73 protein-coding genes and 3 tRNA genes (2 of these 76 only partly in view) are annotated in these 52,914 nt (G+C 55.4%); 55 read left to right on the plus strand and 21 right to left on the minus strand.

The window, feature by feature from the left end; translation table 11 throughout:
- The 8 genes from SR894_RS16720 to SR894_RS16755 form a co-directional block, all read right to left on the minus strand.
- A protein-coding gene (locus tag SR894_RS16720; protein ID WP_223288979.1) for a GTPase crosses the window boundary here: on the minus strand, positions 1-1,347 show its 5' portion. It extends 198 nt beyond the left edge of the window; the window shows 1,347 of its 1,545 coding nt (coding positions 1-1,347); the start codon lies at positions 1,345-1,347; its stop codon lies beyond the left edge, outside the window.
- Positions 1,328-3,037, minus strand: coding sequence for a GTPase (locus tag SR894_RS16725; protein ID WP_223288978.1), 1,710 nt, complete (start codon positions 3,035-3,037; stop codon positions 1,328-1,330). The genes SR894_RS16720 and SR894_RS16725 overlap by 20 nt, the downstream gene beginning before the upstream one ends.
- Positions 3,021-3,461: a hypothetical protein gene (locus SR894_RS16730; RefSeq protein ID WP_223288977.1), complete on the minus strand. Its 441-nt coding sequence runs from the start codon at positions 3,459-3,461 to the stop codon at positions 3,021-3,023. Before SR894_RS16730 ends, SR894_RS16725 begins: the two co-directional genes overlap by 17 nt.
- A 12-nt stretch (positions 3,462-3,473) precedes the next feature.
- Positions 3,474-4,325 (minus strand): GTPase, encoded by an 852-nt coding sequence (locus SR894_RS16735; protein ID WP_223288976.1) that lies wholly within the window; start codon positions 4,323-4,325, stop codon positions 3,474-3,476.
- A 277-nt stretch (positions 4,326-4,602) separates the two neighbouring features.
- Positions 4,603-5,028, minus strand: coding sequence for a TerB family tellurite resistance protein (locus tag SR894_RS16740; protein WP_223288975.1), 426 nt, complete (start codon positions 5,026-5,028; stop codon positions 4,603-4,605).
- A 515-nt stretch (positions 5,029-5,543) separates the two neighbouring features.
- Positions 5,544-5,786 (minus strand): DUF2846 domain-containing protein, encoded by a 243-nt coding sequence (locus tag SR894_RS16745; protein WP_223288974.1) that lies wholly within the window; start codon positions 5,784-5,786, stop codon positions 5,544-5,546.
- 12 nt (positions 5,787-5,798) lie between these two features.
- Positions 5,799-6,014, minus strand: coding sequence for a DUF2846 domain-containing protein (locus SR894_RS16750; RefSeq protein WP_223288973.1), 216 nt, complete (start codon positions 6,012-6,014; stop codon positions 5,799-5,801).
- A gap of 216 nt (positions 6,015-6,230) precedes the next feature.
- A complete protein-coding gene (locus SR894_RS16755) occupies positions 6,231-6,920 on the minus strand; it encodes a hypothetical protein (protein ID WP_223288972.1) in 690 nt (229 codons plus the stop codon).
- 392 nt (positions 6,921-7,312) lie between these two features.
- On the opposite strand from SR894_RS16755, the gene SR894_RS16760 reads away from it, so the two are divergent.
- The 6 genes from SR894_RS16760 (at position 7,313) to SR894_RS16785 (ending at position 11,389) form a co-directional block, all read left to right on the plus strand.
- On the plus strand, positions 7,313-8,551 hold the full coding sequence (locus SR894_RS16760) for a PcfJ domain-containing protein (protein ID WP_223288971.1): 1,239 nt from the start codon (positions 7,313-7,315) through the stop codon (positions 8,549-8,551).
- An 81-nt stretch (positions 8,552-8,632) separates the two neighbouring features.
- A complete protein-coding gene (locus SR894_RS16765) occupies positions 8,633-9,253 on the plus strand; it encodes a DUF2201 family putative metallopeptidase (protein ID WP_223288970.1) in 621 nt (206 codons plus the stop codon).
- A 40-nt stretch (positions 9,254-9,293) separates the two neighbouring features.
- Positions 9,294-10,328 carry a helix-turn-helix transcriptional regulator gene (locus tag SR894_RS16770; protein ID WP_223288969.1) on the plus strand — a complete coding sequence of 345 codons (1,035 nt, stop codon included), beginning with the start codon at positions 9,294-9,296 and terminating at the stop codon, positions 10,326-10,328.
- A gap of 41 nt (positions 10,329-10,369) precedes the next feature.
- Complete coding sequence (locus SR894_RS16775) at positions 10,370-10,546, plus strand: gamma-glutamylcyclotransferase family protein (RefSeq protein ID WP_246638278.1); 177 nt, start codon at positions 10,370-10,372, stop codon at positions 10,544-10,546.
- 40 nt (positions 10,547-10,586) lie between these two features.
- Positions 10,587-10,886, plus strand: a complete 300-nt coding sequence (locus SR894_RS16780) for a gamma-glutamylcyclotransferase (protein WP_246638277.1) — start codon at positions 10,587-10,589, stop codon at positions 10,884-10,886.
- Positions 10,886-11,389 (plus strand): opioid growth factor receptor-related protein, encoded by a 504-nt coding sequence (locus SR894_RS16785; protein ID WP_223288968.1) that lies wholly within the window; start codon positions 10,886-10,888, stop codon positions 11,387-11,389. The genes SR894_RS16780 and SR894_RS16785 overlap by 1 nt, the downstream gene beginning before the upstream one ends.
- A gap of 807 nt (positions 11,390-12,196) precedes the next feature.
- Here the strand turns inward: SR894_RS16785 and SR894_RS16790 are convergent.
- Positions 12,197-12,421, minus strand: coding sequence for a hypothetical protein (locus SR894_RS16790; RefSeq protein WP_223288967.1), 225 nt, complete (start codon positions 12,419-12,421; stop codon positions 12,197-12,199).
- 287 nt (positions 12,422-12,708) lie between these two features.
- Here SR894_RS16790 and SR894_RS16795 point away from each other — a divergent pair, with 287 nt between their 5' ends.
- Positions 12,709-12,900: a helix-turn-helix transcriptional regulator gene (locus tag SR894_RS16795; protein WP_172118872.1), complete on the plus strand. Its 192-nt coding sequence runs from the start codon at positions 12,709-12,711 to the stop codon at positions 12,898-12,900.
- Positions 12,901-13,413: 513 nt separating this feature from the next.
- Positions 13,414-13,665: a hypothetical protein gene (locus tag SR894_RS16800; protein WP_223288966.1), complete on the plus strand. Its 252-nt coding sequence runs from the start codon at positions 13,414-13,416 to the stop codon at positions 13,663-13,665.
- Between the two features lie 373 nt (positions 13,666-14,038).
- Here the strand turns inward: SR894_RS16800 and SR894_RS16805 are convergent, their stop codons facing one another.
- Together SR894_RS16805 and SR894_RS16810 are read right to left on the minus strand one after the other, a co-directional pair.
- Positions 14,039-15,100 carry a phage portal protein gene (locus SR894_RS16805; RefSeq protein ID WP_223288965.1) on the minus strand — a complete coding sequence of 354 codons (1,062 nt, stop codon included), beginning with the start codon at positions 15,098-15,100 and terminating at the stop codon, positions 14,039-14,041.
- Entirely contained in the window at positions 15,097-16,920 is a 1,824-nt protein-coding gene (locus tag SR894_RS16810; RefSeq protein WP_479694300.1) for a terminase large subunit domain-containing protein, read from the minus strand. Before SR894_RS16810 ends, SR894_RS16805 begins: the two co-directional genes overlap by 4 nt.
- A 112-nt stretch (positions 16,921-17,032) precedes the next feature.
- Here SR894_RS16810 and SR894_RS16815 point away from each other — a divergent pair, with 112 nt between their 5' ends.
- The 29 genes from SR894_RS16815 (at position 17,033) to SR894_RS16955 (ending at position 36,217) form a co-directional block, all read left to right on the plus strand.
- A complete protein-coding gene (locus tag SR894_RS16815) occupies positions 17,033-17,842 on the plus strand; it encodes a GPO family capsid scaffolding protein (RefSeq protein WP_223288964.1) in 810 nt (269 codons plus the stop codon).
- 56 nt (positions 17,843-17,898) lie between these two features.
- On the plus strand, positions 17,899-18,909 hold the full coding sequence (locus SR894_RS16820; RefSeq protein ID WP_223288963.1) for a phage major capsid protein, P2 family: 1,011 nt from the start codon (positions 17,899-17,901) through the stop codon (positions 18,907-18,909).
- A gap of 35 nt (positions 18,910-18,944) precedes the next feature.
- Entirely contained in the window at positions 18,945-19,625 is a 681-nt protein-coding gene (gene gpM / locus SR894_RS16825) for a phage terminase small subunit (protein ID WP_223288962.1), read from the plus strand.
- 105 nt (positions 19,626-19,730) lie between these two features.
- The gene (locus tag SR894_RS16830; RefSeq protein ID WP_223288961.1) at positions 19,731-20,192 is read left to right on the plus strand and encodes a head completion/stabilization protein; all 462 of its coding nucleotides are present in this window, start codon (positions 19,731-19,733) and stop codon (positions 20,190-20,192) included.
- Complete coding sequence (locus SR894_RS16835) at positions 20,189-20,404, plus strand: tail protein X (protein WP_179917193.1); 216 nt, start codon at positions 20,189-20,191, stop codon at positions 20,402-20,404. Before SR894_RS16830 ends, SR894_RS16835 begins: the two co-directional genes overlap by 4 nt.
- Positions 20,405-20,426: 22 nt before the next feature.
- Complete coding sequence (locus SR894_RS16840; protein ID WP_159341527.1) at positions 20,427-20,771, plus strand: putative holin; 345 nt, start codon at positions 20,427-20,429, stop codon at positions 20,769-20,771.
- Positions 20,768-21,037 carry a phage holin family protein gene (locus tag SR894_RS16845; protein ID WP_223288960.1) on the plus strand — a complete coding sequence of 90 codons (270 nt, stop codon included), beginning with the start codon at positions 20,768-20,770 and terminating at the stop codon, positions 21,035-21,037. Before SR894_RS16840 ends, SR894_RS16845 begins: the two co-directional genes overlap by 4 nt.
- Before the next feature lies 1 nt (position 21,038).
- Complete coding sequence (locus SR894_RS16850) at positions 21,039-21,851, plus strand: N-acetylmuramidase domain-containing protein (RefSeq protein ID WP_223288959.1); 813 nt, start codon at positions 21,039-21,041, stop codon at positions 21,849-21,851.
- Positions 21,848-22,198, plus strand: a complete 351-nt coding sequence (locus tag SR894_RS16855) for a hypothetical protein (protein WP_223288958.1) — start codon at positions 21,848-21,850, stop codon at positions 22,196-22,198. The genes SR894_RS16850 and SR894_RS16855 overlap by 4 nt, the downstream gene beginning before the upstream one ends.
- Positions 22,182-22,319 (plus strand): hypothetical protein, encoded by a 138-nt coding sequence (locus tag SR894_RS16860; RefSeq protein ID WP_223288957.1) that lies wholly within the window; start codon positions 22,182-22,184, stop codon positions 22,317-22,319. The genes SR894_RS16855 and SR894_RS16860 overlap by 17 nt, the downstream gene beginning before the upstream one ends.
- On the plus strand, positions 22,316-22,801 hold the full coding sequence (locus SR894_RS16865; protein ID WP_223288956.1) for a phage tail protein: 486 nt from the start codon (positions 22,316-22,318) through the stop codon (positions 22,799-22,801). The genes SR894_RS16860 and SR894_RS16865 overlap by 4 nt, the downstream gene beginning before the upstream one ends.
- Positions 22,798-23,253: a phage virion morphogenesis protein gene (locus tag SR894_RS16870; RefSeq protein WP_223288955.1), complete on the plus strand. Its 456-nt coding sequence runs from the start codon at positions 22,798-22,800 to the stop codon at positions 23,251-23,253. The genes SR894_RS16865 and SR894_RS16870 overlap by 4 nt, the downstream gene beginning before the upstream one ends.
- Before the next feature lie 77 nt (positions 23,254-23,330).
- A complete protein-coding gene (locus SR894_RS16875; protein WP_223288954.1) occupies positions 23,331-23,900 on the plus strand; it encodes a phage baseplate assembly protein V in 570 nt (189 codons plus the stop codon).
- Entirely contained in the window at positions 23,900-24,238 is a 339-nt protein-coding gene (locus tag SR894_RS16880) for a GPW/gp25 family protein (protein WP_223288953.1), read from the plus strand. Before SR894_RS16875 ends, SR894_RS16880 begins: the two co-directional genes overlap by 1 nt.
- Positions 24,235-25,131, plus strand: coding sequence for a baseplate assembly protein (locus SR894_RS16885; protein WP_223288952.1), 897 nt, complete (start codon positions 24,235-24,237; stop codon positions 25,129-25,131). The genes SR894_RS16880 and SR894_RS16885 overlap by 4 nt, the downstream gene beginning before the upstream one ends.
- The gene (locus tag SR894_RS16890) at positions 25,124-25,747 is read left to right on the plus strand and encodes a phage tail protein I (protein ID WP_223288951.1); all 624 of its coding nucleotides are present in this window, start codon (positions 25,124-25,126) and stop codon (positions 25,745-25,747) included. The genes SR894_RS16885 and SR894_RS16890 overlap by 8 nt, the downstream gene beginning before the upstream one ends.
- Positions 25,744-26,589: a phage tail protein gene (locus SR894_RS16895; protein ID WP_223288950.1), complete on the plus strand. Its 846-nt coding sequence runs from the start codon at positions 25,744-25,746 to the stop codon at positions 26,587-26,589. The genes SR894_RS16890 and SR894_RS16895 overlap by 4 nt, the downstream gene beginning before the upstream one ends.
- Positions 26,589-26,906 (plus strand): hypothetical protein, encoded by a 318-nt coding sequence (locus tag SR894_RS16900; protein WP_223288949.1) that lies wholly within the window; start codon positions 26,589-26,591, stop codon positions 26,904-26,906. Before SR894_RS16895 ends, SR894_RS16900 begins: the two co-directional genes overlap by 1 nt.
- Positions 26,906-27,871, plus strand: a complete 966-nt coding sequence (locus SR894_RS16905; protein ID WP_223288948.1) for a hypothetical protein — start codon at positions 26,906-26,908, stop codon at positions 27,869-27,871. Before SR894_RS16900 ends, SR894_RS16905 begins: the two co-directional genes overlap by 1 nt.
- 4 nt (positions 27,872-27,875) lie before the next feature.
- Entirely contained in the window at positions 27,876-28,334 is a 459-nt protein-coding gene (locus SR894_RS16910) for a hypothetical protein (protein ID WP_223288947.1), read from the plus strand.
- Between the two features lie 170 nt (positions 28,335-28,504).
- A complete protein-coding gene (locus SR894_RS16915; protein ID WP_223288946.1) occupies positions 28,505-30,013 on the plus strand; it encodes a phage tail sheath protein in 1,509 nt (502 codons plus the stop codon).
- A gap of 40 nt (positions 30,014-30,053) precedes the next feature.
- Entirely contained in the window at positions 30,054-30,566 is a 513-nt protein-coding gene (locus tag SR894_RS16920; RefSeq protein ID WP_223288945.1) for a phage major tail tube protein, read from the plus strand.
- Positions 30,567-30,631: 65 nt separating this feature from the next.
- Entirely contained in the window at positions 30,632-31,021 is a 390-nt protein-coding gene (locus SR894_RS16925) for a phage tail assembly protein (RefSeq protein WP_223288944.1), read from the plus strand.
- Between the two features lie 26 nt (positions 31,022-31,047).
- On the plus strand, positions 31,048-31,185 hold the full coding sequence (locus SR894_RS16930; protein ID WP_223288943.1) for a GpE family phage tail protein: 138 nt from the start codon (positions 31,048-31,050) through the stop codon (positions 31,183-31,185).
- 23 nt (positions 31,186-31,208) lie between these two features.
- Positions 31,209-34,115 carry a phage tail tape measure protein gene (locus SR894_RS16935; RefSeq protein WP_223288942.1) on the plus strand — a complete coding sequence of 969 codons (2,907 nt, stop codon included), beginning with the start codon at positions 31,209-31,211 and terminating at the stop codon, positions 34,113-34,115.
- Positions 34,116-34,126: 11 nt separating this feature from the next.
- On the plus strand, positions 34,127-34,570 hold the full coding sequence (locus SR894_RS16940; protein ID WP_223288941.1) for a phage tail protein: 444 nt from the start codon (positions 34,127-34,129) through the stop codon (positions 34,568-34,570).
- On the plus strand, positions 34,567-35,568 hold the full coding sequence (locus SR894_RS16945) for a phage late control D family protein (protein WP_223288940.1): 1,002 nt from the start codon (positions 34,567-34,569) through the stop codon (positions 35,566-35,568). The genes SR894_RS16940 and SR894_RS16945 overlap by 4 nt, the downstream gene beginning before the upstream one ends.
- A 194-nt stretch (positions 35,569-35,762) precedes the next feature.
- Positions 35,763-36,086: a hypothetical protein gene (locus SR894_RS16950; RefSeq protein WP_223288939.1), complete on the plus strand. Its 324-nt coding sequence runs from the start codon at positions 35,763-35,765 to the stop codon at positions 36,084-36,086.
- Positions 36,083-36,217, plus strand: a complete 135-nt coding sequence (locus SR894_RS16955) for a hypothetical protein (RefSeq protein WP_275951328.1) — start codon at positions 36,083-36,085, stop codon at positions 36,215-36,217. The genes SR894_RS16950 and SR894_RS16955 overlap by 4 nt, the downstream gene beginning before the upstream one ends.
- A gap of 162 nt (positions 36,218-36,379) precedes the next feature.
- On the opposite strand, the gene SR894_RS16960 is transcribed toward SR894_RS16955, so the two are convergent.
- Genes SR894_RS16960 through SR894_RS16970 form a run of 3 tightly spaced genes read right to left on the minus strand, consistent with a single transcriptional unit; the run spans position 36,380 to position 38,193 of the window.
- On the minus strand, positions 36,380-36,739 hold the full coding sequence (locus tag SR894_RS16960) for a LexA family transcriptional regulator (RefSeq protein ID WP_223288938.1): 360 nt from the start codon (positions 36,737-36,739) through the stop codon (positions 36,380-36,382).
- Positions 36,740-36,741: 2 nt separating this feature from the next.
- Positions 36,742-37,419 (minus strand): DUF7424 family protein, encoded by a 678-nt coding sequence (locus SR894_RS16965; RefSeq protein ID WP_223288937.1) that lies wholly within the window; start codon positions 37,417-37,419, stop codon positions 36,742-36,744.
- Between the two features lie 30 nt (positions 37,420-37,449).
- Positions 37,450-38,193 (minus strand): XRE family transcriptional regulator, encoded by a 744-nt coding sequence (locus tag SR894_RS16970; protein ID WP_290280758.1) that lies wholly within the window; start codon positions 38,191-38,193, stop codon positions 37,450-37,452.
- Between the two features lie 95 nt (positions 38,194-38,288).
- Here SR894_RS16970 and SR894_RS16975 point away from each other — a divergent pair, with 95 nt between their 5' ends.
- From SR894_RS16975 to SR894_RS17055, 17 genes are read left to right on the plus strand one after another with little or no spacing between them, the layout of a single operon-like run.
- Entirely contained in the window at positions 38,289-38,501 is a 213-nt protein-coding gene (locus tag SR894_RS16975) for a hypothetical protein (RefSeq protein WP_223288936.1), read from the plus strand.
- A 34-nt stretch (positions 38,502-38,535) separates the two neighbouring features.
- Positions 38,536-38,736, plus strand: coding sequence for a ribbon-helix-helix protein, CopG family (locus SR894_RS16980; RefSeq protein WP_125746381.1), 201 nt, complete (start codon positions 38,536-38,538; stop codon positions 38,734-38,736).
- A 46-nt stretch (positions 38,737-38,782) separates the two neighbouring features.
- Positions 38,783-38,986, plus strand: coding sequence for a hypothetical protein (locus tag SR894_RS16985; protein WP_223288935.1), 204 nt, complete (start codon positions 38,783-38,785; stop codon positions 38,984-38,986).
- Positions 38,979-39,347: an Ogr/Delta-like zinc finger protein gene (locus tag SR894_RS16990; protein WP_223288934.1), complete on the plus strand. Its 369-nt coding sequence runs from the start codon at positions 38,979-38,981 to the stop codon at positions 39,345-39,347. The genes SR894_RS16985 and SR894_RS16990 overlap by 8 nt, the downstream gene beginning before the upstream one ends.
- A complete protein-coding gene (locus SR894_RS16995) occupies positions 39,344-39,730 on the plus strand; it encodes a hypothetical protein (RefSeq protein ID WP_223288933.1) in 387 nt (128 codons plus the stop codon). The genes SR894_RS16990 and SR894_RS16995 overlap by 4 nt, the downstream gene beginning before the upstream one ends.
- A gap of 10 nt (positions 39,731-39,740) precedes the next feature.
- Positions 39,741-40,151, plus strand: a complete 411-nt coding sequence (locus tag SR894_RS17000) for a hypothetical protein (protein WP_223288932.1) — start codon at positions 39,741-39,743, stop codon at positions 40,149-40,151.
- On the plus strand, positions 40,148-40,381 hold the full coding sequence (locus SR894_RS17005) for a hypothetical protein (protein WP_223288931.1): 234 nt from the start codon (positions 40,148-40,150) through the stop codon (positions 40,379-40,381). The genes SR894_RS17000 and SR894_RS17005 overlap by 4 nt, the downstream gene beginning before the upstream one ends.
- Positions 40,381-42,696 carry a replication endonuclease gene (locus tag SR894_RS17010; protein ID WP_246638280.1) on the plus strand — a complete coding sequence of 772 codons (2,316 nt, stop codon included), beginning with the start codon at positions 40,381-40,383 and terminating at the stop codon, positions 42,694-42,696. The genes SR894_RS17005 and SR894_RS17010 overlap by 1 nt, the downstream gene beginning before the upstream one ends.
- A 22-nt stretch (positions 42,697-42,718) precedes the next feature.
- Positions 42,719-43,627, plus strand: coding sequence for a phosphoadenosine phosphosulfate reductase domain-containing protein (locus SR894_RS17015; protein ID WP_223288929.1), 909 nt, complete (start codon positions 42,719-42,721; stop codon positions 43,625-43,627).
- A 10-nt stretch (positions 43,628-43,637) separates the two neighbouring features.
- A complete protein-coding gene (locus tag SR894_RS17020) occupies positions 43,638-43,886 on the plus strand; it encodes a hypothetical protein (protein ID WP_223288928.1) in 249 nt (82 codons plus the stop codon).
- A complete protein-coding gene (locus SR894_RS17025; protein WP_223288927.1) occupies positions 43,879-44,085 on the plus strand; it encodes a hypothetical protein in 207 nt (68 codons plus the stop codon). The genes SR894_RS17020 and SR894_RS17025 overlap by 8 nt, the downstream gene beginning before the upstream one ends.
- Before the next feature lie 8 nt (positions 44,086-44,093).
- Positions 44,094-44,630, plus strand: a complete 537-nt coding sequence (locus tag SR894_RS17030) for a hypothetical protein (protein ID WP_223288926.1) — start codon at positions 44,094-44,096, stop codon at positions 44,628-44,630.
- Entirely contained in the window at positions 44,581-45,441 is an 861-nt protein-coding gene (locus SR894_RS17035) for a DNA cytosine methyltransferase (protein ID WP_422822666.1), read from the plus strand. The genes SR894_RS17030 and SR894_RS17035 overlap by 50 nt, the downstream gene beginning before the upstream one ends.
- A 9-nt stretch (positions 45,442-45,450) precedes the next feature.
- Positions 45,451-45,768 carry a hypothetical protein gene (locus tag SR894_RS17040; RefSeq protein ID WP_223288924.1) on the plus strand — a complete coding sequence of 106 codons (318 nt, stop codon included), beginning with the start codon at positions 45,451-45,453 and terminating at the stop codon, positions 45,766-45,768.
- On the plus strand, positions 45,768-46,052 hold the full coding sequence (locus tag SR894_RS17045) for a hypothetical protein (protein WP_223288923.1): 285 nt from the start codon (positions 45,768-45,770) through the stop codon (positions 46,050-46,052). The genes SR894_RS17040 and SR894_RS17045 overlap by 1 nt, the downstream gene beginning before the upstream one ends.
- Positions 46,049-46,258 carry a hypothetical protein gene (locus tag SR894_RS17050; protein WP_064234037.1) on the plus strand — a complete coding sequence of 70 codons (210 nt, stop codon included), beginning with the start codon at positions 46,049-46,051 and terminating at the stop codon, positions 46,256-46,258. Before SR894_RS17045 ends, SR894_RS17050 begins: the two co-directional genes overlap by 4 nt.
- Entirely contained in the window at positions 46,255-47,403 is a 1,149-nt protein-coding gene (locus SR894_RS17055) for a site-specific integrase (RefSeq protein ID WP_246638275.1), read from the plus strand. The genes SR894_RS17050 and SR894_RS17055 overlap by 4 nt, the downstream gene beginning before the upstream one ends.
- Positions 47,404-47,505: 102 nt before the next feature.
- Here SR894_RS17055 and SR894_RS17060 read toward each other — a convergent pair.
- The 7 genes from SR894_RS17060 to SR894_RS17090 all read right to left on the minus strand — a co-directional run bounded on the left by SR894_RS17060 (position 47,506) and on the right by SR894_RS17090 (position 52,385).
- Positions 47,506-47,581: transfer RNA gene (locus SR894_RS17060), tRNA-Thr, on the minus strand.
- Between the two features lie 72 nt (positions 47,582-47,653).
- A tRNA-Gln gene (locus SR894_RS17065) sits at positions 47,654-47,728 on the minus strand.
- Positions 47,729-47,734: 6 nt separating this feature from the next.
- Positions 47,735-47,810: transfer RNA gene (locus SR894_RS17070), tRNA-Phe, on the minus strand.
- Positions 47,811-48,012: 202 nt separating this feature from the next.
- Positions 48,013-48,288: an oxidative damage protection protein gene (locus SR894_RS17075; protein WP_223288922.1), complete on the minus strand. Its 276-nt coding sequence runs from the start codon at positions 48,286-48,288 to the stop codon at positions 48,013-48,015.
- A 59-nt stretch (positions 48,289-48,347) separates the two neighbouring features.
- Positions 48,348-49,442: an A/G-specific adenine glycosylase gene (gene mutY / locus SR894_RS17080; protein ID WP_133732053.1), complete on the minus strand. Its 1,095-nt coding sequence runs from the start codon at positions 49,440-49,442 to the stop codon at positions 48,348-48,350.
- A gap of 121 nt (positions 49,443-49,563) precedes the next feature.
- Positions 49,564-51,903: an AsmA family protein gene (locus tag SR894_RS17085; RefSeq protein ID WP_223288921.1), complete on the minus strand. Its 2,340-nt coding sequence runs from the start codon at positions 51,901-51,903 to the stop codon at positions 49,564-49,566.
- Positions 51,903-52,385 carry a GNAT family N-acetyltransferase gene (locus SR894_RS17090; RefSeq protein ID WP_009288590.1) on the minus strand — a complete coding sequence of 161 codons (483 nt, stop codon included), beginning with the start codon at positions 52,383-52,385 and terminating at the stop codon, positions 51,903-51,905. The genes SR894_RS17085 and SR894_RS17090 overlap by 1 nt, the downstream gene beginning before the upstream one ends.
- A 197-nt stretch (positions 52,386-52,582) precedes the next feature.
- Between SR894_RS17090 and hisB the strand changes: the two genes are divergently transcribed.
- Positions 52,583-52,914: the 5' portion of an imidazoleglycerol-phosphate dehydratase HisB gene (gene hisB / locus SR894_RS17095; protein ID WP_009288591.1), read on the plus strand. It continues 262 nt past the right edge of the window; the window shows 332 of its 594 coding nt (coding positions 1-332); the start codon lies at positions 52,583-52,585; its stop codon lies beyond the right edge, outside the window.

A 52,914-nucleotide genomic window follows, 5' to 3' on the forward strand; every position in this document is an offset into this window, starting at 1 on the left:
TTGATGTAGAGTAAGGGTTTGGCGTTGCTGTTCTTCGTTCTTTTTATCTTGTTCAGCAGAGGCTGAATAGATCTCATAGGCCGACACAAGTACAGTGACTGTCCAATTAGCTTTATTAGCCCACTGGCCAAGGGTCTTTTCCCAGCGGCCCTTAATGCCAGGAATTTTCAGCTTACGAAGTAACAAAAAGCCTTCTTTCAGGGTATTGCTGTCAATATTTTTAGCACCAGTAACCAGGGCCTGTTCGATGGATTCTCTAATATGTGAGCGACCTTCACCACTTCGTGTCTCAATTGAAATATCTACAGTCGCGTTCATCTCATTGGTAACGCTTTCACAGCGTTGCTGTAAGAAACCAGAAGTGGAGCTAACAACTTTGTCCGCCAGCTGTAAGATCTCACTCTCTAGCTCCACTTGAGTTGTTGAGCGATTCATTATGGAGGCAATTTCTGGTTTCGACCGAACAATTTCCGCTCGGACATGATTGGCTACCTGAGAATCAAGCAGCGCGTATTGACGAATGACTTCGTCTCGTTGGTATTGTAGGTTCTTTAACTCGGCTGTTTCATCACCATTTGCTTCATCGGCAATAGCCTTAAGCGAAGGCGTCACAAGGCATTGATGGATATGTTTACGTAAACGATCCAAATAATGGTAATCATTATCAAAACGGCGTAACCAGGACAAGAAAACAGTTTCAAAATGAACAATACCTGAATGTTCAGCCAATAATTCCGAACCTTTTAGGCGCGCCTTCATAGCAGTTTTGATGTTGACCGGAAGCACGGGGATTTCACCAACGCGCTGCAGATCTATTTGGTGAGAGGCTGCATATTGAGCCATGATATCTGTCAAGCGAGCCAATGCTTCAGGCAACGCTTCTGGGGCTAACTCGTGGTTATACACAATGAATATTTGCTTGTCGCGAGCCAACATACTGAACATACGTTCATATACATCCTTTACGTCCTGATCACCCTGGCGAATTACAAAAAGAATCAGCTCTGAGCGATCAATCTGAGCATCAGTCAAAGCTTCATGCTCAATAGGCGCGTTAACGCCAGGGGTGTCTAACAGATAGCATCCATTCCAGTGGTAACGATCCGCAGTGGCCGTTTTGGGAATATCGCCAATCGCCGCCACTTCCTCCATCACTAGTGCATTAATCAGGCTGCTTTTACCAGCGTTATAGCTCCCAAAAAGCATCACCTGCAATAGTGATTCTTCTTTTTTGGCTTTGTATTCCGCTTTAAGCGCCATCGTCCGCACGGCACCTAAATAGCGTTCTGCAGTTTCGAACAACCCATTCAGATTCTGCTCAATTTTATCAATGGCACTTATGTTCATTATCTATCTCACCTTTGGCTTTACTTAGCTTGTTATCAAATGCTTTGACTTCATTTCTTATTCGACCCGAGCTAGTTTTCATCTCCGTCAATGTTTGTGTCCAAGGCTCAAATGCCCGATCGATGATACTAGGCAACTTCTGATTGAGCTTTTCCAAGGTATCCTCAACCGCTTTGGTGGCGTCGACTCCTACCTGCTCTTTCACAATTTCTGTTTCAACCAAGTACTCCCCACCCGCGCCGCCAGCAAGACTGCCCACAATGCCACCCACAATAGTGCCAACGGGACCGAGAAAACTCCCAGCGGCGGCCCCTGCTATCGCCCCTCCTGCAGAGGCTGCGGCTTGCATAGCTCGGCCGGTCTCCTTGGAGTATTCAATCTCTACATCGGTAAAGTCACCGATGTCTTCCACGTCAATCTCCACCAGGATCGTATTCACATTTCCGACAAAGCTCTCTACTGAATGACGCATTACCGCAAACAAGCGCTCAGTCACCAACGTATTGATGCGACTGGCTAACTGGGACCGGTCTTTGTTTGCCTTTAACTCCTCAGCCCAGTCTGTCACTCGTTCAGCCAGCTCCTGCTGCAACTTAGTCAGTGTCTCCTGGCGGCGTTGGGTTAAGGAGAGAGTCTCGTAGGAGATCAATTGATCAAGTTCGTCAATCTTGGGTAACAGTTCAATCTGGATAGAAGAACGAACGGATCGATCCAAATAATTGATGATCTGCTGACGCGCTTTACGCGGTTTATAATCACTTGCCACGTTGACTAGGCCAGCCATTCGACTATCCAGCTCAGCAAGGCCGCTAGCCTGCCAGTCGTGCTTGGAATCCTGTGACTCTTTGTAGGCATGCACAGAAACCGACAAGGGGTGCCGAACCTCAGTTTGACTACCGAGCTTTTCCATGGATCGGCGATAAACATCCTCTTCCTGCTCTTTGCGATTTTCGGGACTCTTATTTATCAGTATGCTGAACAGGTTACCTTCATCATCACAGTCTTCTTCTCTGACATCGCTCCGAGTAATGACCGGCAAAAGTGGCTTGCCACTTTCCATCTCAATTTTCAGGTCATCCAGTTCCTGTACCTGCCCTGGTGATGTAGAGGGAGTTAGCCAAAGAACTGCATCGGCGCTGTCGGTAAAACGACGAGTGAGTTCTCCATTTTCATCTGTCACAGAATGCAGCCCAGGCGAATCCAACAATACCAATTTGCCATCCAGCTCGACACCTTGAATTCTTGCTGTGGTCTCAGTAATACCTTCCAGGAAGGGTTCCTGGGTATAGCAGAGTTCACCCTCCTCCAGGTAAAAGAACTTTACCTTGTCTGCAGTAAACAAAGACGCCACATAATTGCAGAGAGAACTCTTGCCGGCATTGACCTTGCCAAATACCAGCAAGATAGCCTTGTCGTAGAAATGTTGTGATAGTTCACGAGTGGTTTTGCCAGCATCCCAATCCTCCGCCCACTTGCTAATAACGCCAGCTAGCTGACGCTCAACTGCCTTGGCAGCTTCCATAAGCGGATTGCTTTCCTGCAGCTCACTCCGCACGGGAGAAATTCTTGTAACCTTTTTAATGAAATGGTCTCGGATTTCCATTAAAGCTTCTTCGCCAGCATTAATCTGCTCAAAAGATTGGGCGAAATTTTCAACCTCCTGGATCAGGCGGCTATTTGAACTCGTCATTCAGCGTCTCCAATTGCGACATAGCGCCCTCAAGATTTTGCAGTTCCTTTTGCAGGCTAGTAACCGATTGCTGCTGCTCCTTAAACCTCACCGTTGACTGCAGTAAGATAGTGTCACCCTGCATCGCTGCATTTGCCTGAGCTAAGGAGGAAACACTGAGTAGTGTCGCTAACTCGTTACGTAATGGTTCCTCGTCGGGTACCCCGTATTTTTTGGCTAGGTTTTTGGTTACGCGATCGGCATAAGACTGCAACTCCTCCTTTCTGGCCAAGGTTTCCTTACGCTTGTGCTCTTTCTTTAATTTACGTTCTTCGTCACGTATGGCGCCGTCCGAACTTCCTGAAGAGCTATCATCTGCCACCGCTGCGGTTATCGCGGCGGCAGCTGCCACGATTGCACCACCAATTAACCAAGGTATTGCCATCCTCTGTCTCCTTTACATCAAATCTAGCTTCACAGCGCGATCGACTATTTTGTTTCGAGCGTTTTCCACATCGAACCAAAACCCTTTTTTATATTTCTCCATGTTGCTCGTGGCACTTCTGAGTGAGTTTTTACGGTCATTAATCAATTCTGTCAGCTCAACCCGGGCTTTTCGTATCAGACGCTGAGCCTCTTTCTGGCGTAGTTCAACCACGTCGCCTTTCAATGTGTTCAGATAAGATAAGAACTCAAGTATGCCACTGGCCTTAATGAACCCATTTTTATCTTCGTGAATACCTCGGGTATAACGGAGTGCAGATACTTTGGATATCTGCAAATCTGGCAGTTGAGATCGAATTTCACTTACTACCTGTTCCAGATCTTCTGGTGTTACCTGGTCGATCTGGGTCAGTACCAATACCAGCTTGCTACGATAGTTGCTGTCCTGGCGCATTAACTGCTGGTATAGCTGCATCTCACTCCTGTCTAGTTCACCGGCCTTGACGTTGTGTATTAGGCACAAAATATCGGCACTTTCTAAAGCGGCTTTCATTGCCCGCCGGTCATCTTCACCACTCACATCCGCATCCAGTCCAGGTGTATCTATCCATGTGACGTCATCATGAATAAACTCGCTGACCGACAATGTTTCTCGTTTATCCGCTACCTTGAATATTTCCTGACCAATCAGCGCGTTCAGCAAGGTACTCTTGCCATGGTTATATTTGCCAAATACCGCAACTTTCGGCTGCTCACTACTACTAAGTAATACTGATAGTCGACGCAGATTGGCTCGTGAGCTGGGGAGTAGTGCTTCCAACTGACTTAACCTTTCATCCAAGCTCACATTCTGGTCTAACGTCATAGATCCACTCTCCAATCCAACGGCAAACCTGCCGCCTCTTGTAATTGATTACACACTAGTGCGTTGCCAAGGTAATACTCTTCAAGAGACATCAGATCACTAGCAAACACCTGATATCCATCATCGATTCGACAGGCTAGTGGCCTTTGATCATAAATAGTGCAGCCGATATCCGACCGATAATAAATGCAAACCCCATCACCGCGATTGTAACTACGCAACATCTCCACTTTGTGGATATTCTGACAGCACAGGCCGCACCGGGTGCAGGGAAAGCTCATAGGTGTATCAAGGCCTCACCCTGAACGAAAAGAGACAAAATACTCTTGGCCCATTCCTTATAGACAACAGCTAGATTAGGGTTCAGGCCAAAGCGTTCCACTATTTCTTCAAGCGTACCCTCTTCAGCCCGATGCATGTGACCGTCTGAAAATACAAGTGCCATCAACTCAAGCAATGCAATTTTTTTGTGGCTATCTTCCTGGAATACCTCAAGTACCGCCGCTAAATCAAACTGTTCTGGATCGTAGAATACATCGTCGACCTGCATCTCCATGCAATACTTATCAATGATTATCCTTTCCTCCTTACTAAAATCATCATCGATATGTGCGACATGATGTGCGATTTGAAGGAATGCTTCTTTTTCGGTTAAAGTCAGTCGGTTTAAAAACATTTCAACTCCTGTAATTGTTACTTTCATTCACGCTCAAATAGCGAATCTAGGCACTTATGGCCAAACCGCTTTACAACACTTAGCGAGGTCGTTGAGCTCTACATTTCTTACTTATGCAAACCTTTTGGCCATTAATACCACTCCCTCACTAGATTGAGTTCTGCCAAAAATGCCCATGTCGTGCATCAACCCACTTTTATTGCTTAGAAACGGGTCCTGATTTTAATTCAGCGGGTATAGCCTTCCTGGGCAGGTCAATGTCGACGTGGCCCTTGCTGGGGATTTAGACGATACAGCCGGTTTGCTCGTAGTAGGTTTTGGCTTCGTTCTCAAGCATGATGAGAAAAAGGCAAACACAATCAAGGCGAACAGCAGGTCGGAACCGAGAACCGACATGTCCTTGAGCAGAACAAAGCACAACTCGCCCAAACTCGACCTGCTTGACAGCTCCTAGCGGCCTGGGAGGTGCTGATAGCGCTTGTCTTCTTTCATGGAGTGCTCCGCTGGCAGGGGCACCGCACTACGGTGGTGCCCACCCAACCTTAAAGTTCGCTGCTACAATTACCACTTGCTGCCATGCTCAGTTCGCTGACTTCACGCATGCCGCTGGCTTCGTCATGGTGCCTTAAGTTCGCGCCAGCAACGAAGGCTCCCAAACGGATATACTGCTCAACGAAGTAGTTGTTACCTGCCTCTGTGAACAGCTTCAGGGTGTTGGGAGAAAACTCGGACTCGGTTGCAACCTTATGCTCCTGGCCACCATCTACTTGGTGATAGAAGAACACCCCACGGGCACTCTAGCCAATGCACTCGCCATTGATCCAGATATCCTTTTTCAGGGTCGCACCAATTGGAGAGTCCTTGCGGAATACGTAGATACCCGCTTTACCACTAGACGGTTGGTTAAACTCTTTTGCTTCGGTTGACTCTTGCTGAGTTGACATATTGACTGATCCACAGCCTGTCATAATCGTCAAAAGAGCGAGCGCTGCGATAGACTTGATCAACTTCATTACCGCTCCCTTATGCTTTTTTAAAGACTGCTCTCGAATGCCATCCTAAATTGAGGCCACCATGACCACGCATTCGGCGTTACACCAAATTCCTTTGCTTCATAACCATTTGCTAAGGTCACCTAATCTTTTGAGATAGATACCACAGATGAGTGTTCTAAATTTGGCAACAGCCCACATCACATGCCTTAATTTGCCGTTATGGTTACTTACCTTTCATTCATCTATCTGTTCCCAAACAACATCGGTAATGTTGCGGGCACGCTGCCCCTGGCCACGAAGCTGAAGTACAAAGCTCATGGCATCCCTCAGCACTACTCCATTTTCATCATTGTCAAAGCCAATCACTGCATTTGGATCAAACAGGTGTAGCGCATTGACCATTGCGTCAACTGCCGCATCACGTTCGAGAAAATCGTCGTACTCCAATTCAGACAGCTCCGCTAGCAACTTGCAATCCACCAGGGTGCCATCCAGCCAGTTAGTAGCTTCGGTATAGCCCACGCACCAGCGCAAACGAGATTCTTCAATGCAAGCCTCCATGGTGGTGGAGTTTTTGCCAACAAAGCAGCTGCCGAGCAACACACCGTCAATGCGGTAGCGTTTGGAATAGCGGGCCACAATGAGCAGCAAGTCAAGCATGGGAATACCTGCGATCTCTTTGCCAAAACCGTGCGCCGCTATGTAGACAATCCTGCTATCTAGATCGCCTTTACAAAGGCACTCTAGAGCCATTTCAAAGCTCTTTTTATCGTAGAAATTGGCATAGTGAACATCCGTATCACCAGTCAGTTTTGCTACCCCCTCGACAAAGGGAATCACACTGCTGCGATTGGCATCCCGGTCATCCAGTTCCCAAGGAGACTCAAGCACCAGAATGGCCCGGCTTGCGTGACGTAAACTCATTATTAAGATTCCAATGTATATGTATATTTAGGATAAATCGTGGCTAGCAACTGCGCAGCGTTCAATACACTTACAGTCGCGGTTCACCACACGAGTGCTGGGGAAGTAGAAAGCTGTCATACCTACTTTCTTGTTGCAGCCAGTCACAACAGAAAAAGCTGCCAGGAGAGTAAGTCTTAGCTCCGACATTCCGTGTCGCTCTGTACTCATCATGCCAACTAGCGGAAAAGTAAAATAAAATGAGGTTATCACTATGGTGGATGAGGAGATAGGTCACATCCCAAATACTTAACTAAGCACTTAGTACTAGCCTAAACCAACTAAGCGACACTTAATGTCGCATTCATCTATCACAATCAGTCAACCACGATGCCTTTAGGTTAAAACACCCGATGCGTTCTTTGATCAGCCAAACATTTTCATCCACCTGCCTTGGACGTCTTTCAGGATTTTTCCGGCACTTCTGGCCTAAAAATAACCCGCACTGCCATAACCGCATTGTGTTTGATTTGTCTTCTGCCGTTGGCTACCAAATGGAAGTACGGCTTTCGCCCTGGCAGTCAGACGCGCCGTTTTCGTGGGTTAGTAAGGCAGAAGGTGCACAGCTAGCAACGGGTGCGTTTTTGGAGCCCCCGGGCATCAGCTGGGAGGTGCTTATTGAAACCCATGGAGAGACGCTAACGAAGGGTATGCCTGGCACGCTGATTCAGGTTATTAATGCGGTGCCTTTTCTAGGCGTTGAAATAGCGCAGGTTGCTGGCCGGTTAGAAGCAGCCTTAGACATGGTAGTGTCATCGCCGCTGCTGCTCATACTGCTGGTAGAAAAGGGGGCACAAGAAAGGTGGTCAGCGGATACCTTCGCAGCATTGCTGTGTCACAAGCAATCAACGCTATGTGCAGCCGCAGGTTTACCCGCAACGCGATCATGCGCCAAGTTGCTGCGTCGCTGCCAGCTTGGCCCAATGATTCGGCGCGAACTCTTAGCGCTAAAACGGGGGCTAAATAACCCCGGCAACAGCGAGTTTGTGCGTCATCAACCTTGTGTTCACGCCAGGCACCTTATCTTTTTAGCCAACTATGAGGGCGCACGCTGGCCGGGGTTGCTTACGCTTATTGACGAGGCACTAACCCAAGCTCCCCATTACCGTGGTAGTGCTTGGCTTAAAGCGATGCTGGTGGATACCCAGCGCATGTTAGCTACAGGATCAGAAGCCCTCTACCCCGTAGTCTCATTGGCGACCTTTCAAGCCTTACACGACCGGTTAGTGGATGTTTTTAATGGTCACGCAACCGCGGGCAACCTTCAAAGTAGCGCCACTGAACTGGAGCAACGCCATGGCCCCTACCCTACGCCGTCCTTGCCTAATACAACGTTAATTACCGCCATCACTTCTTGGCAAGATTTACTCTTAGAGGGAGAGCGCATGCGGCACTGCGTGGGCAGTTACAGCAGCGCCGTCGCCAACGGACAAGTCGCTATCTATCACCTGCAGCAACCTGAGCCCGTGACGGTTGCGATCACACCCCAGGGCCAGCGATGGGTGTTAAGCCAGGCAAGCGGCGTGCGAAACGCCCCACTCTCTAAGGAAGCAGAGCATTTCATACACGTGTGGCTAACGAAGCAGTCATAGGTATACCGCATTTTTATGCGGCTTACGTTGTCGCACCCCTACCGTAGCTTATGACACCTCATCCTTGAGGAAAGGAAGGCTATGGATATGTTGGTACGTTCATCTTCAGCAATGGCGGATGCACAGCAAGAGTTAGCGAAGTGGCAGTCGGATCGCGCTTATTGGGCAACAACACTCCCCGTCATGGAGATGCTCAGTGAGTTTTTAACCTTGGTCCCCGTGCTGCATCAGCAAATAGCGACAGCGAGCACCGATGGTCAGCATCTTTATTTTTGCCCTCGTTACAGCGCCACGCTCTCTGATGAGTCACGCCTTTTTTTACATGCCCACCTAATCTGGCATTGCGTGGCCGGCCACTTAACCGCCCCACTTGTGGCTAATCAGCATCGTTGGCACTTAGCCTGTGACCATGAAGTCAATGCGCTGCTGTTAGCCCTTGGCGTATCGCTGCCATTGAATGCGCTGCTATTCCCCGTTTGCGTGGGCCGCAGCGCCATAGACGTATATCGCTGGCTTGAAGGACACCCCCACTCATCACGAGAAGTTACCGCAGACATTCATCCCGCCGCACTATGGTGGCATCTCCCCCATGCCACTCCAGACCACCACATGACTGGGCTGTGGCGACGCCGGGCCCATTTGATTTCGCGGGAGCCCGATGCGCTGCCCGAGAGAGTCGCTAAGTTTTGTGAGGCACGTTAAACTTAATGCTTTCATTCCTTTAGCCAAGGTTAGCGTCACTATGTCTGATACGCGCGATACGCTTTTTCGCTACTTGACGCTTCTGCAACTCATTCCCCGTTATCCCGGGCGAATGTCGACCCCCGTGTTGAAAGAGAAACTCGCTGAGCGTGGGTTTCATATTGATACTCGGTCGCTACAACGCGATTTGAGCCAAAAACTTTCTACGCAGTTTCCCATTGGGTGCGACGATAGCCAGAAGCCCTACCGGTGGTATTTCGATCGCGACTTTCAGTGTCAGTTGCCCGCGCTGGACGTGCCGAGTGCACTAACACTGGTACTGGCCGAAGAGTATTTAAAAGGATTACTGCCCCCTGTGGTCGTTGGGCAGTTATCGCCGCACTTTACGGATGCGAGACGGCTGCTTGATGAGATGAGCTCCAACGGATTGAGCCAATGGGCACGGAAAGTTCGCGCCATCCCCAATGGCAAAGCGCTTATTCCAGCGGCGCTTAATGAAACGACGTGGCAGATCATCTCTCAAGCCCTGCTGGAGCAGAAACCGGTGGATGTCGTGTACTTATCCCGTGCGACCAAAACGGAAAAGCACTTCACCCTTCATCCCCAAGGGCTGGTTAGCCGACACAGCGTGACCTATTTACTGGCGACAGTGAACGACTATGACGATATTCGTCAGTTCGCCATGCACCGCATCGAAACAGCCACGCTAAGTGAATCGACCTGGCGACCTTTGCACGACTTTGACTTAGACAACTACATAGCGGGCGGGGCGTTTGGCTATCTGCAAGGCAAAGCCCCCGTCACCCTCGTCGCCCAGGTAGCGCCACAAGTCGCGTGGCTGCTCAGTGAGACGCCACTGTCGGAAACTCAGCGACTGACCTCACTACCTGACAGCAGCTGGCAACAGCTGGAAGCCGAGGTGCCCGATGATCAACAAACACTGTGGTGGCTGATGGCCATGGGCGCCAATGTCAACGTCCTGGCCCCAACGTCGTGGCAAGAAACGCTAAAGGCGAATGCAGAGCAGGTACTTGCGCATTACCAACGCACACCGGTCGCGCACGAGACCTTTTAACAACTTGCCAACGATAGCCAACCTACTGGAAGGAGATAACGGTGCTCTGTTTTGCTTATGGCTCTAATATGTCTACCCAGCGCTTAGCCGCGCGGATTCCAGCGCGTTTTGTGACCACCGCCCTTCTACCGGCGTATCGCCTAGCCTTTCATCAGCAAGGCGGTGACGGCTCCGGCAAGTGCGATATTGTACCGGCATCCGATCAGTCAGCTGTCTAAGGCGTTATCTGGGAAGTCGCTTCGCACCATAAAGCTGACGTTGGATCGTTATGAAGGGCTCAACGCTGCCTACGATGAAACATGGCTGACGGTAACAGACCTAGCGGGTGACGGGCAATTTGAAGTACAGGCATATGTTGGCAAAATTACTTCCATGGGTATGCGCCCCTATACGTGGTACAAGCACCATGTGTTTGCGGGCGCACGAGAACACGGATTACCCGCAGCCTATGTCCGCGCGCTAGAACGAATTGAAGCTCGAATTGACCCAGACACCGAACGCCACGCACGCGAAATGGTGTTACATGGGCACGACGAACCGTTAGTGCGGGGAGCATAATGGGAAATGATGAGCGTTTAATCGCGTTTTATCGTGGAGAAGGCCACGATCATAAGGGACGTCGACTCGAAGATATCTGGGTACTCCCCTCTTTCTGGCTGGAACACACCCACGATTATATTCAGTGGCTGTTTCCTATCCCGGAAATGGGCCGCTTTAACGCCTTTGCGCCGTTATTGACGTCCGAAGTGCAAGCGGCTTTTGAGAGAGAAGCGTCCTTACGCCAGCGCCAGCAACATTCCCTTGATGTCATGCTGGACTTTTTTGGACTGGAACGCGAAAACTACGTCATCACAGCACAGCCCAACCTCTCGATCCAAACGCATATTTGGCTGAAAGCAGGCGGTCATAATCATCTGCGCATTACGCGGATGATCCGCTCGCTATTTTTGTGCCATCAGCCAGAACTTGCTCAGGCTTTTCAGCAGTCAGTTATCGATATTGGCACTCAGCATGGCATTGTGTCAGAGAAATCGCTGAATTATTGGCGAGATGCGATCTAAAGCAGTTTCAACCGACCGTCCAATACATTCTTACAGGCAATCCACTGTAAAAACATTATAAAAAAAGCATACCTAGAAGATAGGGAGGTGAGCCTTAGAAGGTAACAAAGGTTTGGCCATACTTTCATGAATAAGTAGCTCCTGATCCACCTATGCTAACGCACCTTGTAGTTAAGGTAACTAGCTTAGAGCTATCCCCCCATCTGCTCTTGCCACCAACGTTAATCTTGAAAGGCGTAAGGTTGCTTTTATGCGATCCCGTCATGTCGATATTTACCTTAATTTTCGACATGAAACATAGTTAATCTTGCGAAATCACCAGAGATTGATGACTCCCCTTATTTACCAATGGAAATGAGCGAAGTTTTCAGGCTTTGTTTCGCTGAGAAAGCTTCTGCTGTTGAGCGCTGCGGATCTAGTCCAGAAAGCCAAGCTAACACATCAGAGAGTAAGTACCTGACATTAAGTCCGCGACGCACGAATCGTTGGGCTGGCTCCCCTAACAGCATTCCAGTAACTCTACTTTTCCGTGCAGTCGAAGGGGATGCTGGAATCAATGAAGGAATTCACAACACTGGCTTGAAGTGTAAATGTACAACCCAAAAACACGCGCTGATTACATCAGCTCATTGAAATTGATTTTTGAAGTGCTTGGAAGAAGGGAACACAACCCGGGCTCACTAGGCTTGAAGCCTAAAGTAGCAGGAGGAAGACCGAGGGAAAGTCACGTAGTAAAAAGTAAAAAAGGCTATTGAAACAAGCGCATTATCAGCCTCCATGAGGCTGATAATGCGCCATGTTCATGTCTTAAAACCAGTCATTTTTCTTTAACATACCGATCATTTCCAATAGGTTATTGGGTTCCTCATCGTCTAACCCTTTAAGATGCTCAACGACTTCAATTTGCTCGTAAGGGTTAGCAATATGCAACATATCGATAGCATCTGCCAGTTCACTCATAACGTCAGTCACCTCTGAAACGACCGAAAGGTCACCGCGCTGCAAAGCAGAAAAAAGATCACGAACTTTCATAGTTTTCATCCTATTTGAAATACCCACTTGGGCAAATCCAAACTATCAAAGAAACCGGATCCAGCAAGGCCCCTCCAGGCCACTAAATTCTGTTTTTTTGAGAAACCAACAGGACACTAAAATCTACACATCCTTTAGCGTTGGGTCCGGACCGGGATATCAAATGCGACTACCAAGAAATAGGACGCAAAAAGGTCTAACGCCCGTATTCCAGCAATTAGACGCAACTGCTAAGCACCAGAATTTCCTAAAGTGACGGAAAAGCTTACTGTGACGTGGAGATACACATGCTTGCAAAATACCTGTCAGCTGCGGACCTGGCCTCTCGGTTTGGTGTTTCAAAGGCGACCATTTGGCGTTGGAAACGTGAAGGTCAGATCCCCTCACCAATCTATCTGGGTGCTCGCTGTACGCGGTGGCGCGAAGAAGATATCCAGACTTACGAAAAAGGGTTAATCGCCGACGCGGCGCTCGGCTAGGCATAACGGCGATCGACAAATATCTGCTAAGGGCTGCGCTGGCAGCCCTTTTTTTGTGTGTCACCCCGCCGAGCTCTCTTATGGACAAGGAAGAGGGACTGTCCCTTTTTTGGCTACGAGGTCGGTATACTGAACAGCAGGCACGCGCTGCGAGGCGGCTTCATCAGCCCGCTCAGAAACGGTTTGCAGCAACGAAAAAAACAGGCAGAATTGGTCTTGAGAGAAACGGCACGCAATACGGCACGCAAATACGGAATTTGGGGAATAAAACAAAAAAGGCTACCGTTGAAGGCAGCCTTTTTAAGTCTCTAACGTGTTGTTTTTAACCACTTTTTTAGTGGTGCCGACACCAGGAGTCGAACCCGGGACCTACTGATTACAAGATATTACAATTTAACATATCAATCAGCGTGTTATGCGAAAAAGAACTATGTAAAAGCCAATCACTGAGGCATTGTAAATCATTAGCTTAGCGATATGAACTACGTAGAAAATGGCAGCGAGAAATATGGCATGAAAATCAAGCATTTCACCTATTCCCTACGCAAAGCACCCGACGGTGGCCCCTACGTTCAGTTTGATATCCGCTTGCAAAATCACCGCGCAAAGATCGGCCTAACCCCAGCCGATACCGTCGAGCTATGGATCACCTACGCAGAAATGCCCACCGTCGTCGCGGATCTGGTCGACGAACGAACCTGGGAAGGCCACCGGAAAACCATCCTGGCCATGCTTGCCGACCACTACCTAACACCTTTTCACTGAGCACCGAAAAAGTGCATGAGTGCGCATGAAAACGCATAAAAAATACACCCCCTTATAACCGCCATTCCGCCCAGCAGTGGCGCGGCCTGAGCACCTGCCGCAATGGTGCATAAAAACCACTACATTTAGCGCGCGGGCGGGGCGGGGTGACGATAGCGCGGCGCGGGTCGCCGCCGTGGGTGGGTAGGCAGGCCGTACAGCGCGCACAAGGCGCGTTCTAATCTTGCGAGTGGTCGGGATAGGGGCAGAATAAGAGCGCTTAAAACGAATAGTAGAGCTAATAAAAAGGCTAATGCGTCTCATTTTAAAATTGCTTCGTGTGTGCGCGCACAAAAAAGCCGCCCAGGTGGGCGGCGTCGATTAGCGGGTCGGTTTACTCGGCGTTGGGATCGTCAAGTGTGTAAGGGTCGAAGCGAACCACCTCTTCACCAACATGCTCGTTTATCTCACGCATTGTTGCTTGAAGCGGCTCTAATTCGTTGGCCACGAATACCCGCGCGGCCTTCTCGATGTCACCAAAGCCGCCGGTATTCTGGGGGATGATCCCCATCAACTGGGGTGGGATGCGATGACCGGCGAGCTGATCGTCCCGGGTGATGTTCTTGATGTTGTAGAACTCATCTTTAGCCGCTACCTCTGAAACCGGGATAATTTGAACGCCGTCCTTCTTACCCCTGGGGGAGTAGAGGAACAGGTTCCGGAAGTTGCCCGGCCCCTTGCTGTCTTTAAGCGCTTTGCGCATATCGTCGATGTCTTTCTGATCATGCGCGGCATCGTTCACGTACATGATAAAACCAGCGTGCGAGCCGTTCAGGTAGTACCGGCGGCGGAACAAAGTCGCGCTCTCGTTTAACCAGGCGCTTTGCAGTGAGCCGATATAATCCGGCACCCCGTATATACTTTGATCGATGTCAGGCTCCAATAGGTGGATGGTTCGGCCCTCGGGCATTTCTACCCGCTCCATATAGTTGGGTATCCACCAATACCGGTCGTCATCGCCCCGGCGCATATACTTAGCCGCGCGGTGCTTCAATGCCAACCGACGCCCTAGCCGCCCTTTCACTTCCTCAAGGTACCCATTGCCAAACACCAGATAATCAAGAGCCAGCGCGCTGAAATCGCGGCGGCTGAGTAGCTGGTTAGGCACAAAGGTTTTCAGCAAAATATTACGCTTAACCTGCATTGCACTACCATGGTGCGGCGTTGCTCGATAACTCTTAGCCAGAACGCTTAACGGGATCGGCGGCTCATACCACTCATCAGGCGTAAGCCAAACGCCCTCATACCAAACATCACGCATTGAAGTAACCGGCTCGGGGTCGCCAAACGTAAACGCCTCCATTCTCCCGCTGTCGGTGGCCACCGCTGGGGCGGCCTTGTCAGTCTCATAGGCATACACGCGGTGGCGCGGCTTAGCCGCAGCGGTAGTGGTCATTCGTACATCTCCATTAGTGATTTACCGGTGCCCTCTTCGACGGGGCCGTCGACAGGTTCAAATTTGAGTGCGTGCATCGTCGCCCAAGCCAGATCGGCGTGGCCGGTGGCCTTATTACGCCCGCTCGTATAAGTGAATTGCGTGCCGCTCTTGGTAAGCTCTTTTTTGATCGACATAAACGCGGCGGCGAGATCCGACCAACCCGCATCAAACTCAAGCCGACCTTTGCTGACGATCTGCTGAGCCTGCAGCACCATTTGAGTTTTCAGCTCTACGCTGTAGCTATATCGGGTAACCGTGGGGAACCACTTCTCAACATATTCAGCAACCGCCCCGCCAATGCTGGTGGTATCGATGCCGATATGCCCAATGTTGTATTTGTCGCGGAACGATTCGATAAACGCGGCTTGGTCTTCGTAGTCTTGTCCCTTGAGCCGGTGCCGCTCCAATACTCGGTGCTTTTCCTCGCGGGTGCGCGCTGGCAGAACCACCACCAGCCCGGCGCCGTCGCCATCTTCACCGCGGCCGGTCGGGTCGTAACCGATCCAAACCTCCCGGTCACCAACGGGGCGCGGGGCAAACGGTCGGTAGTCGTCCCAAACCTCCCAGCTATCGACCATGCAGCCCTTGATCACCGTCAGCGGGAACGCGCTTTGTGAATCATCAACAAACCCACACATAAGCAGGTTTTCGAACTCATCCGGCGAGTACTCCATGCGCAGTTGATCGAGGTCGAACAGGTCACAGCCCCCCGCGATAGCATCCATCACCGTCACGATCTGACGCCAATGGCCATCAGGGCAGAGCTTGCCGTTTTTCAGCGCATCGTGAGAAACATCAAACTCGACCCGCTCCGACTTCTTACGCCGTTTATTGAACAGATCCCCGTTCCAGAATGGATAGCCCTCGTGGCCAACACTCGACGGCGTCGAAAAATACGTCTGCCGCCATTTCTTATGCATGGCCATGCCGCTGGTGACCTTCCGGAACTCAGCAAAGCGATGAATCCAGAAGTATTCATCAAGATAAACGTCACCGTGGTAGCCCTGGGCGGTTTTGGAGTTGGTGCCCAGAAAATGCAGCTCAGCGCCGTTATCCAAAACAATCGGGTCGCCTTTCAGTTCGACATCACACACCTCTTTGACGAACTGAATAATGTAATTGCGGAAGATATGCGCCTGGGCGCGTGATGCAGAAAGGAAAATCTTATTCCGCCCATGCTTGAACGCATCGACGATAGCCTCGCGGGCAAAGTACCAAGTGGCGCCGATCTGCCGAGACTTGAGAATGTTACGAATCCGGTGCTTCTGCCCCGCCTCATTCCAAACCGCTTGGTACTCAAACAACGAATCGAGGAAAGCCGCTTCAAGCGCCTCGACCTGTTCCTCATCCAGCGCGTTACGCTTCGGCTTCTTCTTCGGCCCAGCGTTGCGCGCCTCGATATTCGGGTTTAGATCCGCCTCATTGCCGGTTTCGTCATACTTCCGAACCCTGGCTAACCGTTCTAATTGCCGCCCGAGCAGGTCAATCTCTTTAAAGTCGACCGGCTCTTTTTTCGGCTTAGCCACCAGCTGAACCATCCGCGCTTCAAGCGTGTACTCAACGCGCTCGGTCGGCGTCTTATCCTCCCACCGGTCGCGTGCCTTCCAGCTATGCACCGTCGCCGGTTTTTCTCCAATTTCCTCGGCAATACGCGCAACCCGCCACCCCTGCCAGTAAAGGTGGCGGGCAGTCATGCGCGGGGAATCAGTAGCGCTAGGGATCGGGTCGGGAGCTGTCGTCGTCATGCCGCCAGCGTACCCGCCGCGCGCGATGCCCACGCCTGCCCTGCTTTGTCATGCCAACCCCGCACAACGCGCAACCGTTGAGCCCAAACGCTTACGCGCGGAACCTGAGCGCTAACCGAACAGCCACCCGCTCAGGAAGCCCAACATGCCCAAGTCATTCCGCGTCGCCACCGAAGGCGCAACCACCGACGGCCGCGAGATCCAACGTGAATGGATCGAGCAAATGGCCGCCAATTACGACCCCAAAACCTACGGCGCCCGCGTATGGGTTGAGCACATTCGAGGCATCGGCCCGGATAGCGCCTTTGGCGCAATGGGCGACGTACTGTCACTTGAAGCAAAAGAAGTAGACGGCGGCAAGTTGGCCCTGTTCGCAGAAATCGACCCCACCGAAGAACTCAAAGCGCTGAACAAAAAGCGCCAAAAGGTCTACAGCTCGATTGAAGTCAATCCCAAGTTTGGCGACACCGGCGAAGCCTACTTGGAAGGCCTGGCGGTCACCGACTCCCCCGCCTCGCTCGGCACTGAAATGATCAAGTTCAGCCGTGAGGCAGGCGACAAGTCACCGCTAGCCAGCCGCAAGCAACACGCTGACAACCTATTCACGGCCGCCGAAGAAGTAGCCTTCGACTTCGAAGAGGAAGAAACGCCCAAGCCCAGCATCGGCGAATTTGTGAAAAGCCTATTTAGCCGTCAAGACGCCAAAACCAACAAAGGCTTTGAAGCCTTCGGCGCCGACATCAAAGGCGCGTTCGAAGAGTTCGCCAAGCGTCACGATGAGCTGAATGCCGAGCTGGAAAAACGCCCCACCGCCGACCAGTTCACCAAGCTGCAGGCCGATCATGACGCCCTGCAGAAAAGCTTCGATGAGTTGTACACCAAAATCGACTACACCCCAGACACCACGCGCCGCGCCCCCGCCACCGGCGGCGGTGAACAGCTAACCGACTGCTAAGCCCTGGCCAGCAAAAAGCCAGCCGCCAGAGCCACTAAATTCAAGGGATAACACCAATGCGCAACGACACACGTATCAAGTTCAACCAGTACCGGGATCGGTTAGCACAGCTAAGCGGCGTGAACAGCGCGAGCGAGCAATTCAACGTCGAGCCCAGCGTTCAACAAACGCTTGAATCGACAATGCAGGAATCCAGCGAATTCCTAGGCCGCATCAACATGATCGGTGTCGATGAGATCAAAGGGCAGAAGGTAGGCGTCGGCGTATCCGGCCCCATCGCCGGTCGCACCAATGTAGATGCCAACGAACGCGAAACCCGCAACCTAGCGGCGCTGACAGATAACAGCTACGAATGTTTTAGCACTGAATTCGACACCCATATTCCATGGGCATCGCTAGACGCCTGGGCACGCTTCCCAGACTTCCAAGCCCGCGTGCGTAACGCCATCCTCCGCCGACAAGCGCTCGACCGGATTATGGTGGGCTTTAACGGTGTCAGCGTTGCCGCCGAAACCGACCGTACCGCCAACCCGATGCTGGAAGACGTCAACAAAGGTTGGCTGCAAAAGTACCGTGAAGACGCAGCAGCCCGCGTACTCACTGGCGGCGCGGTAGCCGGAACCATCACCGTCGGCCCCGCGAGCGACTACGCCAACCTTGACGCCCTGGTATTCGACGCCGTTAACGAAATGATCGACCCCTGGTACCGCGAAGACACCGACCTCGTCGCCATCATGGGCCGCAAGATGCTGGCAGATAAATATTTCCCGCTGATCCAGCAAAACGCCGAAACGCCCACCGAAGCGCGCGCCCTCGACCTGATCATCAGCCAAAAGCGTGTAGGTGGCCTGCAAGCAGTGCGCGCCCCATTCGTACCGGACGGCTCCATTCTGATCACCTCGCTATCTAACCTTTCACTGTATTGGCAGCTAGGCAGTCGCCGCCGCTACGTGCTGGACAACCCCAAGCGTAAGCGCATCGAAAACTACGAAAGCTCCAACGACGCCTATGTCGTTGAAGACTACGGCTTCGGCTGTCTCGTAGAAAACATCGAATTCGCTGAATAAGCGGCAAAGTCACCAGCTAGCGAAAAGGGAATTAGATGAAAAGCCCAGCCCGTAAACACTTCGAACAGGTATCTGCCGCGAAAGCGGCGGGCACCGCCACCCCAGGCGAGCAGCAACAAGGCGAGCAATACGAACTTCACGCCCGCGCGCTTTACGAAGCCCGCCGCACGCTAAAAGCAATCCGGTCGATTGAAGCCAAAATCGAGAAAAAGCGCCAATTGCTGCCCGACTTCATTCCCTACATCAACGGCGTGTTAGCCGAAGGCAAAGGCGCAAAAGACGACGTACTCATGACCCTAATGGTCTGGTGTATCGACGTGGGAGATTACGAAAAAGCCATGGAAATTGGAGCCTACGCCGTGAAGCACAAGCTTGATACGCCCGATCAATACGACCGCGATACCGTCAGCATCCTGGCCGAAGAGATCGCCGAAGGCGTCAAGGCATCGCTTGAAAAAGAAGGTGCTGATTACGACGCCCTAGCAAACGTAATGGCCCGCTGCATCGCCATCGTCGGTGATGCCGACATGCATGACCAAATCAAGGCCAAGGTGCACAAGTCATACGGCTACGCGCTACGCGCCGCCGAGGACGTCGAAAGCGCCCTCGAACAGCTCAAACGCGCATTAGAGCTGAACGACAAAATCGGCGTCAAGCAAGACATCAAGCAGCTGGAAAGCCTCATCAAAAAACAGGGCGAACAGGCCAACGCCTGACCGCCAACCGAGTCGCACCCCGACGGCAAGGGGGCATCGCTAAGCAAGGGCTTTCAGCCTCGCGCGAAGTGATCCACCCCCTTCTTTTATTTACAGGTGGCTAGCATGATCGCCCACGGCACCAACCCGCCAAGCCCCACGCTAGAACCTATAGCCAACAACGGCTTTTGGCCCGAGATCGACCCAAACGAATTCCGCGAAGAAGAGCGCGTGCACAACGTCACCCCGCCGCGCCTCAAGCAATCACTGCGCGCCGCAATAGCAGACGTAAACCGGCAGCTAGCCGCCTACCAAGCCGACCAGCAAGAAAACGGCCGGCCAAGTATCGGCGAAGTACCGGTCGAGCCCTGGCAAACTCCCGGCGACCTCCACTTGCTCTATCGCCGCGCCGTCTACGCCCAGGCCCAAGCCGACCTACTCGAACGCTACCGCGACGCATCCGCCACCGGCGAAGGCGACGAACGCGGCGAAGCCAAAGACCTAGCCGCCGACGACTACCGCGCGGACGCCCGCTGGGCAATCGCAGAACTCACCGGCCGCAACCACACCACGGTCGAGCTGATATGAAGCGAGTAGTACGCGCCCACCAGGGCGAAACACTCGACGCCCTGCTCTACCGCGTCTACGGCAAAACCGCAGCGATTACCGAGCAAACGCTGCAGCTAAACCCGCACCTAGCCGACCAAGGCCCGGTGCTCAAAGAGGGAACCCCGGTCACGCTACCGCCGCCGCCGGAAACCCGCGAAACAAAGAAACCAAAAATTCAGCTATGGAGCTGAACGAAGCATAAAAGGGGAACACATGGCCGAACCATCAACCGCCGCTGCCGCCGGTACCGCATCGCTCGCCGCGTTGGTGATCGGCATGCTGCCCGGCATAGACGCAAACGCCGTCGTCGGTGCATTTTGCGGCGCCACGCTATTTGTCATCAGCGCCAAAGAGCTAGGCATCCTGGAACGCCTGGCGTACCTATTCATTAGCTTTTGGGTGGGGTACCTCGGCGGCCCTGCCACGCTGGGCAGCATGCTCGAGCACTCTGCCGTCGCCGCATTCATTGCATCCGCCGTATCCGTAACCGCCGGGCTAAGAGCGATTGAGGGAGTAAAAACGCTCGACCTCAAAGCCTGGCTAGGGGGCAGAAAGTGAACCTCGCATACGCAATAACCATCGCCGCCGCGTTGGTGGTCGTCGCGCGGCTGCTCACGTTTCGCCGCCGTGGGCGCTACCGCCCAGGGGTGGCCATCACGGCGTGGCTAATCATCGTCGCCATGCCCGTCGCCGCAGTGTACGGCCCGCCAGTGCCAGAGCTGGCCCGCTGGCTAATCGCCGCCGCCATGGTCGCCCTGGCCATCGCCCTAATCCGCACCGGCGGCAACGTCGCCCACCTAATCCGCCCACTCCGGAGGCAATAGCATGCTGTTACGTCAAGGCTCCATCGGCCCAAGTGTCACCGCCCTGCAGCGCGAACTTAACGCCGTCGGTTATGACATAAGCGTCGACGGTGACTTCGGTAATGAAACCATGCGCGCCGTGCGCAGCTACCAACGCAAACAAGGCTTGGTCACCGACGGCATCGCAGGCCCAAAAACCCGCGCCCTACTCCATGGCCAGCAAGACGCCCGCTTACTAAGCCAGATAGACCTCGTCGACGCAGCCGACCGCTTGGGCGTAGAGCTAGCCGCCGTTATGGCCGTCAACGAAGTCGAAAGCCGTGGCAATGGATTCCACTTTGGCGGCCCGCGTAACGGCATGCCGATCATCCTATTTGAACGCCATATCATGCGCCGCCAGCTGCAGCATCACGGCATCAACCCGTTACCGTACCAACGCGCCAAACCCGATATCGTCAACGGAAGTCCGGGCGGTTATATCGGTGGCCACCGTGAACACAACCGCCGCGAACGCGCGGGCGAGATCCACACCGCCGCCTCGATTGAGTCCTCAAGCTGGGGGCTATTTCAAATCATGGGATTCCACTGGAAGCGCCTGGGCTACGAATCCGCCGAAAATTACGCCGCCGACATGGCCATCAACGAAGCCAACCAGCTCGACGCCTTCGTCAGATTCGTTGAAAAAGACCGGGGCATACACGCCGCATTACGGCGCCACGATTGGGCAGGGTTCGCCAGCCGCTACAACGGCCCCAACTACGCCGCCAACGACTACGACACCAAGCTAGCCGCCGCCTACCGCCGCCACTCGCAAGGCATGAGGTTAGCCGCATGAACAAAATCATTCTTACAGCAGCCGCGGCGGGAGTGGCTGTAGCCTTCGCCGCAGGCTACCAAGTCGCCAACTGGCAAAACGACAGTCACGCACTCACAGCAGAGCGCGCCGCCCAACAAGCCATCGACGCCGCCATGCAGCGCGAATCAGAGATCGCCGCCCACGTTGAACAGCGCCTGGGCGAACTCCAAGCCAACGAACGGGTAATCGATAGGGGAATCATCCGTGAAATTCAAAAGCCGATTTACCAGCGCGTTTGCCTTGAGCCTAGCGTTATCAGCCTGCTCAACCACGCCGCCGCCGGAACCGACCCCAGCGCAACAGAACCTAATGAAGCGCTGCCCTGAAACACTGCCCTACCTCACCGACGGCACCGGCGGCGATGTCACCCTAACGATGAGCACCTGGGCCAGCCAGTACCACGACTGCGCAACCAGGCATAACGGACTAGTGGAAACCCTGCAATGATCAAACTCCAATCCCTACGCCAACACCTGCTAGCCTCGGTCGAAGAGTTGCGCCGCAACCCCGAACAGCTCCACACCTTCGTCAACGACGGAAAGGTCATGTTTTCGCGCGGTACCAACCTCAGCCACCAATACACCGTCGACGCCCAAATCATCATCACCGACTACAGCGGATCGCTAGACACCGTCATGATCCCACTGCTCCAATGGCTCAACACCTACCAGCCCGACCTAGTCGAAGACGAAGCCGTACAAATAGAGGCAGAAATCCTCAGCAACACCCATTGGGATCTAGCCCTCACCGTGCGCCTAACCGAGCGCGTCGTCGCCAAGGTCAACTGCGAAACAAGCGACATCGACGCCCACCACCGCATGCCCGAATACCCCGCCGACGCCTGCCCCGCCACAAGCTGGCAACTCAACATCAAACACCCGGGTAGCGAAGAATTCACCCAAGAAGCGGCATGGGATAGCCCCGCATGAGCGACGAACTCCAACAGCTAGAAGAGTGGCTAACCCCGCTCATCAACAAGCTGGGAACAAAAGAGCGCCGCGTCCTAGCCCGCGAAGTCGCCCGCGACCTACGCATCGCCAACCGCGACCGCATCAAAGCCCAAACCAACCCCGACGGCACGCCCTATGAGCCCCGCACCGAACTACGCGGGCGAAGCGGCCGCATCCGCCGCAAAGCCATGTTTACCAAGCTGCGCACCGCCAAATACCTACGTATCAAAACTACCGCCGACACCGCCGAAATGGGTTTCCTCGGTCGCGTCGCCCGTATCGCCCGCGTTCACCACTACGGGCTAAGGGATCGCGTAGAGCGCGGCGGCCCGCAACACCAGTACGCACGCCGCGAACTCATCGGAATAACCGCCAAAGACGCCGACCGCATCGCCGACAGCGTCCTAAACCACCTCACACCGCCGAACTAAACACCGTCATTTGTCCTAACCGGCTGGCACAACGCCCGCCGCTACCCTCTCGCGCGTAAGCCGCGCAGCATTGCCGCATGAACAACGTCGCCGAACTACTCCGCCTAATTGAAAACCTACTCCGCTTTGGCGCAATCGCCGAAGTGGATCACGGCGCGCCCGGCGAGCGCCTCCCCGCCGTGCGCGTGCGCTCCGGTGCACTGCTCACCGGCTGGCTACCCTGGGCCGGTGGTCGCGCGGGAACAACCCGCGATTGGAACCCGCCCACCGTCGGCGAACAGGTAATGATCCTCTCCCCCGGCGGCGACCTCGCCAACGGCGTCGCCATGCCCAGCCTGTTCCAGCTCAGCGCCCAGCCGCCCAGCAACGACCCCGGCAAAATCGCCCGCCAATATCCAGACGGCGGCCTAATCGAATACGACCACGCCGCCCAGGTAGTGCGAATCAACCTACCCGGCCGCATCGAAATAACCGCCCCCGGCGGCACCCAATGGATCGGCAACATCAACCACCAAGGTGACATGCACCGCCAAGGCAGCGACACCCAAACCGGTGGCAGCAAAACCCACAACGGCAAAAACGTCGGCAGCGACCATCAGCACAGTGGCGTTCAGGGTGGGGCGTCAAATACAGGGGAGCCCGTCTAATGCCAGGCATGAACGCAAACACAGGAAAACAGCTCGACGGCATCGACCACATCCGTCAATCCATCGCGGACATCATCACCACGCCTATCGGCTCCCGCGTTATGCGCCGCGACTACGGCAGCCTAGTGCCCGAGCTAATCGACCGCCCCATGAATGACGCCCTACTAATGCAGGTCTACGCCGCCACCATCATCGCCGTCACCCAATGGGAGCCCCGCGTGCGCATAACCGGCACCCGCCGCATCGTCAGCACCGAAAACCCAGGCGCCGCCACCATGGAGCTAATCGGCGAAACCGCCGACGGCCAACCTCTCACCGCCGGAGTGCCGTTAGTATGAGCAGCCCCATAGACCTCTCAAGACTGCCAGCGCCCTCGGTAATCGAGCCGCTCGACTATGAAACCATCCTCGCCGAGCTAACCGCCGACCTCACCGACCGCGACCCCGAGCTAGCCGAAACCCTAAGCCTCGAAAGCGAACCGTTGACCAAATTGCTGGAAGTGGCGGCTTACCGTGAGTTATTACTCCGCCAACGCATCAACGAAGCCGCCAAAGCCGTCATGCTCGCCTATGCCGGAGGAAGCGACTTAGAGCACTTAGGCGCGCTGCTGGAAGTAGAACGGCTAACCATCGACACAGGCGACCCCAGCGCGATACCACCGGTACCCTCAACACTTGAAAAAGACGAAGAGCTACGCCGCCGGATACAGCTTTCCCTAGATGGCCTTTCCACAGCGGGGCCAGCGCAAGCCTACGTATTCCATGCACTAAGTGCCGACGGCAATATCAAAGACGCCAGCGTAACAAGCCCCAGCCCTGGGGAAGTCGTGGTCACCGTGCTATCCCGCGCATCCGACGGCAGCGCAATGCCGGAACTCATACAAGCCGTAGAAACGGCAATATCCGCCGACGATGTCCGACCGCTAACAGATCAAGTCAGCGTTCAGGCGGCAGAAATAGTGACCTACACCATTCAAGCCACGCTATACACCTACCCCGGCCCCGATGCCACGGTGGTGCGTGAAGACGCCTTGGCCAACGCCCAAACCTACGCCGATGATCAGCACCGGCTAGGGCGTGACATAACCCTATCCGGCGTATATGCCGCCTTGCATCGTCCCGGCATTCAGCGAGTCGAGTTAGAAAGCCCAGCGGCCACGATCACCGTCACATCACAGCAAGCAGCGTACTGCACCGCCATTACCCTGGCGGAAGGGGGCACCGATGTCTGATAAGACCTTGTTGCCACCGAATGCCACCCGGCAAGAGCGGGCAATCGACCAAACCACGGCACGGATAGGAAGTCTCAGCGTACCCATTAAAGACCTCTGGAACCCCGCCACCTGCCCAACGGCGTTACTCCCATGGCTAGCATGGGCGCTATCGGTCGATGCCTGGGACGCCAATTGGAGCGAAGCCCGCCAGCGCCGAGCGATTGCCGCCTCCGTACCCGTGCACAAGCGAAAAGGTACCGTAGGTGCCGTCAAACGAGCACTAGCCGCAATCGACTACAACATCCAACTGGTCGAATGGCACCAAGAAAGCGAACCCGGCACGCCGTACACATTCCGCGCCGATGTAGTGCTAGAGGATCGCGGCCTCAGCGATACAACTCAGCAAGAAATACTTCGGCTGATCGAAAGCACAAAAAATGCCCGAAGCCATCTAAGCGCACTGCGCATGATCGGGAGTAGCCAAGGGCATGCCTATGTCGCTGGCTGGGAACAGTCATTCGACAGCGTTTCAGTTCAGCCACTATTAATCACCCAGGCCGAAGTGCCCCCCTCACCGTATTACCTGGGGGCCACCGTCTCAGCCTATGACACCACGACCTTGGAGCCGCTATGAGCCAATTTTTCACGCTTCTCACCGCCACTGGCCAAGATCTGCTCACTCAGGCGATGGGCTTCGGCCAACAGATTGAACTGACCCACATGGCCGTGGGCGACGGTGGCGGCAATGACGCCCCGCCGACCGAATCGAAAACCGCCCTTGTCAACGAAGTCTACCGGTCGGGCGTCTCCAGTTTGGTAGTCGATCCTCAAAACCCCAACTGGCTGGTCGCCGAACTGGTGATTCCCACCAACGTAGGCGGCTGGACAATCCGCGAGATCGGCCTGTTCGACATCAACGGCAATTTATTTGCGGTGGCCAATTTCCCCGAAACATACAAGCCCACGCTGGATGCAGGCAGCGGGCGAGAAATCACCGTCCGCATGACCATACAAGTCAGCGACACCGCCTCGGTAACGCTCACCATCGACCAATCGGTGGTATTTGCTACCCGCACATACGTTGACAGTAAGCTTCAAGCACACGAACAGAGCCGCAACCATCCCGATGCCACCACCACGGCCAAGGGTTTCGTCGAGATGGCGACCAGCGCAGAAGCGGTGGCCGGAACCAGCACTACCCATGCGGTCACACCTGCTGGTGCAAAAGCCGCTATCGACCAACACGCGCAAAGCCGCAATCACCCCGACGCCACGACCACCGCGAAGGGTTTTGTTGAGATGGCCACAAGCGCTGAAGCCATAACCGGCGAGAGCACCGCGCATGCGGTGACCCCGGCCGGGGTAAAAGCCCACGTTGCTAATCAGCTCGACAGTTACGGCAACACCGTTGATGGGCGGCTCGCCGCGCTGGCCAGCCGCCTCCGTCTTAAAACCTACTTTATGGGGCAGAACTAATGTCAGGAAAACTAGGCTCGGCGGCATTGGTCGCCGACACACTCACCACGGTGTACACCGTGCCAGACAGTAACGTGGCCACGCTCAATATCGCCTTGGTTAATCGAGGCGCAGATCCCGCCAAGGTGCGTGTGGCCATCACCGATTCAGTGAACCCAGGCGATGCCGATTGGATCGAGTACGACGCCACGATCCCAGCGTTGGGTGGCGTCATGGAGCGCACCGCGCTGGTAGCAGGCGCGGGCGAGAACATCATCATTCACAGCGACGTGGGCAGTGTGAGCGCCCGCGTGCATGGGTTCGAGGAGGCTGAATAATGGGACGTTTTGTTGACGAAAGCACATCTGAAACCGCCACTAGTTCAAACAGCTTGATTAGTGCGACGAAGTTCGCCCCAGCTGGGTATATGGGCGAATTTGGCAATGGATTTTGGCGGACGTTTTCTAATAATGAAAACTTCACTGTCCCGCCTGGGGTTTACGAAGTACGTGCAAGAGTCCTTGCTGCTGGTGGCACAGGTGCGATTGGTGTTGATGGTGCCGATGGTGGGTCTTCCAGTTTCGGTTCGTTTATTTCAGCGACCGGCGGTGCCGGTGGTTCCAAGGATTACGTTGGCGGCGCTGGTGGCGTCGGCGCGGGAGGTGATTTCACGGCCCAAGGTGGCAATGGTGGTGGATCCAGTTCTGGCTCCTACGGAGGTGGCGGTGGTGCAGCGGGTTCTCAGCTAGGCGACGGTGGGGATGGGGGTACGCAGACCATCGACGGCGTTGGTGGTGGTGGCGTCGGCGGAAACATAGGCAATCGAGCAGGAGGTGGCTCAGCATTTTCTCCAGCATCGGAAACTCAGCCGGGGGCAGATCTGGCGGGCGGCACTGCAGCTGTGGGGGCTGCCGGTGGCATCAATCCAATTGGGGCGTCGATTCGCTTCCCATTTGACGGGTTCACCGGAGGCGGCGGCTCTACTCCTGCGTCATCCCAGGCAAAAGCAGGTCAGGGCGGTTCAGGTGCCGGAGGCGGAGGTGGGCGGAGCGGGAGTGGAGGTGACGGCGGAGCTGGTGGTGGAGGTGGTGCAGGTGCTAACAATGGCAGCGCTGGAAACGGTGGTTTCGGCGCTGGAGGTGGTGGAGCAAGTGGCGGTGGCGGTGGCGGTGGCGGTGGCTATTCTCATGGCGTCGTTGCAGTGACCCCCGGTCAAATCATCCCTGTTACCGTCGGTAAAGGCGCGTTCGGTAACGGCAATACGGGTCGCGGCGGCGACGGCTTGGTAATCGTGGAGTTTTAAAGCAATGAGCAACTATGCACGTATCAAAAACAACGTGGCTGTGGACGTCAGTGCCGCCCCGGCTAGCCAGTTTCACCCCACCATCGCTGCTGAGTTCGAAGCGGTACCGGACGAAGTCCAGCGCGGCTGGCAGCGAGCCGAAGATGGTATATGGTCAGCACCTCCCGAGGTGGTGCCGGAAGCACCAGAGCCCGAGCGCCCGCGGGTTGGCCCGGTCGAGTTCAAGCTGCTGTTCACCAGCCCCGAACGCTTGAAGCTCAAAGAGCTACGCAGTACTGACCCAGCCATTAACGACTTCTTTGAGATCATAGAAGATCCACGGCTGCAGTATGTCGACCTAGCGTTAGCCTCAACGCAACAAGGGGTTGAACACAGCCTAAACCTGCTGGTCGAGGCGGGCATCGTCGACGAAGGCAACGTGGCCACGCGCCGCGAGCAGATCCTGTCAGGAAACCTGCTGTAACGTTAACCACCTCCAAGCCCGCTACCCAGCGGGCTTTTTACTGACATCTTGTCCAGCCCCCACGGCACAACGCCCGCCGCTACCCTCCCGCGCGTAAGCCCCACACCATGGGCATCACTTAGCAAGCCCTAACCGAACCCCGCTTGAACCTGCGCAGGAGACAAGCACCCATGATCGAATACCACCACGGCGCCCGTGTCACAGAGATCAACGAAGGCACGCGCCCCATCCGCATTATTAACACCGCCGTCGTCGGCCTCATCGGCACCGCCCCAAATGCCAGCCACGGCGTGGCCGCCAGTGCCATCATTAACGGCCTCGCCGCCAACGGCGAACTCACCTACACCGCTGCTGAGATCGGCACCACCGGCAACAACATCCGCATTACCCACGTAAACCCCGGCACGCCGTCCGCCGCTATCGACGTCAGCGTCGAGCAAAAGAAAATCACGGTATCACTGGCCACCGACGCCGCAGGCGAACTACTCAGCACCGCCGACGAAGTCGCCACCGCCATCAATGCAGATTCCGCCGCCTCTGCCCTGGTAGGTGCTGCTGCGTCCGGCGACGGTCAAGGCATCGCCGCCACCGCCCAAGCAGTCGCGTTAACAGGCGGCGTCAACGAACCGTTCCCGCTCAATGAGCCTGTATTGATCACCAACATCTACACCGCCATTGGCCAAGCCGGGGCCGGGGGCACCCTGCGCCGGTCGCTGCAAGCCATCGTCGACGAAGGCAAAACGGTCGTAGTCATGGTGCGTGTCGAAGAGGGCCAGGACGAACAGGAAACCAGTGCAAACGTTATCGGCACCGTCGACCAGCTCACTGGCAAGAAAACCGGCATCCAAGCCTTTACAGCCGCGGAAACCAAGTTCGGCGTAAAACCCCGCATCTTCGGCGCCCCGGATCTCGACACCCAGGCCGTCACCGCCGCGCTGGCAGGTATCGCCCAGCAACTGCGCGGCTTCGTCTACGCCCACGCCCACGGCTGCGCAACAAAAGAAGAAGCCCGCATGTACCGCGAAAACTTCGGGCAGCGCGAGGTCATGATTATCTGGCCGAACTGGCAAGCCTTCGACGTCGACGCCGAAGAAACCCTCCCCCTACCCGCCGTCGCAAAAGCGCTTGGCCACCGCGCGCGGCTCGATCAGGAAATCGGCTGGCATAAAACCCTATCCAATATGCCGGTAAACGGCGTCACCGGCATCACCCAGGATCTCTCCTGGGATCTGCAAGATCCCAACACCGACGCCGGTTACCTCAACGAAGCCGATGTAACGACGTTGATCAGAAAAGAAGGCTTCCGCTTCTGGGGCTCCCGCACCTGCAGCGCCGACCCGCTCTTCGCGTTCGAGTCCTACACCCGCACCGCCCAGGTACTCGCCGACACAATCGCCGAAGCGCATTTCTGGGCAATCGATAAGCCCATGCACCCATCGCTAGTGCGCGACATCATCGAAGGCGTCAACGCCAAATTCCGCGAGCTCATCCGCCGCGGCTACATCCTCGGCGGTTCCGCATGGTTCGACGCAGAGATCAACACGCCCGAAGTCCTCAAGAGCGGCAAGCTCTACATCGACTACGACTACACCCCGGTACCGCCGCTAGAAAACCTCATGTTCCAGCAGCGCATCACCGACCGTTACCTCGTCGACTTCGCCGAACGCGTCGCCGCCTAACCGCCGCCGCTAGCACGCGCACTAACAGGAGCAAGCCAACATGGCATTACCCAACATTCTCAAAGACTTCAATCTCTTCGGCGACGGCAACAACTGGCAGGGTCAGATTCCAGAACTCACGCTGCCCGAACTCGCCCGCCGCATGGTCGAGTACGAAGGCGGCGGCATGGACGGCCCCATCGAAGTCGACCACGGCCAAGAGCTAATGACGTTTGAATGGACGGCCGGCGGCCTGATCGTCGACGGCCTGTTCGACACCTTCGGCAGCCCCGTACACGACGCCGCCATGCTCCGCTTTACCGGCTCTTACGAATCCGACGAAGACGGCGGCATCATCCCGGTCGAGATCGTCGTTCGTGGCCGTCACAAAACGATTGCTATGGGCGACGCCAGTAAGGGCGACAACAACACCCAGAGCATCACCACCACGCTCAGTTACTACAAGCTGGTGGTAGACGGCGAAGACATCATCGAGCGCGACGTTCCCGGCTACGTCTTCACCGTACGCGGCGTCGACCGAATGGCCCAACGCCGCCGCGCCTTAGGCCTTTAATCCTTAATCCATCACTCAACACGGCCGCCCAGGCGGCCAAACCCCATCCATAGGAAGCCACAGCAATGACTGATAAGACCAAAGCCCAAGCCGTTGAGAAAGCAGAAACAACTAATGCACCAGGTGTGAAAACCGAAGCCACTGAAACGCAAACCGCCACCGCCCCAGGCGTGGCCACCGAAGTCGTCGAGCTGGAAACCCCGCTGCAGCGTGGCAAAACGCTGGTAAGCGAAATCACCATCCGCAAGCCCATGGCCGGTGGCCTGCGCGGCGTCAGCGTCGTCGACGTCATGAACCTCGACGTTGCCGCCCTCTCCAAAGTGCTACCCCGCATCACCACGCCCGCCCTCACCGAAGGCGAGCTGAAAACCATGGACATCGTCGACCTCATCCAGCTGGGCTCGGCGCTGAACGGTTTTTTAACACCAAAAAAGTTCAAGGAAGTCGAAGCCTAGCCCTGCCGGAGTTCCTCGAAGACGCCATGGCCGACCTAGCCATGGTGTTCCACTGGGAGCCCCAAGCGATGGACGGCATGGAGCTGGAAGAACTCATGGAATGGCGCGAACGCGCCCGCAAACGCCACGAAGGCAGCAAGCCCAAAGGTAAGCCGGGCAAATAAAACGCATCAAATAGGAACGGTCGATGGCACAAAATCTACGCCTGCAAGTCATGTTAAACGCCGTGGATCGTGTCACCGGCCCACTAAAACGCATGCGCCAAGGTGCCGGGCAAACCGCCCAGGCCATGCGCGAAACCCGCGACCGGCTAAAGACATTACAAGCCACCCAGAAAGACATCAGCTCTTTCCGCACCCTCAAGAATCAATCCGAAGCGACCGGCCGAGCGATGCGCGAACAGCAAGAACGCATCCGCCGGTTATCGCGACAGATGCAATCCAACCAGGGCGACACCGCCGCCCTGGCTAACGAACGCCGCAAAGCCATTCTCCAAGCGCGGCAGCTCTCCCAGCGCTACGACAGCGAACGGCAAAAGCTGCAGCGCCTACGCACATCTCTAAATAACAGCGGCATCAGCACCCACAACCTGTCGCAAGATCAGCAGCGCCTGGCCAACGAAATACGTCAAGCCAACCAGCAAATGGAGGCTCAAAAAAGGAAACTGCAGCGTATAGCCGAACAGCAGCGGCGAGCAGCGCAGGCCAGCGAGCAATACCAGCGCTCGTTGAGCCGTGACCAAAGCATCGCCGGTGCCGGTGCCATGGGTGCAGGCGTGGGCACGGCGGGCGTTGTGGCCATGGGCACCCAGGCGCTTATGAATCAATCCTCCGGTGCACGCCTGGCAGCCCAGCAAGGTGAGGGCAATGAAGAGGCGACCCGATACCGCGAAGTCATCACCCAGGTGTACACCACCGGGCGGGGGCAAGGGCTGGAGCAAGTCACCGAAGCGGTCAGCGTATTGGCATCACAATTTGAATCGCTCGGCGCGACCACTAACGAAGAGCTGGGGGCAATCACCCAGCAAGCGTTAACGCTCACCGACACGTTCAACATTGACCTTGCCGAAGCCGCGCAAACGGCGGGCATCATGGTGCAAAACGGCCTGGCCACCAATGCTACAGAGGCCTTTGATCTCATGGCGCGCGGCATGCAGGAAGTATCCGCCAGCATGCGCCACGAGCTGCCCGAGATCCTTCACGAATATGGCACCAACTTCCGCGCCCTGGGGTTCGACGGTAAAGAATCGCTCAACATGCTGGTCGCCGCGGCCGAGCAAGGCCGCTTCGCCCTGGATAAAACCGGTGACGCCCTGAAAGAATTCACCATTCGCGGTTCCGACATGAGCAAAGCCAGCGTAGAGGCTTACGACGCCATTGGGCTAAACGCCCAGGAAATGGCCGATGCTATCGCCGGTGGTGGGGATCGAGCAGGCGCGGCGCTGACCACTACCGCTCAACGGCTGTTGGAGATTGAAAACCCCGCCCAGCGTGCCAATGCAGCAATAGCGTTATTCGGTACGCCGATTGAAGATCTATCCGTCGACCAAATCCCCGCCTTCCTGCGCGGGCTTGGCCAGACCAATGACCGCATGGGGGATGTAACGGGAACAGCGCAAAGGATGGCCGATACGCTGGGCAACAACGCGGGCAGCGCCCTAAAGCGAGTGCAACGCGCGTTAGGCGGTGCATTCATGGGCGTACTGGATGAGGTCGATGACACCATCATCAGGGTGAGCAATAACGTCACTGCATGGATGCAAGCCAACCCAGAGCTAACAAGCACGCTCACCAAAGCAGCCATTGCACTAGCGGGGTTAGTCGCGGCTGGTGGCGCGTTCATCGCAGTGGCCGGATCGATCCTAGGGCCTTTAGCGCTCATGCGCTTCGGTGCGTCCATGCTGGGAATTAATGTTGGCGGCTTGGGGCAAGCACTCGGCTGGCTCGCACGCACCGCCATACCCTGGGTAGCCGGAGCCCTCAAAGGGCTACTGGTGGCCATGGGGCCAATCGGTTGGGGCATTGCAGCCATCGCCGGGGCAGCCTTCCTGATCTACAAATATTGGGAACCCATCAAAGGCTTTTTCCTCGGCCTGTGGCAGCAGGTAAAAAATGCGTTTAGCGAAGGGGTCGACGGTGTCGCTAAGCTGCTCATCAATTGGTCACCGCTAGGGCTTATCCATGGCGCGTTCATCGGCGCGTTAGACCTGTTAGGCATATCGGTGCCCGAGGGCTTCCGCGACCTGGGCGGCTTTGTCATTGACGGCCTTATCGGCGGGTTGGAAGGGAAGATCGCCGCTCTGCGCGAACGCATTACCAGCATCGCCACCGGTGTAATGGACTGGTTCAAAGGCGTGCTCGGCATCAACTCCCCCAGTCGTGTGTTTGAAGGCTTCGGCGTCAATATCGTTGAAGGCATGATCAACGGAATCGCCAGCATGGCCGGGGCGCTACGTGACCAGGTGATGGGCATGGCGGCCAACATCGCCGGTTGGGTACAAGACGCCATGACTAGCGCGTGGGATTCCATCGGGAACGGGGCCAACCAAGCCATGCAATGGGGCCGGGAGACAGCAGCCGGAATGGGCCAAGGCATCCGCGACGGCGCCAATCGCGCCACGGAGAGCGCCGCCAACCTCGCCAACGGTGTTACCGATACGGTACGTGGCTGGCTGGATATCCACTCCCCCAGCCGCGTGTTTGCCACCATTGGTGGCTACATTTCCCAAGGCCTGGCCAACGGCATTGAAGCTGACGCCGACAGCCCCGTTAAGCAAGTGCGCAGCCTCACCAACCATCTACGCAACGCCGCCGGTGGATTAATGCTCGGCGCGGGGCTTTCAACCGGCGCCGCCGCCAACGTCGACACCGGCAGCATCCAAATCGACGCCCGCCCGCCCCTGCAAAGCCACACCAGCCAATCAAGCGGCGGGCTGGTGATTCATGGCGGTATCAATATCCAGGTGCACGCCACCCCCGGCATGGATGAGCAAGCCTTGGCGCGGCTGGTCAATGAGCAGGTACAGCGCGCCCTGCAGCAAGCGCAACAGCAAGCCGCCGCCGCCCGCCGCCGAAACTTCCACGATAACGATTGAGGGTATTCAACATGATGATGAGCTACGGCATGTTTGTGTTTGGGCTCTCCACCGCCGCCTACCAAGAGCTAAAGCGACAAACCACCTGGCGCCACGCCAGCCAGAGCCGCATCAACGCGCGGCCTACTCGACAATTTCTGGGCCAAGGCGACGACACCATCACGCTCACCGGCACGCTATTGCCGATGTACACCGGTGGCCAGCAAAACCTAGACATGCTCCGCGCCCTGGCCGACCAGGGCAAAGCGTGGCCATTGATCGAGGGCACGGGCACTTTTTACGGCATGTTTGTTATCGAAAGCATGGGCGAGGGGAAAACTGAATTTTTCCGCGACGGCGCCGCCAAGCAAATCGACTTCGACATAAAGCTCGCCCGTATTGACGAAGGCAGAACCGACCAGCTCGGCGTACTCGAAAGCAGCGCCCTACGTGCAATCTCCGGGGCGCTGGCATGAGTCTACAGCCTGATTATCGCATCACATTGCAGGGCCAAATCATCAGCCCCGAGTTTCGCGCCCGCCTCGCCTCGCTCACCCTACACGACCGGCGGGGCATGCAGGCCGACCAGCTCGATATTGTCCTCACCGACGACGACGGCATGCTCGACATCCCGCCCACCGGCGCAGAGATCACCCTGGCCATCGGCTGGAAAGGCCAGGCGCTCACCGAGCGCGGCACCTTTACCGTTGACGAAGTCGAACACACCGGCGCGCCCGACACGCTCAGCATCCGCGCCTCAAGTGCCGACCTGCGCCTCGGCATGCCCGGTAAGCGTACCCAGAGCTGGGATGAAGTCACCGTCCGCGACATAATCGAAACCATTGCCAAACGCCACGACCTCACCCCAAGCACCGGCGTCACCCTGGCAGGTATTCGAATCGAGCACATCGACCAAACCGACGAATCAGACCTGCACTTTTTAACCCGGCTAGCGGAGCGCTTCGACGCGGTGGCCACCGTCAAAAGCGGTAATTTGATATTCGTACCCATGGGCCAAGCCACCACCGCCAGCGGGCTAGAGATCCCACCGTACATCCTCCGCCGCCAAAGCGGTGACCAGCACCGCTACATGCACGCCGAACGCGATGCCTTCACCGGCGTTACCGCCCTATGGAATGACAAGGCCAATGCGGAGCGGATCGCGGTCACCGTCGGCGAGCCGCAAAACACCCAGCAACTACGCCACACCTACGCAAGCGAGCAGGAAGCACTCGACGCCGCCCAAGCCGAATGGCAACGCCTACAGCGCGGCATCGCCTATTTCAGCATCACCCAAGCCCTAGGCGAGCCCGAGATATTCCCCGAAACCCCGGTCTGGTGTACCGGCTGGAAACCCCAAATAGACGCCACCGCTTGGATCATCACAGAGGTAACCCACAACCTCACCGAATCCAGCTACACCACCGCCCTACAGCTAGAAACCCGCAACGGCAACCCCAGCGCCCCTGGATAGAAATTCAACCAGGCGTTAAGTGAATTAATGCTTGGTTGAAACATAAATTTGGCTTGCAGGGTCTGCTAATAGTATGCAACAGTGCATATCAAGCGGTATCGAAAAGTATTGAAAGCATACCAAGCGGTATGTAAAATGCGCGTCCTTACAATTAGGCAAAATTTGCCTAGACAATGCAGATATATGGGGACGCAATGAACGCAATCAGCCAACAGCTTGTCGAAAGCGTATACGACCAAGTGCTGCACTCATCAAATTTGGTATTGCGTAGTTGCAAACTGTTTTCTATATCTGTATTGAAGCTTGAAGATCCAACATATTCAGAGATTGCCGAACAGCTTAAAGAGCTGTGCGACATCCTTGATAAGGTGAACATCAGCGGCCCTGACGAATTGAAAATTTCCAAGGCAAGAGAGTACGCAAACCATGTGAGACTCATTGCAGCGGCAATTGAAACGGAAGATGAAGACACGCTGAATAGACACGTACAGGAACTCGACCGGAGACCTTTCTTATGAAAAATCAAGAAATTGAAAACATCAAACTGCTACGTCGTGCTTTAGAGATCGCTGACGAAGTGAATTCAAAGCTTGATTACTGCCACCAACAGCACCTGAAGACCGTTGAGCAAACTCAAAAAGCCGCTTGATAGCTTCCTGACTTCAGGATAAAGAAAAGCCCCGCAATCGCGGGGCTTTTTAATGCCCGAAAAATAGCCTTATCACGCCAAACACAAACGACGTGGCCACCAGCCCCAAAAGCGTATACCCCACCACCGGGTAACGCTCCAAACGACGAATAAAGCGCGGGGTCATAGCGCCTCATCCACCGCGATACGCGCTTGATGCACCACCACGCCGCGCACCATGCGCGCGGTGGCCATAACGCCGGTACCGCCATTGGGCGGCAGCAGGCGAAACCGTGGGCCAATGCGGAACGTTTTATACAAATGCAAAGCATCGTCCATTTCCACCACCACTAGATCGTCGTGCCCAAGGCTGCGCGACTCATCCACCAGCAGCACATCACCCTCGATCACCGGGCCATGCACACCCGCCTCGCTGGTCGCCTCCACGGCAAAGCAATTAGGCGAATACGCCGCGCAATCAACGCCATCAAGCGCAGGGTGTTCAATGCCCATCGCCATTGGGCCTAGGTAGGTCAGCCGCATAGTTAGCCACGCTGTTCTAGCAGTTTTTCAAAGTCGATTAGCACAGAAACCTCACCGTTATAAATAGCGCGATCAATGGCTACATCAGAAAGGCGAAGCGTGAATTGTTCGCCAGCGGGTATATCCAGCCCCTGAAAAGTAAGAGGCGTGTCATCCGCCCAAGCAGAAAGAACAGTCACCGGGAAAGCGGCGTCGGTATCATTGATAACATTAAAAGCGATGTTGTATTCAAAGTCGGGCATCATCATTTCAGATTTACGGGCCTGCTCCATGCGCTCAATTAGTGCAGGCGGCGCAGCTACACCCAGAGGAAGATTTTCAGTGGTGGTGACATTAAAAGAGTCATCGGAGGCGAACTTTTCAGAATCGTTATCACGATCAATGGGCAATTCAAGACTGAACTCGGCCCAACTGGTCATATTCTGCGAATAGCACTCAGTAAATTCAGCATCGGGAAAGATGGTCGGCAAAAGCTCTTGGGCTTTGACCAGCGAATCAGAGGGTTGGCGGCTATCCTCGTAATCATTGCAGTTCAGCACCTCAAGGCGAAGTGTGCCCGGCACACTGGTCACTTCTGAATCTAACAGTGAGCTTAATGGGATATCCGCATTAAGTTCAGTTTTACAGCCTGATAAAGCCAAGCCAGTAAGTGCAATGGCTGCTAGTTGAAATACCCTCATCCCCTTCCCCTTATTTTTCTACAAACTTATTTAAAGCACCTGGCCCAAGTTAACTAAACACCGCCCGAGCACTTCTACAAACTGCTTCTTATCCGGTGCAATCAGCTCTTTGTCATAGCGATTGTTATCACTGATCAGCAGCCAGCCACCGCCCGCCACTCGCTGCATGCGCTTAATACGCCGCTCGCCATCCATCAGGATCAAGTAAACGCCCTCACGGCTGGGATCGCGCTGAGTGAAGTCCACAAAGACATAATCACCGTCGTCAATCGTGCCCACCATGCTATCGCCGCGTGCCCGCACCCAAGCGCCAGATTCCGCCGGTAGTTTCAACTCCGCAAGCACTGCCCGATCCATATGGAAGTAACCCAGCACCTTCTCTTCGGTGAAGTCCCGCCCGCTGCCCGCCGCGCACTCAACGTCATACATCGGTATCGATGCGATGTTGGGATCGTTTAATTGTCGCTCAAGGTAATCAGCTTGCTGTTCTTGAGTAGAAATATGGTTATTTGAAAATGAATTAAATCGGCTATAGCTTCCATCTGAAAGCGAATTATTCGAATGAAAGCCATCCGAGCGGATACCCTCAAAGAGGTAATTTAGATCAACACCAAGCTCTTTGAGTTTTTGCAGATAGTAGGCGTCAGGCGCCCTCTTATCGGTTTCGTAGTTGTATTGAGCCACTTTTTTGACGCCGCCAGCCTCCCCGAATGCCTCCTGGGACATCCCGAGCCTCACTCTTTCTTCCTTTAGTCGATTGCCGAAGCTATTCACGTAAAGATCCTTTTAGGAGTTGACGTATTCACATATGTGAATCATCATTCTCGTATGTATACACACCGATAAGACCTATAGAGGAAGCCTAACCCATGACGCAAATGAACGCCACGAAGGCCACTCATCCGAGTGCACCGCCTACCAATAATCGAACAAACCAAGTGTTGGTTCGGTTAACCCCGGCAGAGCGTGCTGAGCTTGAAAGCATTGCCGAACTGGAACAGCGCTCTCTTTCAGGAGCCACGCGAATCATGATCCAGCGCGGTATCAGCCAGTACAAAACCGAATCTCTCATCGCCGATTAACACCCCGCTCACGAACTGCATAAGGAAAGCCCTCATGTATCAGGACACTAAGCGCCTCCGTACCAAGAAAAGCGTTTACCTGGATGAGTACGAAGACGCCGTGATTACGGCTCACGCAAACCTTCAAGGCATTAGCAAAGCAGCGCTCATGCGGGAAATGATCATGAGACAAGCCCGCGAGCTGGTAGGCCTTGGCGACTTGCACGAAAAAAGTATGGGCGACCGTGCCGGGTAATGCCGCCCCTTCTTCAACCCCTGTTCCACCCCCGAAAAGGTGACGCATGCCCACCAGAGATAGGCGAACAGACATAACGATGGATCCTGAGCTTGAAGCCACGCTCAGGCAGGTTCGCGAAAGCCACGGGCTTGAATCCGACGAAGCCGCCATGGAGTTCCTGCTATCGCGGAGCATCCGGGTCAATGGAAACCGGATGACCGGGCGGGGCCGAGCCCTTTACGAAGTGAAGAGAGGGCCAAGTGACTAGAAAAAGCGAACCAGAAGAGCAGGAAATTGAAGCGTGGACAGAAGGCGTACCGGTGCATGAGCTGAGTCGGCTCCGGTTTGCCTGCCCACACTGCGGTGGACATATGAGGGTGCGAACTTCGAAGGCGCATCTTCCTACTTACACCGAGTTGTATCTGCACTGCGCAAACGAATTTGAATGTGGGTTCCGCTGCAAGTCTGGATTGGGGGTTATCGAAACGCTCGCCCCTAGCTACAAGCCGAATCCGGATATCAACATCAAGTTTTCGCCGTGGTTGAAGCGACAAGTAAGGCTGGAAGACCAAGGGCAGATGCGCCTGGGTATCGACAGCCAAGCCAAAAAGAAGGAACCGAAACGATGAACGTCACACCGATTAAAGCCGCGAAAGCCCCCTTCGATCTCGCTACCGAAATACTGTGGCAAAACCGCTGGGATAGCCGCGTCGAAGCGCTGCGGATCACCATCGGCACCCTGGTCAACGACTACGGCATCAGCGAGAACACCGCCGAAGTCGCCGCCATTCAAGCCTTCGCCGACCTCGATAGCGTCAACCTCTCCGCCCGCATCGACGTAGACGCCACGACGTCACACGCCGTCATCTTCCGCGATGCCAGCGGAAAGCCGGTGATGCTCACCGCTCGCGACTTGGATCGCATGATCCAGCAAGCCCGCGACGCAGGCCTCGCCCAGGTGGTCGATGCCGATACCCGCCGCCCTGTTGTGCTTCAAACAGCCGACCATTGAGGTGATGCCCATGGCTAATGTCACTCCACTACCCGCCCGCCAAGCACCGCCGCGCGTTCAAACCGACCGCGCGGGCTTCGGCGAACTCCGCGCCGAGCTGCACAAGCGCTCGTATGATCTCGACTTGGTCGAGCTATGGGCAGAGCTGCCCCACGCTGAGCGCCGCATGCTGCTCAAGTCAGCCGACCTGCGGCAAGACTCAACACTACAAATCAGCCAGCTCAACAAGCGCGAACGTGAATCCCTACGCGGTGCCATCCACCGGATGAGCAATTACGCGACCCAGCTAAAAGGCCGCCTACACGGCAACCGCCCTCACCCAAGCCGCGAGCTAGCAAGCCACGCAATCGCCGCATTGAAGGAAGGCAACGCCCAAGCTGCCCACCACTGGCTATCGATGATCGAAGGGGGTGTCGCGTGAGCGCTAACCACACCATGTCAGCTCTCTATATCGCCCATGAGCGACTTGAAAGCCTCGTCGGTCATTTGGAAAGAGAGGGCTGCAGAATGGCCGCCGAAGAGTTGAGGCAAGAGGTGGAAAAGCTCGGTTGCCAGCTAACCCAGATCGACGGCGTGTTAGATGACTATCAGGTCGACATCGGTGCTGTTCAATTGTGTATCCCGATTCAGACCCAGGGTGTTGCACGGTGATGACTGCAATCGAGCAATCCCGCAAATACGGCGCACCCGGCACCCGTAATAGCATGGGCTGCGCCGAATGGCGGCAGCAATACTTCGACAAGTTCCCCACCTGGGCCGATCAGCTCGCCGCAGGTTTCGTCTACGTGGCCAAGCAGCACGGCAACGCAGCAGGAAACCGCTGGTTACGCCGCAACACGCAAGGGCTGATCGAGCCGTCGTTCATCCTCGGTCGTTTCCTGCCCATTCGTTCAGCGCTAACACGGGCCATGAATGCCCTGGTAAATCGGGGTTCCACCACGATTGAAGGCCTGCACGCGGCTAGCGAGTGGATCGAAAGCGTCGAAAAGCGCCTGATCATTGGCAGCCTAAACGCCACCCACGACGATGATGCACTGGTCAATTACGCCCAGGCCCAAGCGGCGGCCATCGACAAAAACGCGAGCCTCTTGATAGGCGATATTGCCAAGGCAAACCGGCTGCAGCGGTTGGGCATCTTCCCACCGCCCAAGCCGAAGATGGTGGCCGTGAAAGGCAAGCCGCTGTCTGAGCAATTCCGCGACTATCAAGACGCTTGTGCCCGGGCGCGTAATCAATTCACGCCGCCACCCTTTATCGGCAATTTCCGCTTTCAGCAGTGGCACTACATGCGGCCACTGTGCATTTCCGTGGTGCGCGCCGCTGCTATTGAGCAAGGCCGTCACCGCTGCGCAATGCATGGGATCGCGCCGCCCAGCGAAAAGCTACCGGCTAAAACGCAGTTGGCCAAGCTGAGCTGCCCTAGCGTGTGGCGTCGTAAATTGCGCCGCCTATGTGGGCGCACCGTAGAGCAGGTGATGCGCGAAGCCCACCGGGTACATATGCGTGCGGGTATTTACTGCAGCGACTTTACCGTCGAGCGCCGCCGTTCTCAGGTATTCCGTAATCACGCTTTGCTTGAAACGTTAGAGGCCATCAATCAAGAGGGCCAAACCTACACGCTCGCAGAGCTGGCAGAGTTGGGATTGGCCAACCCCGACCACCGGCGAGCAGAACTCATGCTGCGCATTAGCGACACCGAAGCCGAAGCGCGGCGCCACGGTCACGTGGGTATGTTTTACACAATGACCGCGCCGTCAAAGTATCACCCAGTGGTCGCTAGTAACTGCTTTAGAAACCCGAAGTACAAAGGCGCCACGCCCCGCGAGACTCAGCAGTATTTGCAAGGCTTGTGGGCGAAGATCCGCGCGAAGTTGGCCCGCGATGACATCGGCATTTATGGCATCCGCGTCGTAGAGCCCCATCACGATGGAACGCCCCACTGGCATTTGCTTATTTGGATGAAGCCCGAAGATGAGGGCGCGGTCACCGGCACCCTTCGCGAGTACGCAGAAGAGGCGCACCACGAAGAGCTGTTCAACCGCTGGGGTAAAACCACTGCCCGCTTTGACGCCAAGCGTATCGACTATGAGCAAGGCACCGCCGCCGGTTACGTCGCCAAGTACATCAGCAAAAACATTAACGGCGAACAGTTCATGGAAATGGACAAGTACGGCCGTGAAATGAAAACCAGCGCGCCGCGGATCGAGGCATGGGCCAGCGTGTGGGGCATCCGCCAGTTTCAGTTTTTAGGCCTGCCATCGGTCACGGTCTGGCGTGAAGTGCGCCGCCTCACCGAAAAGCAAGACGCCATGCTGAAAGATTGGGAAGCCGCTACAAATCCCCACCCCTGTGCCGCGATGCGCTTCGCTCAAATCCGCAAAGCTGCCAACGCAGGCCAATGGGATCAGTTTCTACGCCTCATGGGCGGCCCGATGACCAAGCGCAAAGACCAGCCGATAAAGCCTTGGGTCGAAACCAAGATGAACATGGGCGCGAACATCGAAACCTTCAGCCACGCGACCGGCGAGTATTACGGCAGCGAGGCCATGGTCGCCAAAGGCCGCTACGGCGAAGAGCAGAAGGTGACGTTCGGCCTAGTGGCCACCGGCCGCCCTGGCTTTTCTAGCGAGTACATGACCCGCGTTTATAAGTGGCAAGTACGCGCGAAAGGCGCGGGTTTTGGGGTTGATTTTCAGGCTGTAGGCGAAGCCGAAAGCCCTTGGACTCGTGTCACTAACTGTACGCAGGGGCCAGATATTCAGCCCCGAGAGCCTTCACCAGCGGAGCTAAAAGCCCAGCTCGAACGCTTCAAAGCGTGGCAGAGCTCCGATTTTTATAAGGCAGACCGCGAAGCGGAGTACGAAGACGCCAAAAAAGGGCGCGAAGCCGCCCGGCAACTTTTCGCATCCGCCCCCCCATCACCGTATAGCGAGCAGGAAGAATTCTTCCCGCCCGAGCTGGGCTAACGGAAAAGATAAGGAATTGAAAATGGCTTTTTGGAATGTAACCAGTGTTTCGGGCGGTAAAGACTCCACCGCAATGCTTTTGCTAGCTATTGAACGCGGCATGCCGAATTTGCTGCCTGTGTTTGCTGACACCGGGCATGAGAACCCTCAGACATACGAATACATCGCATATCTAGAAAAGGCGCTGGGTATAAGCATCCGGTGGGTGAAGGCCGATTTCACAGCCGACTTTAAGCGCAAGCGGGCTTTTATTGCTGAGAAATGGCCGGAAGGGATTCGCGAGCGGGGCATGAAGGCGCTAGAAAAAACAACCGGTATTCCCTTCTTAGACCTTGCGATGCTGAAAGGCCGTTTCCCATCTACTAAAGCGAAATTTTGTACTGGCCATCTGAAATTGCTACCCATTCAGCAGCAAGTTGAAATGCCACTACTGAAAGCAGGCCACAAGGTTATTTCATGGCAAGGGGTTCGCGCCGAGGAGTCTCCGGATCGTGCAGAAATGCCCATGACTGAAATGCTAGACATGGGCGTTATTGCTTACCGGCCCTTGATCGATTGGAAAGTGGCCGATGTTTTCGAAATGCATGAACGCCACGGCATTGAGCCAAACCCACTTTATAAGCAGGGCATGAGCCGCGTTGGGTGCATGCCATGCATCAACGCAAGAAAAGGCGAAGTACGTGAAATCGCCCTTCGTTTTCCCGAAGAAATTGAGCGCGTCGCTGAATGGGAAGCCCTGGTCAGGGAAGCCGCCAAAAGAGGATGCGCGACTTTTTGGGCGGCGAGAGGTGAAACCGACGTCAGCTTAGAAAAGCACGGTATTGACCAGGTCGTGAGCTGGTCACGTACCACCCGTGGGGGGCGCCAGTTCGATCTAATCGCCTCAACAGAACCCAGCCAATGCTCGTCAGTTTACGGGCTGTGTGAATAGGGAGACCGCAATGCAAAGACCAACGCAATGGCCAGACGGCCGCAAGCTGGGCGGCCTCAACGGCTACCCGCCCGAGTGGTTCGAATGGGCGAAGGAATGTCAGGTGAAATTCGTAGCACTGCAAATGCTGCTCTCCCCGGTCGAAAACCGCAGCGCCGTGTTTGAGCAGTGGAAGCAAAAATTCACCCACGTAACCCGCGAGAAGGTAAGCGCGGTATGGGATGAAGTGGCCAGCCGGGAAGGTGCTAACAATGCATAACCCAATACCCAAAGATTGGCGCTACGTCATCAAGTTTACGGTTCTGGCCTTTTGCGTGGGCAGCGCCTTCCAGCTAGGCATAAGCGCCGCGAGCCACATTAAGCCGCGGGTAGAGATCATCGAGATCCGAGAAGTGATCGAGATCCGCACCGAAGCAAAGCCCAGCGCCAAGGGCATTGCGCAACGTTTCGAGTTTTAGGGGGAAGCATGGCCATTGATCCAAATTGGGTTCGCGAGAACCCCGAAGAAGCCGCCCGGCAAATCGAGCTACTGACCAAAGAGCGTGACCAGTACCGCGCAGCCGAAAAAGTGCAAATAGAGTTAAGGGAAAAAGCTGTAAGTAAAGTGGCTCAATTGGAAAGTCGCGACGCATTATTGAGCCAGCAGAACGCCGCCCATAGGGAGTTATTAGGAGCGCTCATCAGCGCGAAACTCGAAGCCTTACCGGCTGACCTGAAAAACCGCTATGTGGTTGTGAAGATGACCGGCGATATAGACGAAGAGACGGTGCGCAAATTGAAGCCAGAATTTAAAAAGCACACTGCAGGTTGTTTGTTTTTAGTGAACATGAAAGTCGATATAGAAACCATCGATATGATCAAGCGCGCTGCACTCATTAAAGCCGAAGCACTTTTCGATATGTCAGAAAAGCTTGAAGCGTTTGATCAGCCAATCGCGGCTAACCAGTGCTGGAATGCTGGCGACAAACTACGCCGTCAAGCCGAAGGGGGTATCAGTGAATGAGCTGGCTCTTTTCGCAGGCGCTGGTGGCGGAATACTCGGCGGCCACCTGCTCGGGTGGCGTACCGTCTGCGCCGTTGAGCGTGATGCCTACGCAGCACAAGTTTTGGCGCAACGACAGAACGATCGAGCCCTCGCGCCTTTCCCTATTTGGTCTGACGTGTGCAGTTTTGACGGAAAGCCATGGCGAGGCCTTGTTGACGTCGTTTCTGGCGGGTTCCCGTGTCAGGACATATCCGCTGCTGGAAAAGGTATCGGCATCGAGGGCGAGCGTTCGGGGCTCTGGGGGCAAATGGTTAGGATCATTCGCGAAGTTCAACCCCGATACGTGTTCGTGGAAAACAGCCCAGCACTCACTTCTCGGGGGCTTGGGCGAGTTCTCGGAGACCTGGCCAAGCTGGGGTATGGCGATAAATGGGGATGCATATCAGCTGCCGACCTTGGTGCAGAGCACGAAAGGAAAAGGCTTTGGATTGTGGCCCACTCCGACAGTATGCGGGAACAACAACAGGAAGGGTCTGACGAAGAAAAGCGGCGACGGCTTGGCTACAGCAGTAAAAAAGTGGCCGACACCGAATGCCTCGGACGCGCAAAAATGGAGCAATCAATCGCTTCAGGAGAGAAAGGAAAAGGGACAGCAAGTGCGGCTGAATACGGCTGTGGCACCAGAAGGTGGCCAGGGTGGCCAACTGAACCCGACGTGGGTCGAGTGGCTAATGGGGTGGCCAATCGGGTGGACAGAATTAAAGCCCTTGGAAATGGACAAGTTCCGCGAGTGGCAGCGGCAGCATTCGCCCTGCTTAGTGAAGAGTGAGGCTGCAGCATGAGAGATACAAAACATAACCACACCCCGCCGTCGAGAACACCGCCACCAAATGATAGCGAGGCATCAACGGTAACAATTACTGAGGCAACGCGCGTGGCGTTTCAATGGGGTAGCGCGGACGCGATAGAAGATGCAGCGAAGGCATTCAATATACTGATGGAAAAGCCTTTCACTCAGGGATTTGGTGCCCCCCTGTTCGCGATGCTAGTGGAAATCAGAGATCTAGGAATCATGAAGGAAGCGGGCGATACGACAAAATTGAAAGCCCTAATAGCTGATTTTGAGCATCTAGCGAAAACCGAAAGGAGTAGGTAATGGAGAACACACCAAAAGGCGGCGCCTACGCCCGCCAAGCCGCGATGCTTTGCCAAGATAAAGCGTTCCAGCTCTACCTAGATCGTCGCCGCCGGTATAAGCACCAACTAAACGAAAGCCAGTTACCCGACGGCACACACACCGCCGAAGATGCACGCGATTGGCTGGTCGCTGCTTGCAAAATCACCAGCCGCGCAGAGCTGGATAGCAACCCGGCCGCGTGCCAAACGTTTCGCATGATCCGCAACCGCTTCAACCGCTGGCGGACAAGGAACAAGCCATGAGCCTACAAAACGTAATAAACTCAGATGAGCTGAAAGCAATCACCGGTTACCAGCGGCCCGCCGACGCGGCCCGCTGCCTGCGCGAGCAAGGGGTAACCGTGTTTAATGGTCGACGTGGCCCATGGACTACCATCGACTTAATCAACAAGGCGGGCGGCATCGAAACCGCCCCGGGAAAAGAGCTAAGCCCTAGCGACATACTATGAAGACACGCCCGCGAAAACACAGCCCCGACATACCCGCGCACATCAACCAATCAAAGCTCCCGAACGGAGTTTATTACGACAAGCGCGGCCGTGGTCGGTGGTATGTCCAGTATCGCGACGAAGCGGGCAAGCTTAAAACTGAGCGCATCGCGGGTGACGATGCAACGCTGTCAGAACTCCACCGAATAATGGAACAGCGCAGCGGCATAGACCGCCGCACACTGCGTTACCTGGCCAGGCAGTTTCACGAATCCGCACAGTTAAAAGAGCTGGCAATAAAAACCCAGCAAGATTACGAATACTGCCGCGCCGCCCTGCTAGAAATGCCGACCAAATTAAATAAGCCGTTGGGTGACCTACCCACGGCGCAGTTTTCGCCTGCACTGGTGCAGCGATTAGTCGACAAGATCGCCGCCGAGGGGACGCCGTCAAAAGCCAATCACTTATTGCGCTACCTACGGCGCCTGTTCCGCTGGGGTATTAACCGCGGTTACTGCGATAGCAACCCAGCCCAGGGCGTTGAGTCAGCCAAAGAGCGCAAACAGCGCCGCTTACCCGAGCTAACCACGATTGCCCAACTAACAGAATTTGCCCAGGCGCGCGGTAAGAGAACGCGCGGCGAGAAAGGCGCCTGCGCGCCTTACCTTTGGATAGTCATGGAGTTGGCTTATATATGCCGATTGCGAGGCATCGAAGTGATAACGCTCAGCGATGCCAACAGCACGGCCGACGGCGTAATGACCAACCGCCGCAAAGGCTCCCGCGATAATGTCGTTCGCTGGTACCCACGCTTATCCGCCGCATGGACAGCCGCCACCGAGCGCCGCGCGGGAATCTGGAAGGCCAAGGGAACACCAGTACCCATGCACCCTGAAAGCCGCCCGCTGATAGTCGCAGCCGATGGCGGCGAACTGCGCAAATCCAGCCTAGACACCGCTTGGCAGCGGTTAATGAAAATGGCGATTGAAGAGGGAGTGATTACAGCAGAACAGCGCTTCGGCCTGCATGACTTAAAGCGCCGAGGCATAACCGACACCAAAGGCACCCGCCACGAAAAACAGGAAGCCAGCGGCCACCGCTCGGCATCGATGATGGACACCTACGACCTAAGCGTGCCGCTGGTTTATCACCCTGGCGAAGACTAAAAAAAATAAAAGATCTATGTAGAGTTCTACGTAAACGAAAAAGGCCACCTAGAAAGGTGGCCTTTTAAATTCTCTAACGCTTTGCTTTTAACCATCTTTTGATGGTGCCGACACCAGGAGTCGAACCCGGGACCTACTGATTACAAGTCAGTTGCTCTACCAACTGAGCTATGTCGGCGCTTCACGTTTTCTTGAGAACATGATTGCTTCGCTGTTAGGCTCTACAATCAACAAGAAATCTTGTTGGCAATGGCTGGGGTACCAGGATTCGAACCTGGGAATGCCGCTACCAAAAAGCGGTGCCTTACCACTTGGCGATACCCCAGCAGTGTGGTGGCCAGAGACGGAATCGAACCGCCGACACGGGGATTTTCAATCCCCTGCTCTACCAACTGAGCTATCTGGCCGCTGCCAACGGTGCGTATTAAACTAAAAACGCCGCCTTTCGTCAACACCTTTGTGAAACTTTCTTTCGATACCGATGCTTAGGGGGCTTTTTTCCTACGCCACCGCTAGCTTGGCCTCCTGCATAAACCTACCTATAGCGAGTGTTTACAAGTCCACTGCTCAGTCACAACACTCGCCACTCAGCACGAACATTCCCTGGTTTCATGCCTGTGTCGGCGGTACATAGCCTTCGGCTTGGTCGGTTTCCTGGTTATCCAGGAAGCGCTGCATCTGATCCATTAGGTACGCACGGGATTCAGGGTCGAGCATGTTGAGGTGTTTCTCATTGATCAGGCGGGTTTGCAACGCCTGCCAGGCTTCCCAGGCGGGCTTGGAAACGGTGGCCTGAATCTCCTGCCCCTGCTTACCCGGCAAAGGTGGGAACGGCAAAGCTTCCAACTCTTTTTGGTATTTGCGGCAAAAAACGGTATTGCTCATAACGTGCTCCTGGTTCTGCGTCTTCATTCAATGATCTCATCCAATCAGTTAGCAAACGCTTAGGCGTGCCCTGGTGTTGGATTGAGGCTAAAGGGCGTTAGCTGGCTGAGCAGCGCTTTAACGGGGGCAGCAAGGCCCAGTTCGGGCGGATGGTTAACGTCGTACCATACGCCGCTTTCGCGAACACCGCCCAGCCTATCGCAGCTCACCGGCTGCGGGGTAATCTCTAAGCGAAAATGACTGAAGGTGTGGTAAAAGCTAGGCGCCGTAGTTCCCCGCTTAGGGTTAACGGCGTTGTCTTCAAGCCAGTCGTTGAGTTCGCTGTGCTTCTCAAACTGCGGCAAACTCCATAACCCGCCCCACAGACCGCTGGGAGGGCGTTTCTCCAGCCATATCCGGCCTTCTGGGTCACGCAGCATCAGCATGATCGTTTGTCGTGTGGGCAGCGCCTTTTTAGGTTTGGATTCCGGGTAGCGCTTTGGCTCGCCTTGGGCGTAGGCCAAACAGACATCGTTAAATGGGCAGCTCAGGCAGTCTGGTTTACTGCGTTTACATAGCGTGGCACCAAAATCCATCATTGCCTGGGTGTAATCCGCTAGGCGCTCGGCTGGAGTGTAGTACTCCGCCAGCGCCCACAGCTTTCTCTCCACATCAGGCTTGCCCGGCCAGCCGGGCAGCGCATGCAGGCGAGTGAGTGAGCGCTTTACATTGCCATCTAAAATAGCCGCCCGCTGCCCTGTACTTTGCGCAAGGATAGCGCCAGCGGTGGAGCGACCAATACCAGGCAAAGCCACTAACGTGTCGATACTTTCCGTCGGCAGCTCGCCATTGTGTTCCTCCCACGCAACCTGGGCGGCTTTATGCAAGTTGCGCGCACGAGCGTAGTAGCCAAGGCCCGTCCAGAGGTGCAGCACTTCATCCTGTGGGGCCTTGGCGAGACTCTCCAGGGTAGGAAAGCGCGCCATAAAACGCTCAAAATAGCCTATAACGGTGGCGACCTGGGTTTGCTGCAGCATGATTTCCGACACCCACACCCGGTAGGCGCTTCGCGGCGACTGCCACGGCAAGTCGTGACGGCCGTAGCGGTCGAACCAGTCCAGTAGGCGCTGTTGGAATTCGCTTGCCGCTAGCCGCGGCGCGGGCATATCTGCCATGCACGCTCCTTAAACAGAAATGGGTATATGAAACAGCAACCAATAAAAAAGCGCCGGCGTTTAGGCCGGCGCAGCACTTACTGTTTCTAGAAATGCGTCACTTTACATCCTGCATCAATGCTCAGTTGAACAGACCGCGTAGGCCATCGCGAAGCTCTTGAGCAGCGCCTTCGCCAAGGCGTTCATCTAACTCATCTAAAGAGTCGCCTAGGCGCTCCTCCAGCTCTTCATTAACACGATCCCCCGCTTCATTGCGCAGCAGGTCAACCACAGCGGTTTGGAACATCTCACGGTCGTACCGGCACCACTCGGTGCGTTCATCGCCAAGATTACCTTCACAGCGTACGGGCAGCGGCAGTTGTTCCAGGCGCGGATTAACTTCACAGGCCGCGTCGGCGGTGTCGACCAAGCGAGCATTAGCACGAGTATCAAAGTTCAAGCTGGCGAGATCCAACTCACCCTCTCCACGCACATCGATGCCGGGCAGGGTGATCAGCAGGTCATCACTCTCCACTAAGCCGTTGCTAATTTGGAAGGTAGCATCAAAACGCTCAAAGCGCGTATCGGTGTGCCAATCCCGCAAAGTGCCCTGCCCCTCTAACTGAGCAACCAGTTCGCACATCTGCTTGGAGATATTGGTATTTAAAATGGCGCCTTCGTTTAGACGAGCATTAAGCGCGCCATTGAGGTTGCCGATGAGTGCTTCACGAGTATTGCCCTGACTGGTGACATCTCCGGTTAAATTAAAGCGGCCGCGCAGTGGTGATGCCTCTTCTTTTTCGCTGATCGCTTCAATCAACGGCGCCACCTGAACGTTGTTAATAGTCGGCGATAGCGCCCACTCAAGGATGGAATCCGTAGCATCAACCTGGCCGGTAGCGCTGAGCTCACCCTCGTAGAAGCCTGACTCAAACGCCGTTAGCCGATGAGCGCCGTCGTCGCCACGCAGTTGCAAGCGCGGATTGTTGAAGGTCAGGCCCGCAAAAATAAGCGTATCCACGCTCAGGTCGCCCTCTAGCGCCAGCCCACTGAGCAACGATTGCGGCACTAATGTGTTGTTTTCCTGAGCAAAGGCTTTACGTAGCAAGCCGCGACTCGCCTGTTTGGCGGTGGCCTCACCGGGAAGATAGCGATCAAGGTCTAGTTGGTCACCGGCTAAATCGAACGCCAGGCTTGAGCCATTCAGCGCCGCCGTTAGCTCGCCGGTAAAGGTGCTGTCGTCGACTACCAACGAGAGGCTAGGCAAAGAGAGTTGCTCGGCATCACCTTCGATAGGGCTGGTCATGGCCACATCGCTGAGCGCAGCCTCGCCCGCGGTGGTGAGGGTAACGCCAGCACGGGCAAGCCAGGGGCGTAGCGTAAAGGGGGCAGCGGTTAGCTGACCACGATAACGGGGGGCATCGCGCAACTGCTCAATGTTAAGGTGCCCACTCACCCTTAGACCATCCGGCCCGGTGAGCTGCAAGTCTTTCAACTGCGCCGTTTGCGCCTGCCAATCGCTCTCCAGACCAAAGGCGAGCGCCAACGCCAAGCTGCCCTGCCAGTTATCCGCATTGCGCAGACCCGTCTCAAGCAGTCCCTCTTTAATAGTGAGCTGCTGCTCACCCATGCGGGCAACCAGTTCGGTCGCCTTCAAGCTCAGCTGCTGTGGCTCGCTCTCTGTACCCTTGGAGGTTCGAGTGCTCAGCGCCATATTTTCCAGAGCGAAAAGCTTATCTGCCAACCCAAGCCGCACGCGAGTTTCGAGATTGATATCGCTGGTCAGATCAGGGGCACGCTCCAATACCTCGGCATCGAGCCGGTTATGTTTGGTCAGTGTGAACATAGCCTTCAGCGGAAAGGCGCGCAGCGGGTTAACGTTGCTACCCGAGATATTCAGTTGCTGCATACGCCACAGTGCTTGGGTTTGCGCATCGCGGAAGCGAATGTCGGCGTTTTTCACTTCAACGCTGGCAATACTCAACACCACAGCCAAGCTACCGGCGTCCGCATTTGGGCCAGCACTGGCGGGCGCCAGCACCGTTTCAGCGGCGCTTTCATTGTGCTCAGAGAGGCGCTCTAACAAGGGTTCCCAGTTACCCTCACCCTGTTCATCACGCTCTAAGTTAAGGCGCATACCGTCCAAGGTTAGGCCGTCAACGGCTATTTCTCCACGCAGTAGCGGGCCGAATGCGACGCTTACCTCGGCGCGGTCAATAGCGGCAAAGGCGGCACTCTCTTCAGTCTGCTCGGGCAACCAGGCGCGGGCTTTCTCTACACTGACACCGATACGCGGGTAGAATGACCAGGTAATCGGGCCTTCCAACGCCAAGTTGAGTCCCGTTTGCTCTTCCACGACAGCAGTTAATCGGGGCTTAAAGTCTTCTGGATCCAGAAAGGTGGTCACATAGACCACGGCGGCGACCGCAACGATGGCGAGAATGCCGACCGCTGCCAGCAAGATACGTAATAGCTGTTTCATTACCCTTTCCCTTGTGGGTCTAACTCAACAAAATCACTGGTGGCGGGCATACCCGCTGCCGGCGTTTCTGGATTGGCCATTGGCCGGTAACCTAGCTTGGAGAGCAGCACACGGTCGGCCAGTGGTAAAGTGGACGTTTCAATGCGCAGGACGCGGCCTTCCTGCTTGGCTTGCTCGCCAAGCAGTGCCATCAAGCGCGAACCGACGCCACGGCGACGGGTGGTTTTGCGCACGCAGAGCTCAGACAGCCACCACGCCCGGTCTGCGCCCTCCTGAACGGCGACGGCCCCCAGCAGCCGATCGTTGAAGAGTGCGCAGGCAAAAAAGTGCTGGCCTGCAAAATGTTGCTCAATAAATGGCTCAACCGTTGGGGTGGGCATACGCTCTTGGGGCGCATCCTGGTAGATGCGCATAAGATCAAGGCGCACCTGCTCATCGGCTTCCCAACGGGCCTGGTCGACATGGTGCAGTGTCACCGGCATGGTGAAATCCTCTTCGCCAAAGCAGCCTGGCTGCTATTTCTGCCGCAATTGATTGCGGCTACATTTCGCGCATTGTAGCGGATGAGGGCGCCGATTCACTATAATGGTCGCTTCGCCACAGGCTGATCAAATCAGTGGTAAGTTGATGATCGCCACCAGCCGTCCCTCAGAGTGCGCTTCAGCGCAGGAGATGCAACATGTCAGCGCGTATTGCCACGGTTAGCCGTGACACCAACGAAACGCAGATCAAGGTCAGCGTCAATCTCGACGGCGAAGGCCGTCTTAGCTGCCAAACCGGCGTTCCGTTCCTGGATCATATGCTTGATCAAGTTGCTCGCCACGGGATGATCGATCTCGACATCAACGCCACTGGCGACCTGCATATTGACGACCACCATACCGTAGAAGACCTGGGTATTACGCTAGGCCAAGCTTTTTTTGAAGCAATTGGCGATAAGCGCGGCATTTACCGTTATGGTCACGCCTATGTTCCTCTTGATGAAGCACTCTCCCGGGTAGTGATCGACTT

The organism is Vreelandella neptunia (assembly GCF_034479615.1).
Taxonomy (GTDB): Bacteria; Pseudomonadota; Gammaproteobacteria; order Pseudomonadales; family Halomonadaceae; genus Vreelandella; species Vreelandella neptunia.

What these genes read in the sequence shown, in the direction of transcription:
- SR894_RS16750 (WP_223288973.1), bottom strand. Translation starts at nt 6,014, where the DNA reads ATGAAGTTGATCAAGTCTATCGCAGCGCTCGCTCTTTTGACGATTATG.
- SR894_RS16865 (WP_223288956.1), top strand. Translation starts at nt 22,316, where the DNA reads ATGATCAAACTCCAATCCCTACGCCAACACCTGCTAGCCTCGGTCGAA.
- SR894_RS16760 (WP_223288971.1), top strand. Translation starts at nt 7,313, where the DNA reads ATGCGTTCTTTGATCAGCCAAACATTTTCATCCACCTGCCTTGGACGT.
- SR894_RS16830 (WP_223288961.1), top strand. Translation starts at nt 19,731, where the DNA reads ATGATCGCCCACGGCACCAACCCGCCAAGCCCCACGCTAGAACCTATA.
- SR894_RS17030 (WP_223288926.1), top strand. Translation starts at nt 44,094, where the DNA reads ATGGCCATTGATCCAAATTGGGTTCGCGAGAACCCCGAAGAAGCCGCC.
- SR894_RS17035 (WP_422822666.1), top strand. Translation starts at nt 44,581, where the DNA reads ATGCTGGCGACAAACTACGCCGTCAAGCCGAAGGGGGTATCAGTGAAT.
- SR894_RS16820 (WP_223288963.1), top strand. Translation starts at nt 17,899, where the DNA reads ATGCGCAACGACACACGTATCAAGTTCAACCAGTACCGGGATCGGTTA.
- SR894_RS17020 (WP_223288928.1), top strand. Translation starts at nt 43,638, where the DNA reads ATGCAAAGACCAACGCAATGGCCAGACGGCCGCAAGCTGGGCGGCCTC.
- SR894_RS16770 (WP_223288969.1), top strand. Translation starts at nt 9,294, where the DNA reads ATGTCTGATACGCGCGATACGCTTTTTCGCTACTTGACGCTTCTGCAA.
- SR894_RS16965 (WP_223288937.1), bottom strand. Translation starts at nt 37,419, where the DNA reads ATGAGGGTATTTCAACTAGCAGCCATTGCACTTACTGGCTTGGCTTTA.
- SR894_RS17075 (WP_223288922.1), bottom strand. Translation starts at nt 48,288, where the DNA reads ATGAGCAATACCGTTTTTTGCCGCAAATACCAAAAAGAGTTGGAAGCT.
- mutY (WP_133732053.1), bottom strand. Translation starts at nt 49,442, where the DNA reads ATGGCAGATATGCCCGCGCCGCGGCTAGCGGCAAGCGAATTCCAACAG.
- SR894_RS17040 (WP_223288924.1), top strand. Translation starts at nt 45,451, where the DNA reads ATGAGAGATACAAAACATAACCACACCCCGCCGTCGAGAACACCGCCA.
- SR894_RS16975 (WP_223288936.1), top strand. Translation starts at nt 38,289, where the DNA reads ATGACGCAAATGAACGCCACGAAGGCCACTCATCCGAGTGCACCGCCT.
- SR894_RS16930 (WP_223288943.1), top strand. Translation starts at nt 31,048, where the DNA reads ATGGCCGACCTAGCCATGGTGTTCCACTGGGAGCCCCAAGCGATGGAC.
- SR894_RS16980 (WP_125746381.1), top strand. Translation starts at nt 38,536, where the DNA reads ATGTATCAGGACACTAAGCGCCTCCGTACCAAGAAAAGCGTTTACCTG.
- SR894_RS16910 (WP_223288947.1), top strand. Translation starts at nt 27,876, where the DNA reads ATGAGCAACTATGCACGTATCAAAAACAACGTGGCTGTGGACGTCAGT.
- SR894_RS16955 (WP_275951328.1), top strand. Translation starts at nt 36,083, where the DNA reads ATGAAAAATCAAGAAATTGAAAACATCAAACTGCTACGTCGTGCTTTA.
- SR894_RS16885 (WP_223288952.1), top strand. Translation starts at nt 24,235, where the DNA reads ATGAGCAGCCCCATAGACCTCTCAAGACTGCCAGCGCCCTCGGTAATC.
- SR894_RS16800 (WP_223288966.1), top strand. Translation starts at nt 13,414, where the DNA reads ATGAAAATCAAGCATTTCACCTATTCCCTACGCAAAGCACCCGACGGT.
- SR894_RS16740 (WP_223288975.1), bottom strand. Translation starts at nt 5,028, where the DNA reads ATGAAAGTAACAATTACAGGAGTTGAAATGTTTTTAAACCGACTGACT.
- SR894_RS16900 (WP_223288949.1), top strand. Translation starts at nt 26,589, where the DNA reads ATGTCAGGAAAACTAGGCTCGGCGGCATTGGTCGCCGACACACTCACC.
- SR894_RS16730 (WP_223288977.1), bottom strand. Translation starts at nt 3,461, where the DNA reads ATGGCAATACCTTGGTTAATTGGTGGTGCAATCGTGGCAGCTGCCGCC.
- SR894_RS16870 (WP_223288955.1), top strand. Translation starts at nt 22,798, where the DNA reads ATGAGCGACGAACTCCAACAGCTAGAAGAGTGGCTAACCCCGCTCATC.
- SR894_RS17085 (WP_223288921.1), bottom strand. Translation starts at nt 51,903, where the DNA reads ATGAAACAGCTATTACGTATCTTGCTGGCAGCGGTCGGCATTCTCGCC.
- SR894_RS16855 (WP_223288958.1), top strand. Translation starts at nt 21,848, where the DNA reads ATGAACAAAATCATTCTTACAGCAGCCGCGGCGGGAGTGGCTGTAGCC.
- SR894_RS17000 (WP_223288932.1), top strand. Translation starts at nt 39,741, where the DNA reads ATGGCTAATGTCACTCCACTACCCGCCCGCCAAGCACCGCCGCGCGTT.
- SR894_RS17090 (WP_009288590.1), bottom strand. Translation starts at nt 52,385, where the DNA reads ATGCCGGTGACACTGCACCATGTCGACCAGGCCCGTTGGGAAGCCGAT.
- SR894_RS16940 (WP_223288941.1), top strand. Translation starts at nt 34,127, where the DNA reads ATGATGATGAGCTACGGCATGTTTGTGTTTGGGCTCTCCACCGCCGCC.
- SR894_RS17015 (WP_223288929.1), top strand. Translation starts at nt 42,719, where the DNA reads ATGGCTTTTTGGAATGTAACCAGTGTTTCGGGCGGTAAAGACTCCACC.
- SR894_RS16890 (WP_223288951.1), top strand. Translation starts at nt 25,124, where the DNA reads ATGTCTGATAAGACCTTGTTGCCACCGAATGCCACCCGGCAAGAGCGG.
- SR894_RS17050 (WP_064234037.1), top strand. Translation starts at nt 46,049, where the DNA reads ATGAGCCTACAAAACGTAATAAACTCAGATGAGCTGAAAGCAATCACC.
- SR894_RS16795 (WP_172118872.1), top strand. Translation starts at nt 12,709, where the DNA reads ATGCTTGCAAAATACCTGTCAGCTGCGGACCTGGCCTCTCGGTTTGGT.
- SR894_RS16735 (WP_223288976.1), bottom strand. Translation starts at nt 4,325, where the DNA reads ATGACGTTAGACCAGAATGTGAGCTTGGATGAAAGGTTAAGTCAGTTG.
- SR894_RS16875 (WP_223288954.1), top strand. Translation starts at nt 23,331, where the DNA reads ATGAACAACGTCGCCGAACTACTCCGCCTAATTGAAAACCTACTCCGC.
- SR894_RS16765 (WP_223288970.1), top strand. Translation starts at nt 8,633, where the DNA reads ATGGATATGTTGGTACGTTCATCTTCAGCAATGGCGGATGCACAGCAA.
- SR894_RS16790 (WP_223288967.1), bottom strand. Translation starts at nt 12,421, where the DNA reads ATGAAAGTTCGTGATCTTTTTTCTGCTTTGCAGCGCGGTGACCTTTCG.
- SR894_RS17010 (WP_246638280.1), top strand. Translation starts at nt 40,381, where the DNA reads ATGACTGCAATCGAGCAATCCCGCAAATACGGCGCACCCGGCACCCGT.
- SR894_RS16985 (WP_223288935.1), top strand. Translation starts at nt 38,783, where the DNA reads ATGCCCACCAGAGATAGGCGAACAGACATAACGATGGATCCTGAGCTT.
- SR894_RS16920 (WP_223288945.1), top strand. Translation starts at nt 30,054, where the DNA reads ATGGCATTACCCAACATTCTCAAAGACTTCAATCTCTTCGGCGACGGC.
- SR894_RS17025 (WP_223288927.1), top strand. Translation starts at nt 43,879, where the DNA reads ATGCATAACCCAATACCCAAAGATTGGCGCTACGTCATCAAGTTTACG.
- SR894_RS16840 (WP_159341527.1), top strand. Translation starts at nt 20,427, where the DNA reads ATGGCCGAACCATCAACCGCCGCTGCCGCCGGTACCGCATCGCTCGCC.
- SR894_RS16835 (WP_179917193.1), top strand. Translation starts at nt 20,189, where the DNA reads ATGAAGCGAGTAGTACGCGCCCACCAGGGCGAAACACTCGACGCCCTG.
- SR894_RS16960 (WP_223288938.1), bottom strand. Translation starts at nt 36,739, where the DNA reads ATGCGGCTGACCTACCTAGGCCCAATGGCGATGGGCATTGAACACCCT.
- SR894_RS17055 (WP_246638275.1), top strand. Translation starts at nt 46,255, where the DNA reads ATGAAGACACGCCCGCGAAAACACAGCCCCGACATACCCGCGCACATC.
- SR894_RS16950 (WP_223288939.1), top strand. Translation starts at nt 35,763, where the DNA reads ATGAACGCAATCAGCCAACAGCTTGTCGAAAGCGTATACGACCAAGTG.
- SR894_RS16995 (WP_223288933.1), top strand. Translation starts at nt 39,344, where the DNA reads ATGAACGTCACACCGATTAAAGCCGCGAAAGCCCCCTTCGATCTCGCT.
- SR894_RS16895 (WP_223288950.1), top strand. Translation starts at nt 25,744, where the DNA reads ATGAGCCAATTTTTCACGCTTCTCACCGCCACTGGCCAAGATCTGCTC.
- SR894_RS16850 (WP_223288959.1), top strand. Translation starts at nt 21,039, where the DNA reads ATGCTGTTACGTCAAGGCTCCATCGGCCCAAGTGTCACCGCCCTGCAG.
- SR894_RS17045 (WP_223288923.1), top strand. Translation starts at nt 45,768, where the DNA reads ATGGAGAACACACCAAAAGGCGGCGCCTACGCCCGCCAAGCCGCGATG.
- SR894_RS16925 (WP_223288944.1), top strand. Translation starts at nt 30,632, where the DNA reads ATGACTGATAAGACCAAAGCCCAAGCCGTTGAGAAAGCAGAAACAACT.
- SR894_RS16815 (WP_223288964.1), top strand. Translation starts at nt 17,033, where the DNA reads ATGCCCAAGTCATTCCGCGTCGCCACCGAAGGCGCAACCACCGACGGC.
- SR894_RS16785 (WP_223288968.1), top strand. Translation starts at nt 10,886, where the DNA reads ATGGGAAATGATGAGCGTTTAATCGCGTTTTATCGTGGAGAAGGCCAC.
- SR894_RS16725 (WP_223288978.1), bottom strand. Translation starts at nt 3,037, where the DNA reads ATGACGAGTTCAAATAGCCGCCTGATCCAGGAGGTTGAAAATTTCGCC.
- SR894_RS16915 (WP_223288946.1), top strand. Translation starts at nt 28,505, where the DNA reads ATGATCGAATACCACCACGGCGCCCGTGTCACAGAGATCAACGAAGGC.
- SR894_RS16880 (WP_223288953.1), top strand. Translation starts at nt 23,900, where the DNA reads ATGCCAGGCATGAACGCAAACACAGGAAAACAGCTCGACGGCATCGAC.
- SR894_RS16945 (WP_223288940.1), top strand. Translation starts at nt 34,567, where the DNA reads ATGAGTCTACAGCCTGATTATCGCATCACATTGCAGGGCCAAATCATC.
- gpM (WP_223288962.1), top strand. Translation starts at nt 18,945, where the DNA reads ATGAAAAGCCCAGCCCGTAAACACTTCGAACAGGTATCTGCCGCGAAA.
- SR894_RS16805 (WP_223288965.1), bottom strand. Translation starts at nt 15,100, where the DNA reads ATGACCACTACCGCTGCGGCTAAGCCGCGCCACCGCGTGTATGCCTAT.
- SR894_RS16905 (WP_223288948.1), top strand. Translation starts at nt 26,906, where the DNA reads ATGGGACGTTTTGTTGACGAAAGCACATCTGAAACCGCCACTAGTTCA.
- SR894_RS16860 (WP_223288957.1), top strand. Translation starts at nt 22,182, where the DNA reads ATGAAGCGCTGCCCTGAAACACTGCCCTACCTCACCGACGGCACCGGC.
- SR894_RS16935 (WP_223288942.1), top strand. Translation starts at nt 31,209, where the DNA reads ATGGCACAAAATCTACGCCTGCAAGTCATGTTAAACGCCGTGGATCGT.
- SR894_RS16755 (WP_223288972.1), bottom strand. Translation starts at nt 6,920, where the DNA reads ATGAGTTTACGTCACGCAAGCCGGGCCATTCTGGTGCTTGAGTCTCCT.